Source organism: Paenibacillus daejeonensis DSM 15491 (genome assembly GCF_000378385.1).
Taxonomy (GTDB): domain Bacteria; phylum Bacillota; class Bacilli; order Paenibacillales; family Paenibacillaceae; genus Paenibacillus_D; species Paenibacillus_D daejeonensis.
In genome coordinates this window covers 346,029-403,699 of the sequence record NZ_KB899660.1, presented here as the reverse complement: position 1 = coordinate 403,699, position 57,671 = coordinate 346,029, and the positions used below count along the sequence as shown (strand labels likewise).

The window sequence follows — 57,671 nt, the reverse complement described above, 5'->3', positions numbered from 1 at the left end:
GTGATCAGGTGATGAAAACCTATGAGACATACGCAGACACGCTGTTCCGGATTGCCATGGTGCACCTCGGCAGACGGGAAGACGCGGAAGAAGCCACTCAGGATACCTTCATCAAGCTTATGGAAAAAGCGCCTGCGTTCAATGATGCTGAGCACCAGAAAGCATGGTTAATCCGGGTCATAACCAATCATTGCAAAACCTTGCTAGGCAGAGGTTGGCGCAAGCGGGAGGTCAAGCTGGAAACACTTGAGCCTGTAGCCGCGGAAGATGCCGAGGACCAAGCGTTAATCGAGCTTGTCCTGTCCCTGCCTGTTAAGTATAGAGCCGTGATCCATCTGTACTATTACGAAGATTATCCCGTTCGGGAGATTAGCGATATTCTGCAGATTAGCGAATCTGCGGTAAAGATGCGATTGAAGCGGGGAAGACAGCTGTTAAAACTCGAGCTGGAAGGAGCAGAACCCCAATGAGAGAAGACCAATTCAGAAAAAACTACAAGAAAGCGGTGGATAACATGAAAACAAACGACAAAATGAAGCAGCGGATGGAGCAAACCTTGAACGTGCAAAAACAGGAGCAGAAACGCCCGCGCAGAACTCTGTACATCGCTGCGAGTGTCGTCATCGCTGCAAGTATCGGTCTAGCAGCGCCAAGTGTATGGCAGCAGGTGAGCGGACCATCTTCATCGGCGATCGAGGTCGCTCAGGTGAATCCGGGCGCTTCGTTCGATCCGGTCGTGATTCCGAAGATGGAATTGCCGGATATGAGCTCCAGCGCTGGGATGAGTATGATTGGACTCGTTGTGTACGAAGATAATATCTATACTCAGTCTGCAACAAGTATTGATGCAGCTGATGCAGCTGAGCTTCGCGGTGAGAAGCTGGGAACCACGACGGGCGGTATCGATGAGTGGAGTGGTCCAGGTGAGTATACGGAGCTGGCCTCCACTATAGGTGCGGCTGATATTTATGCAGTAAAGGGCTATGATTCAGAATTCCGCATTATGTCTTACACCGAGATTGACGGTCAAGTGTTTGCCCAACTGTTCGACCAAACTAACGACATCACCGTAAGCAGCGGTGCCGATTTAATTGGCAAATTAAATCTTCAAGGTAACGTAGCTTCTGCAGAGTGGGAGACCTTCGCCAGCTGGAATAATGGCCTGATGGAGTTGCAGCCGCTGGCTGCTGACGGTACACTAGACAGCTTCATCTCGGCTCTCTATGCTGCAAAACCGGTCGCCACTAGCCCAGAGCTGGAAGAGCACGTGTACGGTAGCGAGGATCGTAAAATCATTTATCTGACGCTCGAAGACAACACTCAGGTTCAACTGGTCCTGTTCGGGGAAGGATTGGTTCGTTACGGCGATGCACCAGTGTTCTTCGAAGTTGAGGAAGGTGCGTTCTAAGCGTTCTGGAACGGGCTGGAGTAGGATATTCAGAGGTTAATAAGTGGAGCGGGCAGGGCACTTCGGTGCTTGGGCCCGCTTTTTTTGTTTGCGATTCGCAGTCTCGTAAGAGATGGGAGGTAAACAGGCGACGTGGCGGTCTTTGTGGGATGTTCATGGAGCAAAATTAGGGAGGATGGCGCCAATTATATATGATATTTCGAGTTCAATCGTGCTCTGGAACTCGACAAGCGCCCACGAGTATGAAATATCGTGTTCGTGGGCTGAGTTAGGGCGCCAGTAGGGGTAAGCACTTAGCTCCAGTTCAGCACGACTAATAGCACCGTCGCACTGACCACCCATACCAGTGGCGACAGCTGCCACAGCAAGGCGGCACGGTGGCGGTTGCGGGCAAAGCTGACCCAGCCCATCACGATGCCGAGAAGCAGGACCACTGGGTAAGTCAGCAAATAGGCAAGGAGTCCCCAGGTGAAGGCTTGCTTGAACACGGCTTCGCTGGTGAATCCCATCGCCGCAGCGCCGGCCATAATCAGCCAGACAAACACAAAAGCTAAAAGTACCAAGTGGGTAACCGCAAGCAGCCACGCCGTTTTCTTCCGACTCATTCAGAGGTTCCTCTCTTCCGATACAGGTCATCTAACGCAAGCTAAACGTATCTCCACCTCTAAAATAATCGATTTGGGGAGAAAGGTAAATCATGAATTTGAATACTCAATGATTGAGTACCCTGGCTGCAGCAGCATTCCGGTAATCGCTAGGTGTAACGCCAGTTAACAGCTTAAAGGATTTCATGAAATGGTGATTATCGTGGTAACCGAGGTGCATGGAGATTTCGGAAACGGTCATATTGGTATCCGTTAATAAGAAGGTAGCCGCCTCCATTTTTTGCTGCATGATAAAGCGCTTGAGCGAGACACCGAATACCGTTGCAAACATGCGGGACATATATTTGGCATTGTACCCGAAATGATCGGCGATTTGACTGACCTGTAACGGCTCGAACCGGTTCCATCTCACATAATCGGCTATATCATTGTACAGCTGCCGTTTTTTGAAGGGAGGATTCGGCTTGTCTTCGCTCCTAGCAACTTGATGATGAAGCTCACACAGAATACTCGTAGCCAGATAGTTGTTCAGCGTGAAATCACCATAGGTGCGAACAGAGTCTTGTAATTGTTTCATCATGATGATCAGCTTTTCTTTATTCTGCAATTTGCCGTAAGGATGGAGCTGAAGAGTGGCAGGAGGTGTGGCCTCGGGCATAGTGGTTGTTGGCTGTTCAGGTGCAGAATGAGCGGATTCCAGAAAGTGCAGCCAATAGAAGCTGCAGTCGGCTGGCTGATAACCAAATTGCCGAGTGCGCGGAGGCATGATCAAGTAATCGCCTTCAGGAACCTCATATTTAGCATGTTCATCCGCAATATACAGCGTCCCTTCCGTGGGGATGAATAACTCAAAATCCGTCAAGATGCGGGTCATATGCATCCAGGTCGAAGAGGGGCTGACGAATTTGCCAGTTATGGTTAAGTGTACGGGTCTATCGACGTTGATTTCGAATACATTCATCGTTGAGTCACCTCATGAAAAAAGTCATTTTGACACCGTAACTCCAATGAGTACATCGTAGCACTTATTATTGCTATGTCAACAAAATATGCTGGTTATAAAGGTTACTGGCTAAGTAGGTTCTCGCCGAATAAAGTGTGAAATATACACCAATACGAACCTTTCGCCATTTACCCTTTAACCCGGGGGAGGTAACCTGTTAATAGAAAACATCTTACGCAAGAGACGGAAGAGAGGATGGGTAATCATGGGAGGTAGTTTGAAGCTCAGAAGTACTAGTCTTGAAGATTTTGGTTTGAATCGGGTTCGGCTGTTGGGGGATTACCATACCAATGCCTTCGCCAAGGAATTGGCCTATCTGAAGCAATACGAGCCGGATCGTTTGCTGGCCGGGTTTCGGGAAACTAGAGGACTCGAGCCAAAGGCAGACAAGTACCCGGGCTGGGAGACCACGGAAATCCGCGGACATACGATGGGGCATTATTTGAGTGCCTGTGCTCAGGCCTATGAACAGACGCAAGATGAAGAACTCTTGAAGCGGCTAAACTATATCATCTCGGAGCTGTCGATAAGTCAATTCGAAAGCGGATACTTATCTGCATTCCCTGAGACGCTGATCGATAATGTAGAGAATCGCAAACCGGCATGGGTGCCTTGGTACACGATGCACAAAATTATTGCTGGGCTGATCGATGTCTACCGGGCTACGGATTCTGCCGAGGCTTTGGAAACGGTTAAGCGGTTGGGCGATTGGGTTGCATCCCGGACCTCCAGGTGGTCGGATGAGCTGCAGGCGACGGTATTGGCTGTGGAGTATGGGGGCATGAATGATTGCCTCTACGAATTATACAAAGTAACAGGTGAGAGCAAGCATCTGGAAGCGGCTCACCGGTTTGATGAGCTTCCGTTATTCGAGGCCATTCAGAGCGGCAAGGATATCCTGCGCGGCAAGCATGCGAATACGACGATTCCCAAGTTTATTGGCGCGTTGAACCGTTATCTGACTGTTGGAGAAAGCGAACGCTTTTATCTGGAAGCCGCCATTCAATTCTGGGACATGGTCGTCGGTCACCACAGCTATATGACAGGCGGGAACAGCGAAGGGGAGCACTTCGGTGAGCCAGACCTGTTGGATGCCAAACGCAGTGACGTAACCTGTGAAACCTGCAACAGCTACAATATGCTGAAGCTCACCCGCGAGCTGTTCAAACTGACAGGCGACCGCAAATACGCGGACTTTTATGAGAGAACGTATGTGAACGCCATCTTATCTTCCCAGAATCCCGAGACAGGCATGACGATGTATTTTCAGCCAATGGCCACGGGGTACTTTAAAATTTACGGTTCGCCATTTAACCACTTCTGGTGCTGTACGGGAACGGGCATGGAGAGCTTTACGAAACTAAATGACAGCGTTTATTTTCATTCGGAGAACCGCCTGTATTTTGCTCAGTACACTAGCTCTCTGCTGGATTGGCAGGAGCAAGGGGTGAAGCTGACGGTCCAGTCGGGACTTCCCTCTGTTGGTGAAGTTAAGGTGTCCATTGACATTGCTGATGGAGGATCGCGGGAGTTGGAGCTTCATTTGCCGATTCCATATTGGGTGAGTGGGGAAGCAGAGGTGTCAATCAATGGTGAAAAGGTGACCGGTAACCTGCAGCATGCGTACGTGGTTATCGAGCGGACGTGGCGACATGGAGATCAGCTGAAGCTTTCGTTGCCCATGAAGATCATGGCGTCTCCGCTGCCTGACAATCCAAATGTAGTTGGCTTCCAGTATGGGCCAGTTGTGCTGAGCGCTGCTCTCGGCAGGGAGGACATGGAGAAGGCACAGGTGGGCGTCATCGTTCAAGTGCCGACCCGCAAGATGCTGGTGAAGGATTTTATTATCCCTACTCATATGAGCCCTTCGGAATGGCTGGCTAACCTGGATCAGCATGTGGTACAGGAGGAGGGCCGGCTGGCGTTCCGACTTGTCGGGACGGATGAGGATGAGCGGCTGGTCTTCACCCCGCACTATGAGCAGCACCAGGAACGGTACGGAATTTATTGGAGCATTGTCGACGCCGAATCGGAGGAATTGAAGCGACACCTGGAGCAGACGCGCATGGAAACCTTGGTCCGGGAAGCGACCATAGACAGCATTCAGGTAGGCAACGACCAGTATGAACTACAGCATGAAGTTGCCGGAGAATCGACGGTGGCAGGCGCATGGGAAGGATGGAACGGCCGGGTTGTCCACCCAGGTGGCTGGTTTTCTTACAAAATGAAGGTAGAGCCAGGTGAGCAGAATTATTTGCAGGTGACCTATTTCGCCGGTCATCACGGAAGGACCTTGACCATCTATGCCAATGGTGAGCTGTTCGCAAGTGAGACCACAGAGCCGGGATACAAGCGTGAATTTGTTACAAGACGCTACCTCATTCCGAATGAGCTTGCGCAGGGTCAGCAGGCGGTAGAATTTAAATTCGAGCCGGATGATCGGATGAATGGAATTTACGGGGTACTTCGCACGATGAGAGCTGTCGAGGGATTGAATTAGGATTTATGAGGCTATGTAATTAGGGACAGCCGTATACAAATAAACAGCGCCGTCCGTTCCGCCTTTTCGGCAGAACGTGCGGCGCTGTTCCGCTTTCTTATTGATAACTACTTGTGTGTGCGGCTTGCGCGTCCATACTTTGCGAACTAACATTTCTGCAGGCTTCCCTGCGGCAGCCGATTGAGCTCGGCGCTTGTTCTTGGCCATTCTCATTCACTCCTATGATTTTGATTGGAGAAGCATGCTTCTCATGCTCCATCTTATAAGAGAATGAAGGTTTGTGCAATGGGTTTGGTTGAAATGGGGAGGGGGGCTGGCTGCGATGGTAGAGTAGGGGGAGCGCATGGGAGTAGGAGGTCAGAGTAGGTGGAGTGTTGGCAGAGTAACCAAATCTTTAACCGAATCTCGCTAACGGCCACCAGCGCGCTTATTTGGGTCTTTTTGTGGGGGAGATTGTTCTAACGGCCACCAGCGCACTTATTTCATCAAAATCACTTGAAAATTGGTGTCATCTGGCACAATAGGCGCTTATGTGGCCGTTAGAATTTTAAAACATGACATTTGGGCCAAATAGCGGCTGTGGTGGCCGTTACAGAATGGGGATGCTCGAAATGGTGCTCCATTCAATGGTGCTCCCAGCACGCGGGGGGCCGGCTTAATGACGGTGGCCATATGATGAGGGGCGTACGTTAGAGGTCGAATGACCACTGGTGGTAACTTGATGGTACCTTGCTGTTATCTGGGCTCCAGTCCCTCCTGCGTATAGGACCTTATCGTCTCCCCGGTGAAGAAAGAGCCCTGCAGGCGGATTTGCTCATAGGGCAGCGTAGGGTTGGCCAGCCGCCACAGCATCCGTTCGGCAGCCCGCTCTCCCGCTTCGCTGACCAACAGGCGCGGCCTGGAGATGCCAGGCATCGTCTGATTCTCCGCATTTTGCAGGCTGATGAGCGAGCAATCCTCGGGGATACGGATCCCCGCGCTGCTGCACGCATAATAGACCCAGGGCAGATCATAATCCAGGCCGCTGAGGATCGCCGTTGCCTGCATCGCCTGTAGCTTGCGACCCAACTCTGCGGACCATACCGAACGATCCATGACTTCATCCACCATATGCGCATGCTCCTCCGCTGCCAGTCCCGCATGCTCCATTGCTGCCTGGAACGCTTGCCACCGAATCGTGAATCCACGGTGCGTGATTCGCTTGCCGATATAGAGAATGCGCCGATGCCCCTGCATCAGCAGCTGATGTACCGACTGATGGATGGCTGTGGCCACATCCCAGATGATGCTGTCCACCTCCGCAGCATGGGGCGGGAAGTTGATAAGGATTCGGGGCATCGATAGGGCCAGTAGCTTCTCCTCCAAGTCAGGAGTGAGGGAGGGTGAGAGAAAGATGCCGTCCATATAAGCCAAATTCTGCTGCTCTGCCCAGTCTTCAAATGACTTATTGTCTGCGAATCGTGGAGGGGTAACCGTGATTCCAACCGTATGCCCGAATTCACTGAGCCGCTCCTGCAAGCCCTGGAGAATCAGCTGATTAAGACCTGAGAACGATTGGTCGCCATTCATCACAAAGCTGAATCGACGGTTCGCGCCGGGAATGAGCGGCAGCTGTTCAACAGACATACTGTGCCGCTGTCCCTTGGTCCGGTATCCCAACTGGCGTGCCATCACTGCGACAGCCTGACGGGTTTCCTCCGACATGCCTGGTTTTCCACGCAGCGCTTTGGATACCGTCTGCACCGACAGTCCCATACGCTCGGCAATTAGCTCCAACGTCACTGATTTCTTGTTCATGACACACCACCTCCACCTCCACCTTCAAAACTTAAACCAAAATGATACTAAAATTAAACTCTTTTTTTAACTATACTGGTTGCATGAGGAACAATCAACTGTAGATGAGGTGGGAGACAATGATTCAATTTGATCAGGTGTATTACTACAAAGGGACGGAAAAGTCCGAGGGTGGGCCGCAAACGATTGAAGCCGATCTGTGTATTTATGGGGCTAGTTCTGCAGGTGTAGCCGCAGCCGTGCAAGCGAGTCGAATGGGGCTGAAGGCAGTTATTGCTGATCCAGGCAGGCATCTTGGCGGCTTGACGACAGGCGGATTAGGCTCCACAGATATCGGCAACAAAGCGGCGATTGGCGGACTGTCACGCTCGTTTTATCAAGCCATTGGCAAGCACTATGGCTCTAGCAAAGAAGAGGATGGCTCCGTATGGTATTTTGAACCCCATGTGGCAAGCGCAGTTTACGAGGCCTGGATGGAAGAAGCGGGCGTGCAGGTGTATTTTGAGCAGCAGTTGGAGAAAGCAGAGGTCGAACAAGGACGTATCAAGCGGTTGACGATGCTGAGCGGCGATGTCTTCATTGCAAGCGTCTTCATTGATGCGACCTATGAGGGAGATCTGCTTGCCCATGCAGGCGTATCCTATCATGTCGGGCGCGAAGCCAATTCAGTGTACCGGGAGACATTGAACGGTGTCCATTTCGGACATCCCAACCATAATTTCTATACGTACATTGATCCTTATGTGCAGCCGGGCAAGCCGGACAGCGGACTGCTCTACGGGGTGACCGATGCATCGCCAGGCTTCCAGGGACAAGGCGATCACTGCGTGCAAGCGTACAACTTCCGGATTTGTCTATCCAACCGTCCGGAAAACCGCGCGCCACTCCCAGCGCCGCCGGGTTATAACCCGGAGCATTACACGCTGCTCTTGCGTTACATTGAGAGCGGAATCTGGGATGTGATGCGTCTATGTTCGATGATGCCAAATGGCAAGACAGATTTGAACAATTGGGGCGGGTTCTCTACCGATCATATCGGCGCTAACTACCGTTGGCCGGAGGGGAGCTATGAGGAACGCGAAGCTATTTTTCAGGATCATGTGACCTACAATCTGGGTCTCTTGTACTTCCTCTCCACCGATGAACGGGTGCCGGCCCATATCCGCCAAGAGATGAGTCAGTGGGGGCTGCCGCTGGATGAATATACAGATCATGGCTTCTGGACACCGCAGCTATATATCCGCGAAGGACGCCGAATGGTATCCGATGTCGTCATGACTGAGCATCATTGCAGACGCCACGAGGAAGTGGACGATTCAGTGGGACTCGCCGCATACACCATGGATTCACACAATTGCCGCCGGATTGTTATCGATGGCCGCGCTGTAAATGAAGGGAACGTGGAGGTGGCGCCGTCCGCACCGTATGCCATTTCCTATCGGTCTATTGTTCCGCGTGCCGAGGAGTGTACCAATTTGATTGTGCCGATCTGTCTATCATCCTCGCATATCGCGTTTGGTTCCATTCGTATGGAGCCGGTGTTCATGATTCTCGGGCAATCTGCAGCAACCGCGGCGGCGCTGGCGCTGGAGGCCGGGGTACCCGTCCAAGATGTGGATTACAGCAAGCTACGTACCCGGCTGGAGCAGGATGGCCAGGTATTGGCGTGGGCGAGGTAAGTTAAGGCTTTTTCCGATCCGTACTTACAGCTAGAATTAAAAACCTTCCTGTTCATCTTGAGCGGGAGGGTTTTTGACATGAGGCTTCCAATACACGATTAATTTGTCACTGGCAGTGGTAAACTTAGGCAGAGGTTGTGATGAATCAGGAGGGATATGATGAGTGAAGTATATGAGACGTTAACCGGTCACCGCTCCATCCGCAGCTATACCGACGAGCCTGTAAGTGATGAGCAGTTGACGAAAATTATTGAAGCCGTCCAGGCAGCGCCTACGTCCATCAATGGTCAGCAGGTGACGGTCATCAGCGTTCAGGATCCAGTCAAAAAAGCCAAGATTGCCGAGCTGGCAGGCAACCAGGCCTGGATCGCGCAAGCGCCTGTCTTTCTGTTGTTCTGCGCAGATTATCATCGGGCTAGGGTAGCAGCTGAAATGAATGGGCAGGAGTTAGTTATTACTTCAGCTATTGAGTCTATCGTTGTTGGCGCCACGGATGTCGGAATTGCCCTTGGCCGCGCGATTGCCATGGCGGCATCACTTGGGCTCGGAACGGTGCCTATCGGCGGAGCACGCCGCAGTCCATTGGAGTTGATTGAGCTGCTGGAGCTGCCGAAGTATGTCTTCCCCGTTAGCGGTCTTGTGGTCGGGCATCCGGCGGACACCTCACATAAGAAGCATCGGCTGCCCCAAGCTGCCATCTGGCATAGGGAGGGCTATCATCAAGAGCAAATGGAGGCGCTCGTGCGGGAATATGACGAGCAAGTCTCCACATACATGCAGGAGCGGACGGGTGGCAAGGAGAGCCGGAACTGGTCACAGACGGTCTCTTCCTTCTACAATCGCATCTATTACCCCGAGGTTCGAAAAATGCTGGAGCAGCAGGGGTTTGATTTTCAATAATGCAGCTAAGACCGCTATTCTGATTCGGTTGTTGACAGGCTGAATTTAATTCTCTATAATGCTCATAACGTTATATAACCATACCATGAAAGAGCCCAGTAGCAGCCTAGTCCCTGTCTCAGAAAGCCGGGGGTTGATGAAACCCGGTACACACGAAGGCGGCGAATTACACTCTGGAGTATCTCGGGTAATGCCGAGCGGACGAAGCGAACGATACCTCGCTGAAGAGTGGCAGAATTGGAAGTGCGCGCGGCTTCCATGCATGCAATCTGGGTGGTACCACGGTTATCCAATCGTCCCTATGTCTATTACAGACGTAGGGGCTTTTTTGCGTTCTGTGTACGTATATCTATCGAGGAGTGTTGACAGTGAATATTATTGATGAGTTGGAGTGGCGCGACGCCATTAATCAGCAGACAGATGCGGAAGGCTTGCGGAAGCTAACCGAAGAAAAAGCCATCTCCTTGTACTGCGGAGTAGACCCGACAGGCGACAGTATGCATATCGGTCATTTGATTCCGTTCATTATGCTGAAAAGATTTCAACTGGCCGGTCATCGTCCAGTCATCCTGATCGGTGGCGCAACGGGCACCATCGGCGATCCAAGTGGCCGTCAATCCGAACGCTCGCTCCAGACCCTGGAGCAGGTGCAGGCGAATGTGGATGCACTGACCGAGCAAATGAAGAAACTGTTTGTAACCGAGGGCGACGCGCAGATCCGTCTGGTCAACAACTACGACTGGACGCACAAGATCAACATCATCGAGTTCCTGCGTGATTACGGCAAAAATTTCAGCATTAATCAGATGCTGGCCAAAGACGTAGTATCGAGCAGACTCGAAACCGGGATCTCCTTCACGGAGTTCTCCTACCAGATCCTGCAGTCGCTGGATTACCTGCATCTCTTCCAGAACGAAGACGTTCAGCTGCAGATCGGCGGTTCGGACCAATGGGGCAACATTACAAGCGGCCTGGATTTGATTCGCAGAAAAGCAGGCTCCGAGTCCGTCGCGTTTGGTCTGACCATCCCGCTCATGCTGAAGGCTGATGGCACGAAGTTCGGCAAAACAGCAGGCGGGGCCATCTGGCTGGATCCGAACAAAACCACGCCATTCGAGTTCTACCAGTTCTGGGCCAACACGGATGACCGTGATGTAGTCAAATACCTGAAATACTTCACGTTTCTCTCCAAGGAGCAGATTGAAGAGCTCGCCGAGAAGGTGCAGACGGAGCCGCACAAGCGCGAGGCGCAAAAAATGCTGGCCGAGGAAATGACGCGTTTCGTCCATGGCGAAGAACTGCTGGAGCAGGCCAAGCGCATCACAGCTGCGTTGTTCTCCGGGGATATCCGCTCCCTGACGGCTGATGAGATCGAGCAGGGCTTCAAGGAAATGCCGACATTCGAGGCGACGCAGGAGTCCAAGAACATCGTCGACTGGCTGGTCGATCTCGGCATCGAGCCTTCCAAGCGCCAAGCACGTGAGGATGTGACCAAGGGTGCGATCTCGATGAACGGCGAAAAAGTTACCGATGTAGCGCGCGACGTAACCGCAGAGGACGCGATCGGCGGCCGCTTCATCATCATCCGTAAGGGCAAGAAAAACTACAGTCTGGTGAAGCTGACTTAGTTCGGCGCAACCAGTCACTGTAAGGCATACACAAATGGGCGTCAAGCAGTCAGATCATACTGACCGCTTGACGCCTATTTCTTGCCTGACTAAATCATATAAGGCTTCGTCATCATTTCGTTGATAGTTTCATCGTGTCCATCATCTGTCTACTCTTCCTTTCCGAGTTGTACATGAAAGTTGAGTAGTAATTGCTGAAGCAATGCTTTACCCTGTGGCTCAGTCGCAGACTCCTGCGGATCGGCTACTTCGTTTAATAGCATGAGCAGCTGCTGCAGACGGTCTTGAGTTAAATCGATGGAAAAGATCATGAGTCCGTTGGATTCGGCTGTTCCTGGTTCGTTTGCGTCAGTGGAGGCTGACACAAGCGGCAACGCATGGAGCTTGCCATCCGAATCTTTTAACTGAGCCTGGGCTTCGGGATTCCAATTTTTTAGATGAGGATAGTCGTCCAAGTAAGGACTGAGATCCGCACTGAACAAGTGAAGGTGTTCCAGTTCCGTCTCGATTCCAGCAGCATCAGGTACAACCATTAGATCAGTTGTATCTGCCGCCGCCAGCATGAGTCTCATTTTGTCGTAGTAGTGCGCTTCCTCGGCCAATTCAATTCGCAGGGAAAGACCGATAACAGACTGGCTGTAACGATTGATGGTTTCATAATCAACTGCCCTTAAGGCATGCTCCTTGGGCATTGGGACATAGATCGACAGCGGAGACAAATCAGGTAGTGTGTGCAATCGAATCGTACGCGCAGCGGCATCCCAATTCACCGTAGTCCGGCCGTATTGCGCTGTGAAGCGGAGGGGGATGTAGGTGGTGCCGTCTGCAATGAAGGAGCTGGATACAAGTTCCTGACGGATGCCATTGATGATGACAGTCTTGCCATTAAGCTCAAATTCAATCAACGTGCCTCGGACGGAGGCTACCACAGCGATTTGGAGGTCTTCTGGATCGGAATAACCTAATTCCGGAGGCAGGTCCGCTGGAAATACGACACCAAATCCCAATGCTTCGAGAAATGGCCTGGCGGGCACGTAGGTTATCCCATCACGGATAATTGGTGCTTGCTGCGTGTCCAGAACCTCGCCATCCAATACCACCTTCACAGGTGGTGCGGCTGCAGAGACAATCGTCGTACCGTTCACCGATGCAATGCTCAATACCAATAAAAGCATCAACAATCGCCAACGACATGTCGCAGATTTTGTAATCGTTCTCATGAATCTCGTCCCTTCTCTATAGATTTATAAGTTCTGTCTATCATACCCTTTGAAGCAAGAACGTGTAAATATCTGGAACAGAAATACCGAAAAAGGAAGGAGACTGGGACAGAAGTAGAGAAAGTATGGTTAGGAATGAGGAAGTAAGCCATTCAATAGACACAAGGAAGTGTTGGAAAGAAGGGATTCATGGAGTTCTTTAATGAAAAGTTATGGATGATTGCGTTGTTTTTCTTTTTGATTCATTCCATTGAGACCCTCGCTTATGCTGTTCGGTTATCCGGAGCCAGGGTGCGGCTCATTGCTTCGGCTTTGTCCTTGTTCAACATCATGGTACTGGTTTCCCGGATGTCCAATATGATTTCCCAGCCCTTTACAGGAGATTTGATCGATGCCGTTAAGGATCGGGAAGACGCGTTATCGGTCATTGAGGCACAATTTCGTATACTGATTGGCGCTTCGACGGTAGGGACGCTGGCGGGGATGCTGTTGTTGCCTACCTTCATAGCTATATTTTCGCGAGCCATCATCCTATTGTCTGAAGAAAAAGGATCGGTGCCTTCGCTTATGAAGCGTGTATTTTCCTTCCATTATATTAGGCGCGGATTGCTCCATTTCAGCTTGCCGAGGTTTTCCTATGTAAGGGGGACGCGTCTGAAAGAGATTCCGGTTAGGCTGTTTGTGGTCAATATGGTCATCACGGCGATCTATACAATTGGTGTACTATCGGCGCTCTATGCGTCCTTGCTGGCACCCGACCACGCGTCTGCTGCCATTATGTCATCCGGTCTAATCAATGGCATCGCCACGATCCTGCTAGTCATGTTTATCGATCCCAAGTTATCGGTGTTGGCGGATGATGTGGTGAATGGGCGAGGCAGCTACCAGAGGCTCAAGTCGATGTCCTTGATGATGGTCACCTCGAGGTTGCTAGGTACCATGCTGGCACAAGTATTCTTCATCTGGGGTGCGAAGTATATTGCGTGGTTTACGGGTTGGATGAGTTAGGGAAAAATTAAAAAGTAGAAAGTAGTTGGATACATTTGATTGAAGTGGTTGCGGTTGCTATCAAGTATGGATTAATTATACTCATACCTAGTGTGATTACCTCTTTTATTTTAAGGAAGCCACCACAAATTGACCTGAATGAAGAAGTTCAAGAAAAGGAATTTAAAGTGCTTTGGTGGTTCTATCCGCTAAATATATTTCCATTGCTATTAGGAGCATTTTTTTTATACGCTGTTATGTATCAATTCGAGCTTCATTGGGCTACCTTTTTTAGCTTTGGGATGGGAGGATTCTTTATCATCTTATCCATTGTTACTTTTATAAGATTGCCTCGATATCGTATAATCTTCACACATGAAAAACTAATTTATTATGATGGATTCAAAATAAAAACTGAAGTATGGTTGAACGAGATAAACTCGTATAACATTTTCCACGGAAACATTTGGATTGATGATGGTAGCGAGTTTGAAAAAGCGGTTCCGATTTATTTCAAAGATATTTCTCACGTCCTGGCTTTATTAGACAAACATAAGTATAAGGATTTTTTTACGGATTAAATCGACTTCGCACACAGCTTGGCACAACAAATCGAGGTTTAACAAAAAAGACGCGCTTGAAGCCAAAATGGAGCGGCTCCGAACGCGTCTATTTACTGTGTGCTTAAAAGTTGAAATTGTCCGGATCTGAGCCATAGCGGCGGTTCTGGTTCAAGCCGTCAATCGCAGCAACGTCCTCAGCAGACAACTCAAAGTCGTAGACATCAGCGTTTTCTTTAATGCGCGATGGCGTAACCGACTTTGGAATGGTCAGCACGCCCTTCTGCAGATCCCAGCGAATGACGATCTGAGCCGGGGTTTTGCCATATTTGGCAGAGAGCTCTTGCAGCAAAGGCAGATCCAGGTTGCCCTGCATGAGCGGACTCCAAGCCGTAATATGAATGCCTTTCTCCTCGCAATACCCCTTCACCTTCTCTTGTGTGAGCAGGGGGGAGTACTCGATCTGATTGACAGCAGGGACAATCGTATTGTCCTCGAATATATCGTCCAGGTGATGCGTCTGGAAGTTACTGACCCCGATGGCACGGACGACTCCGTCACTGTATAGCTTTTCGAGGGCACGCCAGGTATCCTTGTACTTGCCTTTGACCGGCCAGTGAATCAGATACAGGTCCAGGTAGTCGAGGCCCAGCTTGCGGCGGCTTTCTTCAAAAGCTTCGAGGGTGGAGTCGTAGCCTTGCCGGCTGTTCCACACCTTCGTCGTGATGAATAGCTCCTCGCGAGGAATACCGCTCTCCCGAATGGCTTGGCCTACGCCTTCTTCATTCTGATACGCCGCTGCCGTATCGATGGCGCGATAGCCTGCAGCTAGAGCTGCTTTGACCGCGTCGACAACTTCTTCTCCCTCTTTGACCTTGAAGACGCCAAAGCCCAGACGGGGCATCTGCACCCCGTTGTTCAGGGTCACGGTATCCTTTAGACTGCTGATGGTGATTGTCATTACGCGATTCCTCCTTGGTATGTTATGAATATGTACCTGCTCGTAGGTGTGAAGCTAATGATCCGCAAACTGCGGCAGGCATTATTGGCTTCCTCCTTATTTTAGCATAGTAAGGTAGGTGGCTTAAGTGGGTATTTTTATGGAGTTGAGGGGTCGATCCTTGCAAATGATGGATTTAAGTAGAAGGAGATCAAGCCAGGATGTGGAATACAGAGAAGTCATATCTACACATAGGGAGGAAGCACGACTTGAAAATGAAATCGATCACGCTATTCTTGCTTATCCTGCTGCTTGGTCTTCCAAGCCTGCCTGCCCACGCCGGCAACAACTATCTGATCTTGCTGGATGGAAGAATATTGGAAACGGAGGAGCGGCCCGTGAATCGAAATGGCAGCATGCTTGTCCCGATGCGTACCATCTTCGAGGCACTTGGCGCAAGCGTCAGTTATGATGCCGGAACCAAACGCATTACTGGTCAATACGGTGAAGTTGAAATTGTTATGGGTCTCAATGCCAAGGAAGCGAGTCGGAACGGAGAAACACTCGTAATGTCTCAGCCACCAGCACTCATCGATGACCGCGTTTATGTACCCATTCGCTTTGTTAGCGAGGCGCTAGGTGCTGAGGTGGAGTGGGATGCTGAGCGTCAAGCGGTCCAAGTGTACTCCGAGACTGTGGGGTTGATTCAAAAGGATCGGCTGCCGGTAACCGACGAGTCTGGCAAGTCTTTCATCTTGCATTCTGAGGGTAATCTCCGCCTTAAGTGGAGCCACACTGGCAAGTACCGTTATTAACAGCTGCGGCTGGTCCTGATCAGACCGTGTGGTTAAGAACGAACAAAGAACTCCTGACAATTGATTACACTGGTAATGTACTCAGCCGCTCGCCATTAAATTTGTTGGAATCAACCTTCATCATGGTTTCTGCTAGTAATAATGGATATCAATACACTTTTTTGGATGATGAAAAGGAATATGAGTTGCAATACACAACTCTTGCTATGGCAGAATTGTTTGGAGAGATTATATGGGAGCCTGTGCCTGTCGTTGCACTCCTAGACAAAGATGGTCAGTTAATTGTTCAAACAGAAGAGGGACTCAGCTCTTTTGATCAAGAGGGCGAACAAACCTTACTGATTTCGCATGAACAATTGAGTCTTAGTCCTGGACTAGATGGTACAGATCTGATTTGGAATATTGCCATGAATGATCAAGATCACATGTATCTGTATCTTGGTGAACAATTAATTATCCTAAACGAGTTTAGAGAAGTCATTTATCAGCAAAACCATGATTGGATCTATCCTTACTTCTTACCAGAAGGCCAGCTAATGGCAAGAGGGAGCACTTACCAATATGAGGATGGAAGCTATACCCTTCTTGCCTCCCCGTCAGGCGGAGAAGCTGGGAAAGGGTTAACTGTGTCTGAAGAAGAATCGCTTACGCTTCAGCGTCAGAATGAAATCACGGGAGCTATGCAATGGTCATACACCTTGATGACTGCAAAAGAACGAACCAGTTGGGACGATACAGGTTTCTTTGTCGATGAAGGCGAAAATATTTATGCTGTGGCGTATAACGGATCATTATATAGCTTTGATGATAGCGGACACCTCCAATTTAAAATTGCCTCACCCCATCACACTTCAAACTTGTTAAATGTAGTTCCCATTTCCGAAACGACATTCATAGTAGCTATCAATGACACGCTGTTGTGTTTTGAATACTTGTAATTGAATAGAGTAGTAATGTAATTGGGCTCGGTCGATGACCGGGCCTTTTTAGCTTGGTCAATAAGGAAGATTTGAATTAGGAGCTGTAATTTTGAAAGGTAATCCTATAGTTTTTAAATTGGTAATATGTGAAAATTTGATACGATTAAACTATAGGTGAGTCACAAAGAAGATTAAGGGCTCATAATCCCAGACGAGGTGACATCAATTGAAAAAACGTAAGCGGATTATTCTACGCACGGTTGGTACTGCGATTATATTGCTGGGCTTGTGCATGGGATGCGCTGATGTCGTTACGGAACAAACTGGAGGCTTATCCGGAGACAATTCCGAAACACTACATGACCTGATAGCAGAGTCCCGACGATCGTGGCAGTAAATCTCATCGGAAAAGAGAAGACGGTTAATGGAGATTATTAGAAAGACTAAGCTGCTTGGGGCTGAGGTGACGAACATCATCCGTGGAGATCCTGGATTAGCCAGTCGCATTATTACAATCAACACCATACCATTGAGGTCATGGCGATACCAGGAGCAACGTCGCTATTTATTGTTTATTAAGCGTTTGGAAGACGGAAATGACGAGCACCACGACTTAATGGGCATTCTCATGATCGATTTTCATGGATGAGCCGTACACGGGGTTATCCATTGGGGAGGAGAGAAGGGTAACGGTATTCTTCAAGGACAGTAACCGGGCAGTTCAAGTCATGTAAGAAGCAGATTAGCTCGGAGGGGTCAAGATGTTACAGATGGAGGAGAAGCTACAACTTAGAAGTATGATCAGGATCCTTTGCCAATCTTAATTGTATAACTTAAAAGCGAAGGGGGGATAGTCCATGAAGAAAGCCATAAGAATGACAGTGGCAGTGGGGGCCTTACTCATGCTCGTGGGCTTATGTTTGGGATGTTCTGAAGAACATAAGAAACAACAGTCTACCGGTTTGTCCGGTGACTTTCCCGATACGTTGGAGGACATGATCACAGAGTCAGGGACGATCGTGGCAGTGAACCTGACTGGGAAGGAGACGGTGAGCGAGGTGAGAGATAGCGGAAATTATATAAAGACGAAGCTACCGGAGGCCGAAGTGACGGAGGTCATCAGGGGAGATCCGGAATTGGCTGGACAGATGATTAATGTCCTACCCTTGAATATAAGTGCATATCCGGAGCATCGTTACCTGTTATTTATGAATCGCTCACAAGAATTAATCGGCGAGCATCCTGTCTATGTAATCAACGGCGGTGGTCACCTGAAGATCGATGAGCAGGGCTTATTGTTCTGGACAAAAGCAGAGCCCTTGTATCCCAACAGCAAACCATTCTATATGGACGAGGCGTTCACGGGGCTAACAATTGATGAGGCTCAAGAGAAAATTAACGGTATCCTTCAAGAGAAGTCATAGTGAGCATTTGGGGACCGGTGCGCATGCGCACTGGTCTATAGGTGTTCCAGTAGGGATCTGGATGCAAAAAGTCATCAAACTACCGGGTTCGGTCATCGCGGACCCCTTCTGTCCATTTATGAAACCGTTTACAATTTAGGTGAAACTATGGAAAGGAGGAAGCACATGAAAAAGCAACGGCGTATGGGCCGGAGGTGGCGCGCCGCTATCTTGGCAGCGGTGGGGGCGGGGTTAATCCTGGTATCCGCCGGATTCTGGTTGGTGCATGACCGGGGAATTCGGGCAGCAGACGATCTAGGTCCGGTGGTTGCCACAATCAATGGCGAGGCGATTCGGGAATTGGAGCTGGGTCAGACGATGGTATCTCTTCGAGCAGGAGTGATTGATGAGTTCAGACGAGAGCGAGGGGTATCGTGGACCAAGGAGTTTTGGCTTACCTCACACAGCGGGGAGCGGCCACTCGATGTATTGCTTGACCGTGCCTACGATGAGGTGGTCCGCAACCGCGTGATCCTTCGGCTGGCAGAGCAGCATGGATTGTTGGACGATGGCTCTTACCAAGGATTGCTCCAAGCCAAAGAACAGGAAAATGCCAGGCGCAGCGCTGATCATCAAGCGGGAATGCCAGTCTATGGTCCTCTTACGCTGGATGAGAGGCGTTATGCAGATCTACGGCTCGGATTAATCACGCTGGCATTGCAAGAGGAATTGGCTAACAGCGAGCTCGAAATCACGGAAGAGAAACTGATCGGTACCTATGAAGCCCACAAGACAAAGCGGTTCAGGCAGGAGGATGTGGTCAGTTATACATGGATAACGGCGGCTTATGGTCAAGGCAACCAGCGGCTTGCTGAGGAGAATCGCCGTCAGCTTCATTCTGCGATGCAAGAAGTTCGGGAGCAATTGTTAAACGGTGAAGCACCAGAGACGCTGCTCAAAACAGATACCTTAGCGAAAGGAGTATCAGCTCGTCGAATGGAGCTGGATGAGGGGGCGGCACGTACCCTCTATAAATCCATGCCCGAGCTTTATCATTTTGTGGCAGAGACAGGTCAGACGGGTGACGTGAGTGAAGTGACGGACGACCCCCAGACCGGACTATACGCCGTGGCGGTTATCCATGACCGTACTCCGGGCGGTTACTTAAGTTATGAAAGCCAGCGCGATAATGTACGTAAGTTACTGTTGCAACAAGCGTTTGAAGATTACCTGGAAACGCAGATTCGCATGGCGAAAATTGAACGTACCCCCGCTTCGGAGGATACGAAGCGACTACTGTATTATGTGAACGCCTAAGCAGCAGCTTAGCATGTTAGACGAATGGATCAAGAGGAGGATTCAAGTGATGCACAAGATGAAAAGCAAGGTGGCCCGGCTGCTGATCGCGCTGCTCCTGGCAGCGAGCTTCTCGCTGCCAACAGGGCAGCCTCCCGTCCAGGCCGAAACCACGGCAATCGGCACGGTCTATTACGTGGACGCCGCTGGTGGCGATGACACCAATACCGGGACATCGACTTCAGCTGCCTGGCAAACGCTGGACCAGGTCAATGCAACGACGTTTCAACCTGGCGATGAAATCCGCTTCAAAGCAGGCGGCGTCTGGACGGGAACGCTGCATCCCAAAGGCTCAGGTGCAGAGGGAGCGCCGATCCAAATCGACCGTTATGGAGAAGGTCCGAAGCCGCTGATTGCTGGCGATGGCGCGGATGCAGCGGTGTACTTTTACAACCAGGAGTACTGGGAGGTCCGTCACCTGGAGATTACAAATGAGGCCGATACGCCCGGTCAGCGGCGGGGCATCCATGTCTCCGGAAACAGTGGGGATGACTGGTCCAACATGCGGGAATACCGCCACTTTGTTTTCGAGGAGCTAGAGATTCATCACGTCACGGGTCAGCAGGGCGGCGGGTGGCACAGCGGGGGAATTATCGTCTGGGGACCTGCGTGGAATTACGCCGTTTCCGACGTAGTCATCCGCAACAATACGATCTACTCGCTGGATAGCGTAGGGGTTTACCTAAATGGTGCGACGCGCAACTTTTCGTCGGGTAATACGATTGAGCATAATATGATCTACGATATCTCGGCAGATGGGGCGGTTCTGCTCAATACGACAGATGGCGTGATTCAGCATAATGTCGTGTTCGATACACACAAGCGTGCTGGCGGGTATCATGTTCCCCTCTGGACGTGGGGGACGCAGGACGCCGTCATCCAATACAACGAGGTGTTCAACACGTATCCGGGGGGCGATGCCATGGCCTACGACTCGGACTTCAACAGTACGGGCACGATTATTCAATACAACTACAGTCACAACAATGCGGGCGGTTTCGTGTTGACGATTAACGATGGCACCAACCCCGCCAATTTTAACCGAGATACCATCATACGCTACAATATTAGCCAGAATGATCATCATACGATTTTTACGTTTGGCGGGCCGGTCGAAAATACGCTCGTCCATAACAATACGGTCTATGTGCCCGAGCATGCCAATGTCCGGATCGTCGGCAGCGGCAACTGGGATGGCTATGCCAAGGATACTTACTTCTATAACAATGTGATCGTGAACCATGGCACCGGGGGTTATGAGCTCGGACTGAGCACGAACAATGTATTTGACAGCAATCTGTATTTCGGAAATCATCCAGCCTCTATTATTGCTATGGATGCAAATGCGGTCACGGCGGACCCGCAGCTGGCCTCGCCAGGCTCAGCTACGATCGGCAGGGACACGGTGAGCGGGTATCAGCTGCTCCAGGGCTCTCCGGCGCTAGCCTCCGGCCGGGTGATTCCAAGTAACGGTGGACTGGATTACTGGGGTAATGTGGTGCCCGCAACCTCATCACCAAATATGGGTGCCTATGAAGGACCGGGTCTGGATCCAGCACAGCTGCCTGAGCTGCCGGAGCCACCAGAGTCACGCAACCTGTTGGCCAATCCTGGCTGGGAGACAGGGGACTTCACAGGTTGGGGCTATCATTACAATAGTGCGGCAGTTGTCGCAGATAACGCAAGATCGGGTACACATGCGGCCAGATTATCGGCTGGCGCCTCGGGAATCGAACAGAATATCACGGGTCTCAAGCCGAATACGATGTATCGATTAGTGGCTTATGGTAAGAGTACGAATGGAGGCTATGCAGTTGCCGGTGCCAAAAATTACGGCGGCACGTTCAAGGACGTTGGCTTCACGGGGACGGATTATACCCGCCGGGAGCTACACTTCACAACGGGAGGCAGTAACACAACAGCGACGGTATACTTGTATAAACAAGGCGCAACAGGCGAGGTATACTTCGATGATCTGCTGCTGTACGAGTATGGTCCTGTTCCAGGAGCATCGGTGGAGCAGCCGCCAGAGCAGGAATATGTAGTAGGGGTTAGCGATGAATTCAACAGCGATGAGCTGCATTCCCAGTGGAACTGGATTCGGGAAAATGAGGACAAATGGTCGCTCACGGATCGTCCAGGTCATATGCGGATCGTCAGTGAGCCAGGGGATATTGTAAACGGCCAGGCCACGGCTCGCAACATCCTGCTCACCGGCGCGCCCGAAGGGGACTGGACAATTGAGACTCGCATGGACGGCAAGCCGTCCTCCCAGTGGTCGCAAGGCGGGCTGATTGTCTATGAGAGCGATCAGACGTATTTCCGATTAACACGTCTCTACGGCAGCGGCAATCAGCTTCAGTTCACCCGGCAGATTAATGGCGTACGACAGCATGTGGAAGTGCCGGACACCATCGCATCGACGGTTGTCTACTTGCGAATTGTGAAAGAAGGCAACACGTACACAGCTTATTATTCTGCAGACGGTAGCAGCTATACACAACTCTGGACAACACAAACGGCGGACCTCGTGCAGCCGAAGATCGGACTAATTGTGTGTGCCGGGACTGGGCTGACGGCAGACTTTGACTATTTCCGGGTTATCCCGGACGAGTCGCCAGCAGGAGACTGGAATCTGCTGGACGATGACATGACAACATATTCAACGGGCTGGCAGACGTCTGGGAGCGGGGGAACCGTAGTTCAGCACGCGGATCATGTGACCGTGACGGATGGCCCTTCGGGTTTCTTCTTCCTGACGCGCAATAATTTTGTCCCGCCAAGCGGCGCCTTCACATTCGAGGTACGGGCACGGGCTACGGCTGCAGGCACCTCGAATGAAATTGGCGTGCGAAGCGGGGCCTACAACATCCAATTGTTCCTGCCTTATGGCACTGCCGGGTCTGCACAAGACCGCGAGAGCTCACCAACGAAGAGCATTGCGGTGGATACGACAGTCTATCATGACTATCGCGTCGTAGTACATGCCGACTATACGTATGATTTGTATATCGACGGCGACCTCGCCTGGAGCGGCGCAGTCAGCGCCGGTACCGGCAGCGCCATCTTCAAGATTGGCGGCAGCGCAACACCGGGCGTCACTGCGAGCATGGACATTGCTCATGTGCGGATGGGTAGTGGAGTAATCCTACCTTAAATTCGGCTTCATGTAATGTGCAATGTGTAAGGCACTCTGCCGGCTAAGTCCGGCAGGGTGCCTTTATTGCATCTTGAAGTTGGTAGGGGGCATGGAGCTGGCTAAATGCGGGAAGGTAATTCTAACGAAGTATGGCGGAAAAGCCATAGGGAGTTCAGTTAAGGAAACTAAGCATGCTGTTGTCTGCTTGGAGTGCATGTTGAGCAATAAAGCAACTAGTCTTAGTGCCTGCCGTGGGAGTCGAAGAAAGACAGTAACTAGTTTCGTGGAGTTGGGTGGTAGGGTCGGAGCAGGCAGGCATTTCGTTGCGTCATAGTTAGGTGGGAGAACTATGGTATGGGCATCATAATATGTCGCCTTTGTTCCGCTATTACATCGAGTAACCCCCAAAAATCCAGATTTCCATCGATATAACGGAAAATATGCTCCACAAACTGGTCTCAAACCATAAAATATGCAAAATAACGGAATAAAGAGGTCATAATACTCACCGACCCTCCACACACAACTCACATCGAGTGGGGAGTGGGCAAGGTGACGGCGATCGTACGACCACTGCATTGAACTTGCTGCTCCCCTAGCTATTTCCACCACCTCGGCCCTTCACCATCCATTTCCAGCACCAGTAACTGGCTCATGACGAACTCCCACCACTCCCGTACAGTTGTCACGCCACAGGCTCACCGTAACCCCCCGCGCACTAGACCCACACTAACTATTCTCGCCACAAGCAACCTCATCTGCCATTCTCCAGCTAACCCGCGTTCTGTCTGCCTCTGCCACTCCCCAGCTACCCATACTGCATTTACTACACGCGACAATCCGCTCCCAGCTACCCTGCACCTCAATTCTTCAGTAGAGAGGAGAAACGCTAAATCTCCCGTACAAGGTAAAAATATTACCGACAATGGTCATGGCGGTCCTCTAACCAAAGTCGGCACCCGCCCTTACAATAAATATAACAACTAGTGAAGAGCATTGTGAAAATCCGAAGTGGATGAATCGATTCTGGAGAAGCGTAGCGCCCGCCTTTGTTCCCTAATTTCACCCTGTAAAGGGGTTAGAAAATCAAGAAATTAGGGAACAACAGCGGTCGTAAGAACGATTCAATCCAAGAAGGTGCTTCACCAGTCTCTGAACAACTAACGAAAGGAGGCAACCCCCATGGCCAACCTAGCCGAGGTCGCCACAGAAGCGACTATACCGCACACGCGCAAACGAAGGCGCTTTCACTCACTGCGCTCCCATTGGGATCTGTACCTGCTCATGGTGCCGGGCATCCTGTACTTCATCATCTACAAGTATGTACCGATGTGGGGGATCGTCATTGCGTTTCAGAACTATAGCGTGTTTAGTGGAATCAGCGGCAGCGAGTGGGTCGGGCTGCAGCATTTCAAGACCATGTTCGGCAACAGCGACTTCTACAAAATCTTCACGAACACGCTGTTGATCAGTATTTACAAGCTGCTGTGGGGCTTCCCGGGGCCCATTATCCTGGCCATCATGCTGAATGAGATTCGCAATATGCTCTACAAGCGCTCCATTCAGACACTGGTGTATCTGCCGCATTTCCTCTCCTGGATCATTGTCGGCGGCATTATGGTCAATGTGTTGTCGCCTTCATCAGGCATCGTCAACCAGCTGCTCACGATGCTCGGCTTCGAACCGATCTACTTCCTGACGAGCCCCGACTGGTTCCGCAGTATCCTGGTTGCTAGTGATATCTGGAAGGAAGTCGGGTGGGGCGCGATTATCTATCTGGCGGCTATTGCAGGAATTGATCCTCAGCTGTATGAAGCGGCGATTATGGATGGCGCCAACAAATTCAGGCAGATTCTCCACATTACACTGCCTGCCATGATGGGCGTGATCGTCATCTTGTTCCTGCTCCGATTGGGGCATGTGCTGGACGTCGGATTTGAACAAATCTTCATCCTGTATAATCCGCTGGTCTACGACGTGGCCGATGTCATTGAGACGTACGTGTACCGCGTCGGTATCCAACAAGCCAAGTTCAGCTTCACCACGGCGGTAGGTCTGTTCAAGGCAGTAATTGGTTTGCTGCTGGTCATGATGGCCAATCGTGGAGCCAAGAAGCTAGGGCAAGAGGGCATATGGTAAAGGGGGCGTATCCATGAAATTAAGCAGAAGCGAACAATTGGCATCAGGCATCAACCATGTGCTGCTGGGTACGCTCGGTTTGCTTGCGCTGCTGCCGTTCATCCACGTACTGGCACAGTCACTTAGCAGCCATGATGCGATTACGACGGGGCGCGTGACATTATGGCCGGTGGATTTTACACTGGAGTCATACAGCCGGGTGTTGCAGGAGCAGGCGTTCCTCAATGCCTTCCAGGTCAGTGTGCTGCGGACCGTTGCAGGTACGCTCGTCAATGTGGCGTTGACTTGTCTTCTGGCGTATCCATTGTCCAAAACCTACATTAAAGGCCGCTCGACCATCATGTTCCTAATCGTATTCACCATGATGTTCGGTGGCGGCATGATTCCGACCTTCCTGGTCGTGAAGGCAACGGGATTGCTCAATACGTTCTGGGCGTTCATTATCCCTGGGGCCATCAGCGCATTTAACGTCATTATTATGAAGAACTTTTTTCAGAGTGTGCCACTGGAGTTGGAGGAATCGGCGAAAATGGACGGGGGCTCCAATCTGGGCATTCTGTTCCGAATCGTCATCCCGCTGTCGATGCCTGCCATTGCGACGATCACCTTGTTCCATGCGGTAGGGCATTGGAATTCGTTCTTCGATACCGTGCTTTATATTACAGACCGCAAGATGTTCCCGCTACAGGTCTATCTGCGTGAGTTAATCATGTTTAATCAATCAAATATTGACAATAACTCCGGCTATTCCTCCAACATGGACAGTGCCCTGCTGGCGCTGGAATCCATTAAGGCGGCGGCGTTGATTGCGAGTACGGTACCGATTCTGATCGTGTATCCGTTCTTGCAAAAATATTTTGTCAAGGGCATCATGCTGGGTTCGGTCAAAGGGTAAGTCACAAGTGAAAATCGAGAGAAGAGAGGGGTAAGTCTAATGCGTAATCAGCCATGGAAAAAAGGCATCTCACTGACGATGGTTCTGGCGCTGGCCGTACTGTCGGCGTGTTCGAATGGAGGGGGATCTTCAGGCGAGGGGGGCACCGAGGGCACGTCACCAACAGGGCAAAACGGAGAAGAGGGAATGGAGCGCAAGTCGGTCCGTGCTGTCTTCAATAACGGAGGCCGTAATTTCCCAGATGGCTTGGATGAGAACAACAATCCCTACCTGGACTACATTCGCGAGAACACGAATCTGGACATCACCCTGCAGATTCCACCAGCGGATGGCTACCAGGATGCACTCAATGTCATCATGGCTTCCGACAATCTGCCGGATATGATCCACTCGATGGATCCGAGCTGGTTCGAGAACTACGTGCAGCAGAATGCACTGCAGCCGCTGAATGACTATATTGACCAATATGGTCCCGACCTGAAAAAGAACATCCCCGAAGAAGCCTGGAAAACGGTAACGATCGACGGGAACATCTATGCGATTCCTTCGATGAATGCGGTTCCGGGCAATGAAATTATGTATGTACGTAAAGATTGGCTGGACCGACTCGAATTGGAGCCACCCACTACACTGGAGGAATACCGCGAGGTGATGCGGGCATTCGCACAGGATGATCCGGACGGCAATGGACAAAATGATACGTTCGGCTTCATCACAGCGGAGAATCTGGCACGTATTGCACCGATCCTGGGGGCATTCGGTGTCCAACGCGGCATGTGGACCGACAGAGACGGTGAACTCGTCAATATGAGTACACTTCCAGAGATGAAGGAAGCGCTGGGCTTCCTTGCCGGCCTGCATCAGGATAAGCTGCTCGATCCGGAATGGCCGCTCAACAAGGAGGCCAATTTCACCGAGAAGATCGCTGCTGGCAAGGTGGGTCTATTCTCCGCCTTCTGGTATGATACACGCGGTCCAATCCTCACCAACAAGAACAACGATCCTGAGGCGGAATGGCTGGCGCTGGAGTTCCCGGAAGGACCAGACGGCAAGAAGGGGACAATGGGCTTCGGCTACATCTCCGGTTACAACGTCGTGCCGGTGACAAGCAAGAATCCCGACGCCGTCGTACGCATGCTGAACTTCATGAACGGCGAAGGCTACCGCACGCTGCTGCTCGGCTTCGAGGGCGAAGTGTGGAAGGAAGAGGACGGCAAAATCGTCACGGATTTCGAAAAGCACAATGAGCATATTTACCGCCAGACACTCGGGGAGTCGATTCGTCCGTACCAAGCGGACGAAGAGCGCGACCGGCTGGACTCGTTGGGAATGGAATTTGATCTGAACGCCAACATCGACAAGATTTCGGAGGCGGTCATCCGGGATGAATATCTGGGGATCCCGACACCAGCCATGGGCTCGTACTCGGCCGATCTGAACAAGCTGGAGATTGAGTATTTCACGAAAATTATCGTTGGTCAGTCACCATTGGATGATTTCGATACCTTCGTGGCGGAATGGAAGAAACGGGGCGGCGATGAAATCACCCGAGAGGTGAATGAGTGGTACGCCGCGAATAAGTAAGCACAAGATACAGGTGGCGCTTCCGAATCGGAGCGCCACTTTGGTGCTGTTTTTAGTGATTAGGAATTGAGTACAAAGGGAGGTGTCCTGCCATGCGATGGTTCCGCACACTCAGGGAACGGTTCAGCCGTTCGATTCAGGTACGTCTGACCTGTTATTTTATCCTGATTCTGCTGCCATTGATCCTCTTCAGTCTCTATGCGAATGTTCGTTCACAGCGTATTCTGGAGCAGGAGCTGGGGGAGCGGACCATGAGCGCCATGGATTCTGCGCTGGAGTTTGTAGACCAGACGCTGCAGTCGCTGGAGCAGCTCTCGACTATGCTGGCGACCGACGGCAGCCTGACTTCCAGACTCAAGCACCCGAGCGCCGAGCTGACACCGGATATGCTGGTCGATTTCACGAGCGTTATGTCCTACATCTCCAATGTCAATGCAGTGAACCCGGTACTCTCTGGCGTCTCCATCTATCACGGGGGGACGGGCAAGCTGTTGTCCAGTCGGATTGGCCTCCTCGACCGGCCGCCGCATACCATAGAGGACTGGTACGAGGAGTTTGTGCGGACCGGCCGTTCAATCGTGGTGTATAATCCGGACCATCATGAGGAAGCGCTGATGGGCTGGGCGGATCCGATCTATAACGAAGGGCAGCTGCTGCTCATGCAGCTGATGGATCTGTACAGCCGGGACCGGGGCAATAATGTATTGATGCTGTCGCTGCCCAAGCGCACACTGCTCAGTTATATCTCGCATCTGGCACCAAGTCCGAGTTCTCAGGTGTCGCTGTATGATGACCAAGGCAGGCTCTTGGTGTCCAATGCCGCTGCTCCCCAGCCGCTGCTCGCTGAGTCGATTCCCGTGTCCGAGGTATCGGTGGCCCAGCTGCCTGGACGTTCAGAGAAGCAGATGATGCTTCGCACGGATTCTCCGCGTAGCGGGTGGGCGCTCGTTCTGGAACAGCCCGAGCGGGAGATTTACAAGAAATCTCGACCGCTCGAAGTGTTCACCTATTGGATTATTCTGATCAGCTGTCTCCTGGCCGTCTGGATCGCCTGGCTCATCTATAGCAACATCTCCGCACCGATGTCCTCCCTGGTGGCGGGCATGCGGCAGCTGCGGCTCGGCAACCTGGATACCCGACTGGCTCACCGTCGTCAGGATGAGCTCGGTTATCTGACGGATGCCTTCAATCAGACGGCCGAGCAGCAGCGCCATCTGATTCGCGACATTTATGAGCAGCAGCTGCGACTTACCAAGACGGAGCTGAAATTCCTGCAATCGCAGATTAATCCGCATTTTCTGTACAATACGCTGGATTCCATCTACTGGTCTGCCAAAAATTACGACGCCGATGAAATCAGCGAGATGGTCCTGAACCTCTCGCGGTTCTTCCGATTGAGCTTGAGCAAGGGCAGGGATACGTTCACTGTGGAGGAAACGTTCGCGCATCTGGGTTATTACATTCGCGTGCAGCAGCTGCGCTTCGCAGGACAGTTCACCGTGAGCTTCGATGCGGCACCGGAAGCCGCCGGTCTCCATGTCTTGAAGCTGGTGCTGCAGCCGCTGGTGGAGAATGCCATTCTGCACGGCTTGGAGAAGCGGAAGGGCGGTGGCCAACTGACGGTGTCTGCCCGTCTGGAAGGCGATCGATTGCTGCTGACAGTTGCGGACAATGGCAGGGGCATGGAGGCGGAGCGGCTAGCGCAGCTCCGGGAAGCGTTGGCATCCGCCGAGGATAAGCCTGCAGCTGAAGGGAATGACCGCAAGGACGCCTTTTTCGGATTGCTGAATGTGCGGGCCAGAATTCGGCTGTACTATGGAGAGAGCGCCGAGCTCAGTATCGACAGTGAAGAGGGCCAGGGCACGCAAGCGACGCTAAATTTACCAATTGCTGGCTGCAGTGAGGAACAGGAGGGGGATGCGATATGAACCTGATGATTGTGGAGGACGAGATTCGAATCTTGAATAGCCTGGTACACAATATTCCCTGGGAGCAGCACGGCATCGAGGTTGTGGCGACGGCCGAGAATGGGCTGGAGGCTCTGCAGCTGCTGGAGAGGCGCAAACCGGACATTCTGCTCCTCGACATCGAGATGCCTGAATTGGATGGTCTGTCTCTGGCCGAACGAATCGCAGCTGATTCGCCGGAGATTCGAATGATCATTCTTAGTGGTCATGACGATTTTGCATATGCCCAGCGGGCAGTGGGACTTGGGGTCAAACGGTACTTGCTTAAACCGGCGGGCGAAGAAAAGATTCTGCAGACGGTAGTAGAAACGGCAGAGGAGCTGCGCGCTGAGCTGGCAGAGCGCCACAATCTGGTGGCCTTACAGGAAAAATGGCGCTCCCGCCTGCCGCAGCTGCAGGAAGCCTTCCTGCGCAGCTGGATGCTGGATGGGTATGCCGGTTGGGAGCTGGTCCGGCACGCCGAGGAACTCGCCATTGTGCTGCCTCCGGATGGGGAATATGGCGCAGCGGTCTGTGCGATTGACCCGCTGGCTGAAACGGAGCAGCGATTCACAGCTGCCGATCTGCCGCTGCTGGCCTTCGCCCTCACCAGTATCGCCCGCGAATGTGTGCCGGCCTCGGAAGGGTATGTCTTCCCGGGAGCTGAGGGCCAGACCGTTCTCTTATTCGTTAGTGTGCCTGGCGAGTCGAATGCCGAGCTGATGAAGCGGATGAATGTCCGGTGCTCCAGGCTGCTCCAGGTGGTGAAAGAATGTCTGAAGGTCACGGCCAGCGCTGGCCTGGGCGGCGCAAGTGCGTTGATGGAAGCGCCGATATCCTACCAGCAGGCATGCCGGGCGCTGCGCGAGCGGGCGGTCTATGGACACGAGCTGGCGATTCCCTACCTGGCGGTCCCAAAGGACGCCGCTCCGGTTCAGCTCGATGCTTCCTTTGAGAAGCAGCTGGAGATCGCCATCTACATGGATACCAAGGAGCGGATGATCGAGCTGGTCGATGCGCAGTTGGCAAGTCTGTTGGAGCGGGCGGGCTCAGCTGAGCTGGTCTATGAGCATCTCTTATACCTAAGCAGCAGCTTCATCCGGCTCATTCAAGCCCAGGGATGGTCGCTCCAGCAGGTGCTGGGCGAGGATTACGCGTATTTCCTGTCTCTGCAGACGCTGCAGAGCCGGGAGCAAATCCGGGCATGGAGCCGCCGCGTCACCCTGCAGATTCGCGAGTATGCAGAAGAGGCCCGCCGCACGACCAGCCACCATCTGGTCAGACAGGTGGCGGAGGCAGTGGAGAGCGGGTTAGAGCAGGATCTGAGTCTGCATGCGCTGGCGGAGCAGCTGTATGTCAATTCCTCCTATCTGAGCCGCTTGTTCAAAAAGGAGACAGGCACGTCCTTCTCCAGCTACGTCCAGGAACGCCGGATGGAGCGTGCCCGTGCGATGCTGCAGTCCGGGGCCAAAGTGTACGATGCGGCAAGCGCCGTCGGCTACCGGGACATTAGCTATTTTGCCAAAGTGTTCCGCAAGCATTGGGGGGCAGCTCCCAGCGAGATCCGCATGTAAGACAAGAATCAGGAGGGCCGCTTGGTGAACAGCTGGAACGTCACGCCATAGCGGTCTGTCACCATGGCATAGGCAGGGCTGAAATAGACCGCCTGCAGTTGTTCGATGATGTGCCCCTCCTCTGTAAGCCGCTCGTACAAGCGTCGTGCTTCTTCCGGATTGGTCAGCATCAGGCATAGATTCACGGCCGTACCCGTTGTCGTTGGCTGACCGGGCAAGCTGTCCGCAACCATCAGCTGTGTATCGCCAATCTGCAATACTGCGTGAGAAATCCATTGCTGCTGATCTTTGTTCAACGCTGTGCCTTCCATTTGCGGACCTTCACCGAACGTTTGCCGGAACAGGACACGGGCGCCAAGGATTTGCTCATAGGTAGCTATCGCTTGCGCGGCCTCGCCGTTTAACATGATATAGGGAATGACTTGCGTACTCATTGTTCATCTCTCCTTGATTCGAAATCGTCCCATCCTGCGGACTGGACGTTAGATCCAGCATAAGCGATAATGGTGACAGCTATTGTCACTATTAATGGACTGGAGGACTCGCAGTGATGAACAAGGCCGAACGGCTGATCGCCCTGATGATGACCGTCAACCGAATGCGTAAATTTACCGTTCAGGAGTTGGCTGACCAATTTGGTGTCTCGCGGCGGACGATGCTGCGGGATCTGCAAGAGCTGAGCGGGATGGGTGTGCCACTCTATGCGGAGCCGGGACCGCATGGCGGGTACCAGGTGCTGCGGGAGCGTATTTTACCGCCGATCGCCTTCACTGAGGAAGAGGCGTTGTCGATCTTTTTTGCCAGCCACGCGCTTCGTCATTACAAGTATCTCCCATTCGAACAGTCATCAGCTTCGGCACGCGATAAATTCTATCTGCACATGTCCGGTGAAGTAAGGGAGAGGATCGACCGAATGAAGCAGCGCTTCGATCTGCGGACACCGGCCCGGCATGCCGAATCGCCTCATCTCTCTCGGCTGCTGGAGGCAGCTATCCAGAATGAGGTGCTGGAGATCCGGTACGAACGGGGCGCGTCGGCACCCTATCGAGCCATTCAGCCCATTGGCATCTATGCCAGTCAGGGGCTGTGGTACTGCCCGGCCTATTGCTATGAGAGGGATGCCATCCGCCTGTTCCGCTGCGACCGGATGCTCGAAGTGAGAACGCCACTGGTGAAGATGGAGCCGATGGACCTGTCTGATGTTCACCTGGGAAACCGCCACGTCTGTGAAGAGCCTCCACCGGATGCACTAGTGCTGCAGGCTGAGCTGACGGTCACCGGTGTACAGCGCTGCGAAACCGAACAATGGGCAGGGCAGCTACTGGGTGTGCATTCAGATGGCTCAGGTGAGCTGAGCGGGGGGATTGACCGTTCGGACCTGGGTTATTTTGCTGGATTCCTGATTGGATTGGGTATGGAGGTATGCGTGCTCGGCCCGGCGTCACTCATAGAAGAAATTAAATTGCAGTTAGTTAAACTGACGGATCGGTACGGTTGAGAAGGTAATTTGTGCGACACGGTACTACAAAAGTTAGAACTGCAAGGGTTGCTGACTCCTTGGTATGCTGGACTTACCAACCATGGAGGGGACGAGACAGATGATAAAGACAACGGTTCAACCTGCACATCCGATCCTGCGGATTTTGGCTTATGCATCTGCTAAACTGACCGCTGCCGGTACCATTTTTTTGACACTGATGGTCATCACGACAGGTCTTAATCCTGTCGATCTTCAACAGACGATTCATGCCATGCCATTCTGGACCTTCTTGTATATATACGGAGTTTTGTATTCCATAAGCGTCGATGCCGTGACGTTCAGGCTGCGACCACAGCTACAGGCATTTGTTCGCGTGCTACTCTATATCGCGGGCGGGTATGTGCCTTTCTTTGTGTTGTTTTGGAACCATCTGGAGTATGTTGTGTTCATTGGACTCTACGGTGTGGTCTGTGCCCTGTGCTTCTATGGCCTCGATACCTCTATGAAGCGAAAGTGGCCACTCAGTGGTATTGCAGCATGCGTGCTCCTCGTGGTGTTGAGCTGGCTAACCTTGGCCGACCACACACGGGTTGAGGGATGGACGGAGCAGCTTACGGAGAGTGGGTTTACTGCAACGTTCGATTACTTTCACGGCGAGCGGGCTATCCCGTTATCGCTTGAGGCAGGGGAGACCCTGACCTTGCAAGTGAATTTTCGGATGGATGGCGATGGCGGTCATGGATTTCGGGTGGCAGACCGAAGTGGCGATCCCATCGGCATGGAGCTGCTGGCTGATGATACCATGCGTCTTGTGACAGAGCGGGATATGGAGATTCACATTATGATTAGCGGTAATCGGGCGAGTGGAGAGGTCGAGGTAAGGTGGCACATGGAAAAGGAGGAGTAAGCGACCAAGAAAATGAGTCTCAAGGCCTGTTTCGTCAAATGTTTGTATAAAGTATTATGTTTCAAAATGGTTCTTTTTGGGGAATGAGAACATAGACCTATTCGAAAAGACCCGCAAAGGAGCTCAACCCTATGAAAATTGGAAAAAAGCTGATGCTCAGCTTTAGCCTCATCCTCGCTCTTACCCTCATCGTAGGTACCATCGGCTGGTACCAAATGACCACGATTAACCAAAGCTATCAGGACATGCTGAATGACCGCGTGCAGAAAATTCAATGGGTACAAGATTTGAAATATTTAGCAGCCGATCAGGCCAAGTCAGTCAGGGGTTACCTTATTACTGGGAACACTGATCAGCTCGACATCTATCAGAGTGACCGGCAGGCTTTTGCGGAGACTTGGCAGGTGATGCATAACAGCTTCGAAAGTGAGCAGTCGATTGCACTTTCCGATGAACTGCGTGTCCAAGAAACCCAATATGCGGATATCGTTGCGCAGATCGCTGCGTTCAAGGCGGCAGGCAACGATGAAATGTACATACGATTAGTTGAGGAACAATGTCTACCCATTGCAGCTGAACTGGCAGCGACGGCAGAGCGGCTGGAGAATTTCCAGCAGCAGCAACTGATTGAATCCCAGCAGGCCACTGCCGCAGGTGTGGATCAGGTGAAGCAAGTGCTGCTGTTCACCCTGTTGGCAGCGCTGGCTGTTGGCGTTGGCTTGGCAATCGGTATTACCCGCATGATCTCCAAGCCGGTCATTGCCGTCTCAGAGGCTGCGGGCCGGATCGCCTCGGGAGATCTGACCGGACCGGATGTTGAACTGCGCGGAAAAGATGAAATTGCACAGATGGGCGCTTCATTCAACGGCATGAAGCAGCAGCTTACCGCTCTGATGGCGGCGATACATCATAATGCACAAGAAGTGTCCGGCGCTTCCCGCGATCTCTCCAGCGGCTCGGAGCAGGCGGCGACTGGCTCGGGTGCGATAGCCGAGGCCATTCAATCTATATCCGAATCGGCATCGACGCAGGTGGAACGCATTAAGCATAATCAGGCAGCCATGCAGGAGAGTGTCGAAAGTCTGCAGCGAATTGCCCAGTCGGCTTCCATTACCGCCGAGTCTTCGGCTGATGCCATGTCACGCGCGGAGCAAGGCGGCCAGCTGCTGGATCAGACGGTGGGGCAGATGAACCGGATACGCGAGAACATGACCCACCAGAGTGAGATTATGAATCGTCTGGGCGAGCAGTCCAAGCGAATCGACCAGATTACGGTATTCATTAAGGAACTCGCAGCGCAGACGAATCTGCTCTCGCTCAATGCATCCATTGAAGCGGCCCGAGCGGGGGAGCACGGTAGAGGCTTCGCTGTCGTAGCAAGCGAGGTTAAGAAGCTGGCCGAGCAGTCCGGGGAAGCGTCCGGCCGGGTAGCTGCCGAGATTCAGCAGATGGTCGATGGCATTCAGGAAGCAATGGAAGAGATGTCGCACGGTGTGGTACAGATGCAGGAAGGCGCCGAGAGTATGGGTGCAACGGGTGAAGCCTTTGCGGCTGTGCGAGAAGCCATCGCCACTGTTGCAGAGCAGGCGCAGGAGGTATCTGCGGCAACAGAGGAAATCTCGGCCATGACGGAGCAGATCCTCTCTGCCGAGCAAGAGTTGGTGGTGCTATCTGGCGCTATCTCTGATGAGTCGCAGAGCGTAGCCGCGGTATGTGAGGAGCAGCTGGCGTCCTCCGAGGAAATGTCGGCTTCGGCAGAGACACTGAGCCACATGGCCCAGCATCTGATGGGGGAGATCGGCAAGTTCCGATTTGAAGAGCAGTCCGGGTCACCAACTGATGGCACTCGTGCTGTTGGCGAAGAGGAAACGCCCGCATACGGTACCTTAGCAGCCGTTTCTTGATCGCTCGACCGGCACGTGTGATCTGGGACACTGTGGCTAACTGTGGCTGATTGAGGCAGATGATTGGGAGATCGGGAGGGATCTATGGGGACAGGGAGCCCAGTGCTCGATCGATTGAACACGTCAACCCGTCTAACGGCCACAGGAGCGCTTATTTCGGTGTTTTAGCCAGGTTCAATCTTCTAACGGCCACAGGCGCAGTTATTTAGGTGAAAACACAGGGCCAGGAGCCTTATTCACCCCAATAGCTGCTTATGTGGCCGTTAGATTTTTAAATGATGGATTTTGGGCGAAATAGCGGCTCTGGTGGCCGTTACAGATATGATGCGCAGAATTGGATTCCAATAAGTAGGATAATATGGTAAAGTATATGGATGATTGGGAGGAAGGTGCTTACGTGTTTTAAAGGGGGGAGTCGCTGTGATGAAATGCGAAGGCTGTGGGAGACGTTATAGTTACAAGACCGTAATTCGTTCGATCCTATTGAATTATCGGCCGCTCAGGTGCGAGGACTGTGGAACGAAGCAAGTGTTTCCCATGCGATCACGTTTTCTTGTAGCTATTATCATTGTCTTGCCCCTCCCCGTGATTATTGCCACGACTGCGAGTGCGGCTTGGTTGGAAATGGCTTTTGTCTATCTTCTATTTGTCATTCCTGTAACTTTAGTGCTTCCGTTTGCCATGCGTTAGCGATGAATTGTAGTTGGGCGAACCGCTGCCGGAAAAGATATAGTCGTCCGACCGCCGTCATGCCGCCCGACCCCGCGCGTTGGGAGCTGCGTACATGATAGAATATGCGCCGAAAAGCGCGTGACTGTTGCTAATCAGCAACGGTCACGCGCTTTTTTGCTATATGACTCTATTGCGAATGCTCTGTGGCAGCTCTATTGTGATTCCTCTATTGCGAATGCTCTATGGCGGCTCTATTGCGATGCCTCTATTGCGATGCCTCTACTGTGGAGTTGTGATTGTCGTCAGCAGTTTGGAATACCGCTTAAGCCTGCCCCTGCTCTTGCTCAACATCGTAATTGAACTGCCAGCCGATGCCGAATTTGTCTGTCAGGCTGCCATACAGCGGACTCCAGAACGTCTCCTGCAGCTCCATCTGGACATGACCGCCGTCTTTTAGCTTGTGAAATGCATCCTTAAGCGCGTCCATATCGCGGCTGATTAGCGACAAGCTGATGTTATTGCCTGGCGTAAAAGGCATACCCGGGAACACATCCGAGAACATGACGCGGCTGCCCAGAATATTGAGTCGTGCGTGCATGACAAGGTTCTTAGCCTCTTCAGGCAGCGGATAGCTCGGATCCTGTGGCGTCTCGCCAAAGGTCATCAAGTACGGCTCTTGGTTCCCAAACACCTCGGCATAATACGCTACCGCTTCGCGACAGTTTCCTTGAAAATTCAGATACACTTCAACGGACATGTTCACTCGCTCCTTGAGATGGAATGGTATTGCCATGATTAGTGTAGCATCTGCTTGTCCACTGAACAATATTTATCATTTTCATAACTTGTGGTCACAGATTACATTCCTTATCCGTTGTAAGTGTATTACGGATGAGAGAGGATGCGATGCACATGACAACTACACAACAATCCCACTGGGATGTCATCATTATTGGTGCAGGTCTGGCCGGTCTGCTGGCTGCCGGGCGTACGGCGAAGGCGGGTCTAAGGACCTTGGTTCTGGAGCGTGCGACACAACTGGGAGGAAGGGCGGCCAGTCCACAGTTACATGGCATCCCTGTTAATCCCGGTGCGCGAGCTATCTCGACAAGCGCCATTGGATTGCTACAGGAAGAGGGGATCGAAGTGACGGGGGGGTCCCCGAAGCCATCGGTTCAGTTTGTCACTGGTATGCCGGGCGAGTCGTTACAGCAGCTCCCACTTATGCAGGTATTCCTTGGGAAATGGGCGACCTGGTCAGAGAAAATGCAGCTCGTGCGTTTCCTTATTCGGTCCAGGCAAGTTGAGCTGACTGGACTCCAGACCGTCTCGATCGAGCGGTATCTGGCGGATACGCTGCCTTCTCCGCGAATTCGGCGTATCGTGCTGTCGCTCATCCGGCTGGCGACGTATTGCGATGCACCTGCCCAAATGAGTGCGAAAGCCGCCTTGACTCAGCTTCGGGAAAAGGTGGTCTATGTAAATGGGGGATGGGCGTCCCTGGTTAAATCCCTCAAGCAACAAGCTATTGCGGCAGGCGCGGTGATTCGGAATGAGTCAGCTGTTGCAAAGATTCAGGGGGAGGCTCCAGAACTGCGGATCGTTCTAAAGGATGGGACGGTTTTCTATGCCGCGAACGTCCTGTCGACCATCGGACCCAAGCCTTGGCTGAAATTGTTGGATCCCCCGCTTGCGGAAGGGGTTGCCTCGCGATACGATAATCTTGTACCTGTCTATGCCGCTTGCCTCGACTTGATTATGAAGCGGCTGCCCAAACCCAACAAGACCTTTGCGATTGGCGTGGATCAGCCCTGGTATTTTGCCAATCATTCGGCGGTTTCCACATTCTCTGAGCATCCCGAGCAGGAGATTATTCATGTCATGAAATACCTTCCCCCAGGATTATCTCCCTCAATCGGAGATGACCAGCAGGAGCTGGAAGCGTTTCTGGATGAGATTCAACCGGGGTGGCAGGATCATGTGCTGGAACGGAGATTCTTGCCCCGTATGCTCGTATCGCATGCTGTGTCCGAGCCCTCGCCCGATGACCGGAAGCCCGGACCTGTGATCACCGCGCGACCGGGACTGTATGTGGCCGGGGATTGGGTTGGAGAGAATATGCTGGTCAAGGCATCGCTCGTTAGTGCGAGAGAAGCTGCGACGGCCATCATTGCCAGGCACGGAAGTACGAACCACAAGACAAGGAATGGAGATCGGGCGATACCATGCTAAGTTCAGCTTATACGACCTACCGACCCTTGCTACTCTCGATTGCTTATCGGATGCTGGGCTCCGTCAGTGATGCGGAGGATGTGGTGCAGGATGTTTTTGTGACCTTGTCCGCGAAGCATGCTGTGGCAGGGGATGAGGAAGAGGAGCATCAATGGAAGCCATACCTGTGCAAAATTGTAACGAACCGCTGTCTGGATCTGCTGCGGTCGGCCCGCCGGAAGCGTGAGCTATATGTAGGGCCATGGCTGCCCGAACCGCTGGTGCAGGAGCTGCCGGACCGGGATCATTGCGACCCGCTGCAAACGATTGAACTGGAGGATTCCATTTCCTATGCGGTCATGGTGATGCTGCAGCATTTGACGCCAACGGAGCGGGCGGTCTTTATTTTGCGAGAGGCCTTCGGATTTGCATACAGTGAAATTGGAGAGATCCTGGGGAAAACGGAGCTGGGCTGCCGCAAAATCTACAGCCGGCTCCGCAAGAAGATTCAGGGGATGCAGCCGGAGGAGGACAATGTCGCCGAAGCCTCGGAGCTGCTTCACCGGTTCATGCATGCTGCGATCTCAGGCGATCTCGGCGGTCTAATCGACCTGATGCATGAGGATATCGCTGCACAGACCGATGGAGGAGGCAAAATAGCAGCCGCAACGCGGGTCATTGCAAGCCGGCCGAATGTGGCGGCGTTCATTATGGGTCTCGCCAAAAGACTGGATGAAACGACCCGCGCCCGTCCGGTACTGGTCAATGGATTGGAGGGTTTGCTTGTGGTTAGCCAGGACGGACTTGGCGATGCTGTCATCAGCTTGGCATTCAGGGACCATCGGATCCAACATATTTATATGGTCCGCAATCCCGACAAGCTGCGACATATCAGACTCGGGTAGGAGGGGGTTAAGGCCGCACCGCGCGGAGAACCTTGCTTCTCAGCTCGCCTGATATCCTGTCGCCCAACGCCTCTTCCATTGCCCATAAGACCGCCCCTGCTGCAGGGGGCTCTTGCAGCAGCAGGAAGCGGCAGGCAGCACCCGGGGCCAGTTCCCTCACATATGTCTGGAACAATTCACGCTGTACTGGGGAGCTAGCCTGCACCCAGACCGAGCCTGCCATCATGATATCTACAGGCCCAGGGCCACATTCCAGCCGCTGCAGGCAGCCAGCAGCGGAACGGGCCATCTGATGCGCTGATTCTTGGACGATCCGGAGCGCGACAGGATCGTCTTGTTCGGCGGATGTGAACAGCAGCGTCACTAGCTCGGTATAGGGGAGTGACCGCGAGGAGACGCCCAGCGCCATTCGCTCCAGCAGCAGCGTGTCGTCGGGTATACCCAGCATGTCCAGAACTGGATCTTGCATGACGGTAGGCTCCCCAAGCCGGTAACAGGCATCATAGACCGCGCGCAGGACACGGCGGGCAAGATAGTAGCCGCCAGCCTCGTCGCCCGCGAGTTCACTGCCGACTCCACCGATCTGCAGACGGGCGCCGTCCGCAGCAATAGCCCCAGTACAGGCACCTGACCCGTTGATCGAGCAGATGCCCCAGCCTTGTTCGCTCCCGGCCTTAATGCCCAGGAAGCTATCATTGTCTACTACGTACCGCTGCAGCCCGAGCTGGCTGATGATGCTACCCAGCTCTTCCTTCTGCGAAGGCAGATCCGCACCGGCCAATCCGAAGGCTCCGAAGGCGATCTCCGTGGCTTCCACCCCGCATTGCTCCAATAGCTCACCAAGCTGTTGCCGCATGGCATGCTCTGCCCCGCGATAGCCATCCGCGAACCGTTCATGACTGCATGTGCCGGTACGGAGGTGGCCGATCTTGTTGCCCGCAAGGTCAAACATATAATAGTCCGTTTTGCTATTCCCGCCATCTACGCCAAGTACATAAGATCCCTTGCTCATCCTGTCGCCCTCCTAAGCAAATTGCGGCAGATACGCACGATGAGCTTCCTTCAGCTCCTGGAAGCAGGCATGGGCTGCATGGTAGTCGCCAACCAGCGGGTTCATGAGCAGCGCACGCATAGCTGCAGCTTCATCTCCATGAACGGCGGCAGCTACTGTCTCGCGCTCGTACGCTTTGACCATGCGCATATAATCGATGATGTGCCGATTATCGAAGGCTGGCAGCGGTACGGGAGTGGCGCCATTCTTGCCAATAACCGCAGCAATCTCCACCGCATCATGATCCTCCATGAAAGGCAGAGCCCCATGGTTCAGCAGGTTGACCACATGACGCTCCTGCTTGTCGTTAAAGATGGCATCGACCAGGCTGATGGCCACCTCGGAGTAATTGGCGCCGCCCCGCGTAGCTAATAACTCGGGCTTCACATGCAGCTGTGCATCCGTATAGATGTCCAGTAATTCCTTTTCAATTCTCATGCACGTCTCGCCACGCGACAGCTCGCTTTGTTGCAGGAGTTCGAGCTTTTTATTTTTGAAATAGTAGTATTCCAAATAGGAGGAGGGGATGGCCCCCAGCGCTTGAATCAGCTCCTTGCTGAAGCCACTGGAGGGGATGTTTTTCATCGTCTCACTGTTCAAGCCCTGCTCCAGAGCATGCTGCAGATGATCCTCCCCGTTATGTTCAATTGCCGTGATCCAGCTCAAATGATTCAGACCTACATAAGTAAGCTCTGCATCCGGAAGCGAGAGAGTTTCGCAAATACTCTTAAACATATTGTAGGGCACATTGCACAGACCCAGCATTTTGATTGGCGTATGGTTCAGAATAGCTTCGGTGAGGATACCTGCCGGATTGGAAAAGTTTATTAGCCAGGCGTCCGGGCACAGCTCCTCCATGCGCTTGGCAATGTCCAGCATGACGGGAATCGTGCGCATAGCTTTGAAAAAGCCGCCGATGCCACAGGTTTCCTGGCCAATCATGCCATATTTTAAGGGAATCTGCTCATCTAGCACGCGAGCTGGCAGCTTGCCGACCCGAATCTGACCCAGTACAAAATCGGCCCCGCGCAATGCGTCATCCAGTTGATCGGTCTTCACGATGCGGCAGTTCATGCCTGCCGCCTCTACCATCCGCTCACACAACCCTCCAACGACCGCCAGCTTCTCCTGATCGATGTCCATCAGCGCAAGCTCCTGCAGGGGGAGGGCATCCTTACGTTTGATTATGCCTTCCATTAATTCAGGGGTATAGGTGCTACCAGCACCGATAATTGCAATTTTCAGCGCGTTGTCCATGGTTCACTTCCTTTGTCTCGTCTGTCGTTGCTGCGAATCTCGCTGCTAGTATAGCACAGGAATTTTGGCTCTAACAATAAATTTTAAAATTAATATTTGCATCGGAGTATAATTTTGAAATAAAATTACACCGATAGACAATGAAAAGGACTTGTCACTTTTCGTGTCGAAGGATACAATCAATTCCAATAACATATAGGGAGACGCCTATGAACATAAATGATAATTTATTATTGAAAATTCGTAACCGCAAGGACAGTCTTACTCCGGTCGAACAACGGGTAGCGGAATATATTCTGGCCAACCGGGATGAAATACCGCATCTGTCGATTAAGAATCTGGCGATTGCCAGCAAGACAAGCGATGCTTCGGTCCTGCGCTTCTGCAAGACGATGGGATACAGCGGATACCGGAGCTTCATTGTCAGCATTTCGGCGTCGCTGAGCGCCAAGGAAGAACCGAACGGGGAGCAGTATACCGACATTCAGCCCGGTGATGAGCTGGAGACGATTATTGCCAACATCAGTCATAATAATATTCAATCCATTGAGGATACGCTGCGTGTTATTGAGTTCGACGAGGTGCAGCGGGCGGTCCAAGCACTGCGTGAGAGCAAGCGGATCGTCCTGTTCGGTATCGGGGCTTCGGGAATCGTCTGTCAAGATGCAGAGCAGAAGTTCACGCGGATCAACAAAAATTGCAGAGCCTATACGGATGGGCATGGACAACTGACCGCCGCTTCACTCATGACGAAAGGCGATGTGGCCATCTTTGTCTCTAACTCCGGGGACACACACGAAATTCTCGATGCCCTGGACATCGTACGCAAGAATGGCGTCTTCACCATTGCAATTACGAAGTACAACAAAAGCGGTCTGTCCGAGCGTGCCGATTCCGTGCTCAGTATCTCTACGCCTGAAATCTCGATCCGCAGTGGTGCGATGGGCTCCCGTATCGCCATGCTGACGGTCATTGACATGCTGTTTGCCGGTGTGGCAAGTGCGGACTATGATGAGGTCAAAACTTATCTGGCAACGAGCCATAATATCATTGCCAGTAAGCGCAAACGTTAACGAACAGCAACATATTCGGCACGATTAGACCGTTCCTGCAGACAGCTTAACCGTTGTCTGATGTGATCGGTCTATTTGTTTTGCTATGCGGCTAGAGGGGGAGAGAGGGATAGAATTAAAAATCAAAAATATATTACAACATGAAAAAATATTTTAAAATTTATTGACGAACGGCATGTCCTGTGATTAATATAGAGTCAGAAGCAGGAAAGCAAAGCTATCACACGCTTCACCAGTCACCGGGTTTAATTGGAAGTTTAAGAGGAAGTAAGCTTCACCAAGACCCAACTACGATTACGTTAGGGGAATCATTATGACAGATTATCTTGCTAGCCTCACTACGGAAGGGAGTAACCCTGTGACTCAGATGATCGATGAGAGTTCGACAGAGGAAATCCTGACCCTATTGAATCAGGAGGATGCCAAGGTTCCAGAGGCGGTAGCAGCTGAAATTCCAGCTATTGCGCGTGCTGTGGAAGCGTTATATCAGTCTCTATCATCAGGTGGTAGAATGTTTTACATCGGGGCAGGGACCTCTGGGAGACTTGGTGTACTTGACGCATCCGAATGCCCGCCAACCTTTGGCGTAGATCCGCTGCTGGTTCAGGGCCATATCGCGGGCGGGGATCAGGCCCTGCGGGTTGCCGTCGAAGGCTGCGAGGATGATGGCGTGGCAGGCCGGGCCCTCATCGATGAGCTGGGGATCACCTCCCGCGATACCGTTGTTGGCATCTCGGCCAGCGGCACAGCCGCCTACGTGATTGAAGCACTCAAGCATGCTTCAGAGCTGGGTGCTGCCACCATTGCGGTTGTGAACAACAAGCAGACGCAGCTGGAGCAAGTCTGTGACATCTGCATCGCACCTGTCGTTGGGCCGGAAGCCATAGCCGGCTCTACCCGGATGAAGGCAGGCACCGCCCAGAAGCTTGTCCTGAACATGCTGACCACCAGTACCATGGTGAAACTGGGCAAAACTTACAACAACCTGATGGTCGATCTCAAAGCCAGCAACAAAAAGCTCTACAATCGCTCGCTGCGTATCATCACAGCAGCTACCGGGGTGGAGGAAGCCGAGGCGGCCCGTTACCTGCAGGAGGCCTCCATGGACTGCAAGCTCGCCATCATGATGATCAAGTCCAAGCTGGGACGCAACGAAGCAGCAGCCGCTCTCGAAGAATGCAAAGGGAACCTTAAACAGGCTATACGCATCTGCACCAAAGCCATTTAATAAGGTTGTTCAAAAAACTGCTTTTGATCACGAGGTTATTCAGGGAAGTGATTCGACATCGAATCTTGAATGCAGTCGGAACTTCCGGTGCTCACGTAGGTTCACCTACGCTCCGCTCCTCATTTCCTCCTGCCTCCAACCTTCTCGGTGCTGAAAACCAGCTTTTTGAACTTTTATTTTATTAATAGGTGAAGTGCAGATAGAAGTATATACAAAAAAATGGAGATCAATTAAGGGAGGCTTCACTGGTATGACAAGGAAAAGAAAAATGACCGCAATGCTGCTCGCTCTGACATTGGCCACAGGCTCACTGGCCGCTTGCTCCTCCGGCAATAACAATCCGCCTGCAAATAGCGGCGGAACAACGAACAGCCCTTCCGAGAATACTGGCAATTCGGACGCACCAGACACGATTACAGCCTTGCTGCCACCTGTATCGCCTGCGTACCAAGAGAACTTCAAGCAGATGGAAGAGGAGTTCAACAAGCTGTACCCGAATTTGACACTCAAGATTGAGCCAGCGAGCTGGGAGGACATGACCCAGAAGCTCGACACCCAGGTCAACGCGGGCAGCCCGCCGGATCTGGCCTTCATTGGATCGGATGGCATTTCCAAGTATGCGCAGATGGATATGCTCATGGACATTCAAGACCTTGTCACACCTGAGATGTTAGCTGATTTTGACGAAGCCCCCTTGGAGTACATGAAGAACGGTGACGGTTTGTATGGCTTCCCTGCTTACATGGAAGTCCATGCGATCGGCGGCAACAAGCAGTACATGGAGGAAGCGGGTATCGACTGGAAGGCTGTTCAGGAAAATGGCTGGACCTACGATGAGTTCCGTGAGGCGATCCAGAGCGGCGTCGTACAAGAGAACGGCAACACCCGGTATGGCTTCGTGTTCGCTACGGCTGGTGTAGCCTCCAAGGACTATCTGTCCATTCTAGTCAAGAATGCCGGCATGCCGTCTCCATTTACGGAAGATCTGAAGTATGCCTACACAAGCAATAACTACCTGGATGTCCTCAAAGCCATCCGCGAGATGATCGACGACGGTTCGATGCCACGTGAGCTCAGCTCGGTCGATGCAGGTAAGCGCTGGAATATGTTCCTGACAGGTCAGACGATGATTACAGGTAAAGGACTGGCTGTATTCGAGAACTCTGCCAACCAGAACAATGAGAAAATCAAAGCTGGCGACGGTAGTGCCGTAGCCGATAGCATTGAAGTCGACTATCTGGTTCTGCCCATGCCATCCTTCGGTGATCATGACCCGGTTTCCTATGCAGTGGTTGACGGATATGTCGCATTCCGTGGCAAAAACGAGCCGACAGATGAGCACAAAGCCAATGTCGTCAAGGCCGCCTACTTCCTGGCCAGCGGCAATGTAGCGGCTACCACGAATAGTGACCTGTTCGCAGCTCACATTACCGAGAGCGGCCGCGAAGCTGCAGCAAGCATCGAGTCTAACCGCAACCCAGACAACGTGGCTGCTGTAGACCGCATGCTGGAGCATGCTGCCCCGGCACGTCCTGACATTCCAGTAGATCTGGGCGCCCAGGCGATCAAGGTCGAGAACGAGACAATCATTCCTCGTCTCCAAGCCCTGCTGGCCGATGAGATTACACCAGAAGAAATGTTCGAGGATGTCAAGAAAGCCGCCATCGCAGCCTTTGGCGAAGACGGTGTCGTTCAAGACTAGCGATCGGAAGAACGATCCATACCTTTAGGCATTATCTTTCAATAGCTAGTTTCAATAGCTTGATATTAAGCGAATAGCCTGCCCTCATCCGGTGGGCTATCCGAGCTTAAGCCGGAGTAGATTTATTTAGAAAGGAGCCTGCATCATGAGCCGAGCTACCTCGCGCGCACGGAATCGTCTGAACCGGGGCGACAGTGCATGGGCCTATCTCTTCATTATAGTGGCCTTGCTGGTCTATGCCTTGTTCACCGCTTATCCAGTGCTGAGCGCATTCATTATTAGCTTTCAGGAATACAGTCCCCGAGGCTCCACGTATATTGGAATCGATAATTACACCTCAATCCTTCAGAGTGAGCTATTCTACAAATCCATTCGCAACACCATCATCTACACAGTGCTGACCGTACCGGTCGCTCTGATCTTGTCCTTTGCTGTATCCATCATGATTATGCCGCTCCAGAAACGGCTGCAGACAACATTCAAGGCCGTCTACTATTTGCCGGCGGTTGCCTCTGGCGTCGCGCTTGCTGTGGTCTGGCTGTGGATTTTTGATCCGATGTCAGCAGGCGTGTTGAACCGGTTCCTCGGTTTCTTTGGTTTAGACAGTCAGAACTGGCTGGGCTCCAGCTCGACGGCGATGTTCTCGCTGGTGCTGATGTCCTGGCTCTCCAGCCATGGCACGGCGATCATTATCTATGTGGCGGCCTTGCTCGGCATCGATAGCAGCTATTATGAAGCAGCGGATATTGATGGCGCCAACTTCTTTCAGAAAATGTGGCATATCGTCATCCCGTGCCTCAAGCCGACCACGCTGTTCCTGCTGGTGACGGGCGTTATCGGTTCGTTCCAGGTGTTCCAGAATGCTTATCTGATGACGGGCGGGGGACCGAACCATGCGACGACAATGGTAGGTTTGCTGATCTTTGATACAGCGTTCAAGTATTTTGAATTCGGCAAGGCTGCGGCACAATCGCTGCTGCTGGCTCTGATGATCGGCATCATTGCATTTCTGCAGTTCAAGTTTCTTGGTAAAGACGTGGAATATTAAGCAGAAGGAGGAATGGACGTGGCTTTGTACAACAATCATCTTGGCAACCGCACAACGAGAACCTTCCGCAATACGATTCTCATTGTCCTTCTTCTGCTGTTTGCCTTGGCGACCTTGTTTCCGATTTATTTTATGCTTATCTCATCCTTTGGCGATCCGGTCGAGGCCGGCGCGATTAGTTATTCCCTATGGCCTGGCAAGTTTAGCTTGGAGTCATATAAGTTCTTCTTCGCCTTCAGCGAGCATTCGTACCGCTGGATCCTCAACTCTCTGATTGTGGCTACAGTGGTTATGGTTTCCAACGTAATATTTGCAACAACGGCAGGCTATGCCTTCTCCAAAATCAATTTTCGCGGCCGTGCCTTGTTGTTTGCCATCCTGCTCAGCTCGATGATGATTCCTTATCAGGTAACGCAGGTGCCGCTCTACATTCTGATCGTGAATATTTTTCAAATTCAGAATACGTATCAAGCGTTGATTATGCCAACGCTGGTGACTGTATATAATATTTTTCTTGCCAAACAGTTCATGAGCTCAATCCCGAGGGAGGTTCTGGAGAGTGCCAAGGTGGAAGGCGCTAATCAGTTCCAGACACTGATTCGCATTATCCTGCCGTTGTCCAAGACCGTCATGGCAGTTATGGCCATTCTGACGTTCATGGAGACGTGGAATACGTTCTTCTGGCCATTCCTGGTCACGAACACGATGGATATGCAGACCATTCAGGTCGGACTCAAAAATTTCCGATTTGCCAATACGACTTACTTTGCTCCCATGATGGCCGGTGCGACGATCTCGGCTCTGCCGATGTTCATCCTCTTCTTCAGTCTGCAGCGCTACTTCCTGGAGGGCGTGACGGTCGGAGCGGTCAAAGGCTAATGAAGCCGGGAGGGAGCCCTGCATGATACGTACATGGGAGGACAGCTATACCGAGGAGGTCGTCGCGCTCTGGAATACAGTTGCGACGCGGGATGATTATCAGGAACTGGACACCGCGCGATTTGAAGCCATCTTTATGAATAACAGCTATTTCGATCCAGAAACCGCATGGGTATGGATAGAGGAGGGCCGGGTGATGGCCTTCGCTTGCGGCTGCACCGGTGAGGATCTGCCCTTGGGTGATGTCGCTGGTTATATCACTTGTATTGTTACCGTAGATGATAAGAGGGCGGAAGAACGGTCTATCAGACTGCTGGAGGTTATGGAGGCACGATTCCTGGCGCTTGGCAAAAGACAGGCCGAGGCGCTCTTCTTCAATCCAATGCAGCTGCCTTGGTACGTGCCGGGGACGGCCCGGCACGAGCATAATAATGCACCTGGGGTGCCAAGCGGGAGTGCGTTGCACGCCGTGCTCTTACGCCATGGCTATCTGGAACGTGCAACCCAATGTGCCATGTACTTGGCATTAGATGGCTTTGCGGTACCAGAGACCATTCTGGACAAGGAGAGCCGAGCAGCAGCAGAAGGCTACCAAGTCGGATTATTTAACAAGGAACGACATGACCAGCCTGACATTTTACTGACAGCCCTTGGTAATCCTTTATGGCAGCGTGAGGTTACTTCGGCAGTGGAATCAGATACCCCAGTCGTCGTGGCGAGCCAGGAGGGCGAACCGGTTGGATTTGCCGGGCCTGTGGTAAGAGAGCCCAGCGGGAGAGGGCGATTTGCCGGGATTGGAGTTCATCCCGGTCATGAGGGACATGGACTGGGCTCGATCCTGTTCTTTCGGCTGTGTGCCGCTTTTCAGGCCATCGGCACGAACTATATGACGTTGTATACCGGCAGCAATAACCCGGCGCTGCGCATCTATGAACGGGCCGGTTTCCGCACGGTCAAAACATTTGCAACCATGAGAAAGGAGCTAGTTCAGTGAGCAATCGTACTCCAAAGACAATTATGGGCATAGGCGCCCATGTTGGTGATGTGGAGCTTGTCGCCGGCGGCGTCATGGCAAGCCATTATCTGAAGGGCGACCAGATCTTTACGCTGGCACTAACGGCAGGCGAACGCGGTGTACCCGCAGGACAGGACGTGCATGCCTATCGCGAGCAAAAGGTTCAGGAGGCTCATACTTTTGCAGAGATGCTGGGCGGCAAGGCGCGTGTATTTGAAATCCCGGACGGCGAGCTCCCGGATGATCAGGAAATCCGGATGCGGGTTGCTGATGTCATCCGTGAGGTGAAACCAGACATTATCATCACCCATCACTGCAACAGCATGCACAAGGACCACGCGACGACCCACCGGATCGTCAATGACGCCCGCTATTTCGCCAGTTTGCGGGCGCTGGAGCGCGAGCTGCCGCCGCATTTTGCGCCCAAGCTGTATTACGGCGAGAACTGGGAGGATGCGGTCGATTACGTGCCGTATGTCTATGTGGATTTTGACCAGCAGGCATTTGACCTGTGGATTCAGGCGCTGTCCACCCATTGGTTTGTAACAGGCAGTAAGTCCTTCAATTACATGGATTATTACAAGTCGCTGGCACGTGTAAGGGGTCTGGAGGCCCGCAAGGAATATGCAGAGACGTTCATGGTGCCGCCGGAGACGATGAAGCTGAGGTTGGGGGAGCTGTAACAGCCGATGTGTGAGAGGAGGGAGCGACATGCTGAGGCAGGGTATTGACAACCTGCACGAGATCGACAACGTGCTCAAGAATCGGCGGATTGGACTGATTACGGCGCCCACTGGTCTCGCAGCGGACTTCCGGCCAACCGTGGATATTCTACATGAGCGCTACGGGCTGACGGCGCTGTTCTCGCCGGAGCATGGCGTCCGGGGGGATCTTGATGCTGGCGCGCTGGTCGATACCTATACCGACGAGGCTACAGGTGTTCCGGTCTACAGCCTGTACCGCAAGGACAGTAAGCGGTTGACGCCAGAAATGCTGGATGCGGTCGATGTTATCGTCTATGACATTCAAGATATCGGCACCCGGTATTATACATTCATTTATACCATGCTGTACGCGTTGGAGGATTGTGCGGCTGCAGGTAAGCCGTTTGTCGTGCTGGATCGCGTGAATCCACTGGATGGTCTTGCGGTTGAAGGCAATGTACTGAAGCTGGAGTACCGTTCGTTTGTTGGCAACTATCCGCTCGCCATCCGGTACGGGCTGACCGCCGGTGAAGTGGCAATGATGGCGAATGACGAATCCGGCTGGGGAGCAGAACTGCATGTTGCCCGCTGCACCGGATGGGACCGGTCCATGGATTACCGCGCCACGGGAAGGGTATGGGTTCCCCCTTCGCTAGGCATTCCGCGTCTGGAGACGGCCTTGCTCTATCCCGGGACCTGTCTGATCGAAGGAACCAATCTATCAGAGGGAAGGGGCACGACCGCGCCCTTTGAGATTATAGGCGCCCCATTCGTAGACGCTGATCGACTGGCATTCGCCATGAATGCACAGGCGCTTCCCGGAGTTTATTGTCGGCCGGTTCACTTCAAGCCGTCGGCATCCAAGCATGCTGGCGAATTATGCGGCGGCATTCACATCCACGTGCTGGACGCACCTGTCGTCCGTCCGGTAGAGCTGGGAGTGACGCTGCTGTACACGATTCGTGAGCTATTCCCGGCGTTTGCCTACCTGCCGCCTGTCCGCGAGGGTGGACGTCCATTCATCGATCTGCTGTGTGGCGACCGAATCCTGCGCGATAGCCACATTGAGCTGAACGACCTCTTGGCAGCGTGGCATGCGGAAAGTGAGCAGTTTGCCAAGCGCAAGCAGCAGTATCATCTCTATGAATAGTCTCTTGTCAATAGGAAGGGGGGATGCGGATGAACTATGTAGCAGGAATAGACGGCGGAGGTACTCGTACCCAAGTGGTGGTGTCAACTGAAAAGGGTGAAGTGATCCAGACGTTGTCTGTCGGACCGCTTAATTATAACGGCCAGGAAGAAGCCACAGTGACGGCTACTCTAATCGGGTTGGCAGAGCGGATAGGTCAGGCAATCACTTCGAATGGCGGAGAGGCCTTGGCCTCATGCAGAGTCATCTGTATTGGAGCTGCCGGTATCAGTCATCCCCGGGTAGCGGGCTGGTTGGAGGACACGCTTCGCGCCGCCGGCTACGAAGGCGAGCTGATGCTCGTCGGCGACCATGAGACAGCCTTATATGGCGCCCATGGCGGGGAGGCCGGGGTGATTCTCATCGCTGGCACCGGCTCCATCTGCTACGGTCGTAACGGCACAGGGGCTACGCACCGGGCAGGTGGTTACGGTCATCTGATCGATGACAGTGGGAGTGGCTACAGCATCGGCCGGGATCTGCTGGCGGCAGTCGTGCAAGCGGCAGATGGCCGATGTTCCCCCACTCTGATTACAGAACTCGTATATGATCAACTCGCTATCACAACGGTAGAGGCGCTGGTAGGTTATGTTTATGATTCGGGTCGCACCAAAAAAGACATCGCCGCCCTGGCTCCACTGCTAACGATCGCCTGTGAAGCAGGGGATACCCAGGCACTGGAGATTGCACAAGCAAGCGCTGCAGGTCTCGTACCTCTTGTAAGAGCTGTTGCGGACCGCCTGGATTTACAGACGGGGCCCTTGGCTATGCTCGGCAGTGTGCTGACGGTTAACCGGTTTGTGCGGGAAGCCTTCACGAATCAGCTAGCATCAGTTTTGCCCGGACTAGCAGTCGTCCCGCAGCAGCAGGATGCGGCACACGGTGCAGCAATAATGGCCTTGGAGCGGCTCCGCCGGGGAGGTAATCTGGGATGAGAATCTATGACGCGTACTCTCCTGCGGGCAGCAGCCGGATTGGTGTCGGCTTAATGTCAGGGACCTCGCTCGATGGCGTCGACGCTGCGGTGGTGAATTTAACAGGCAGTGGAAAAGGAATGACTGTGGAGCTGCTTCATTTTGTATCAACGCCATACGAGGATGACCTGAGGGAGCAGCTCAAGCGTCTGTGCAGTCCCGGTTCATCGGATGTGGCGGCGCTCACAGGCATGAATGTCTACCTCGGACGGTTGTTCGCCGACTGCGCGCTCGCAGCTGTCCGTGAGGCGGGGCTGACGGTGGCAGAGGTCGACTTCATCAGCTCGCACGGTCAGACAATCTGGCATATGCCGGACTCGGCCGCCTCAGACCCGTTCCTGCCCAGCAGCACGCTGCAAATTGGTGATTTGTCGGTGCTTGCCAAGCGCACAGGATGTGTGGTGGTCGGTGATTATCGTCCCGCTGATCTGGCAGTTGGCGGCCAAGGCGCGCCGCTTGTTCCGTACGGTGATCTCATGCTGTTCGGGCATCCCTCGCGAGGTCGCCTGCTTCAGAACATTGGCGGCATTGGCAATTGCACAGTCTTGCCCGCAGGGGCGGAAGCCAAGGATGTCATCGCTTTTGACACGGGACCGGGCAACATGATTATGGATCAAGTCGTCTTGAGTCTCACCGACGGCCGCATGACCTATGACAAAGGGGGAGAATGGGCAGCCCAAGGGACGCCAGACAGAACGCTGTTAGAGGAATGGTTGGCGCATCCTTATTTTGCGGCACCACCGCCCAAGTCAACCGGGCGTGAATTGTTCGGCGCGGTCTATGCGGCTGAAGTGCTGCGCCAAGCGGCTGATGAGGGGTTGTCCAGTGCAGATACGGTTGCCACGGTGACGGCGCTTACCTCTATGTCGATATCAATGGCCTTTAATCACTTTATTATCCCCCGAACCAGCGTGGAAGAAGTGATTGTCAGTGGTGGCGGCGCCCATAATCGTACCCTTATGCGTCAACTTACAGAGCAGCTTCCCGGCCAAAAGGTGCTAACCTCTACTGAGCTGGGCCTGCCGGAGGATGCCAAGGAAGCGGTGATCTTCGCTGTGCTGGGCCATGATTTTCTGCAGGGCATGCCGAACAACCTTCCTGCTGCAACAGGAGCCTCACGACCAACAATCATGGGCAAGCTAGCGCTGCCCTGATCGTATATACCCATATCCGAGGAGGAGATCCAACCGATGAATCTGCCTTATCGCAAGCTGCATGGTCTGACTGTCCTTGTCCTTATCTTCTCATTTCTGTTCTCCACCATCGCTGGTGCAGCCGGCGTATCGCAAGACGGTGGCACTAACGAAGCTAACGAAACCGCAGAAGAGTTAACTACAATCCCAGTTGAACACCACGAGAGAGAGCTTGCGACAGAGGATTCATCCGAGGCGGCACTGCTGAATCAGCCTGATGCCCCTGCCTTTATAGTTGAAGATTTCGAGGCTGGCGGCGTGAGTGCGAGCGGTGTCCGGGCGCGCGTCACACTGGAGATGGCCAGCCGTCCGGAGCCTGTCATGTATGGTGAACATTCGGCGAAGCTGAGGTACGAATTCGTCGGTGTTGAGAGCGGGACAGCGGCAGCTTATGTCAATCTGTGGCAGCCAGATAACGCGTCGTACCGACAGCTGCCAGGCAATCCGACCAAGATTGGCCTGTGGGTGCACGGCGACGGCAACAACAAGCATTGGTTGCGCGCTGAATTTACGGGAATGAAGGGGACGACACCCATTAACTCGGCTATTACCGATCTCACAACCGGATCGGGATTCAACTGGACCGGGTGGCGTTATATTGTCGCTGATCTGCCTGCTGCACTACGGGATTCGGATGTCACCGACATCAAGCTGCGGCGTGTCTATATGACCCAAACCAACAACGATAACAAAACCGATGGCGTCGTCTATCTGGATCGCATCAGTGTATTCTATGGCGATACCAACGGAGTGTATGGGTTAGACCTGAACGGACTTGCACCGATGAAAACAGGCGAGTCACTGAATGCATCGTTATTTGAGACTCGGCAAAATGCTGTGGCCCCTCAACGGATCGATAGTGGCATCGTCTATGCCAGTCAGGATCCTGCCGTGGCAACCATTAATGGCGAAGGACTTGTGCAAGCTCTGACACCGGGGACGACACGAATCACCGCACAGGCCGGGGGCTTCGAAGCCAGCTACCTGCTGACAGTCAGCGACAGCGATCCTGTCGTTCAGGAGCTGCAGTTCACCGGGCCAGCGGAGCTAAGAGTTGCAGATCAGGTAGAGACCTCGCTGATGGCCATTATGGCGGACAGTGGCGAGCGAGTGAGCATCCTGCAAGGGGCGACCTACTCGAGCAGTGATGAGAGTGTGGCAGTCATTAATGAGCAAGGTGTCATAGAAGCACGCGGTGAGGGTACGGTTACGCTGACGGCCCAGTATCGTGGGCAGTCAGCTACGCTGAACATTGGGGTCGGCGTGCAGATTCCTGTGCTGGATCGGATTGAACTGAGCGGTCTGGGACCGATGGAAATCGGCGGCACTACCGAGGCAATTGTCACCGGTATCTACAATACGGGTGATGTGGAGCTGGAGGAGGGGGTCACATTCACGTCCAGCCAGCCTGCCGTAGTTTCGGTGAGCTCCGAAGGCGTCCTTGAGGCATTGACGATGGGCATCTCGCGCATTACGGCAACTTTTGAAGGCAAGAGTGCCAGCTTCACCGTCGTCGTCAACAAACCGGATATCGAGCAGCCGAAGCGAGAGCTGCGCGCGGCTTGGATTGCGAGCGTGGAGCAGATCGACTGGCCCAAAACTTATGATCCAGAGCAGCAGCGGCAGGACTTCATAGAGTTGTTGGATTTCCACCAGTCTATGGGCATGAATGCTGTTATTGTCCAAATTAAGCCAACGGCTGATGCATTCTATCGCTCCGAGCTGGCACCATGGTCGCATTGGCTGACGGGCGAGCAGGGCAAGGACCCGGGTTATGACCCGTTGGCTTTCATGATTGAAGAAGCGCACAAGCGCAACCTGGAGTTCCACGCCTGGCTCAATCCTTACCGGATCAGCATGCATGCCGATGTCAATCGCCTGACCGAGGATCATCCGGCGCGAATGAATCCGGATTGGGTCATGAATTATAACGGCAGACTGTACTTTGATCCGGGGCATCCGGAAGTGATCGATTACATCACGGAGAGCGTGGACGAGGTCGTAGCAAACTATGACATCGACGCCATCCACTTCGACGACTACTTCTATCCGAACCGTTATTATGGGGAAGGGTATCCCGATCAAAGAACATTTGATACGTTCGGCGGTGACTACGAGGATATCAATGCTTGGCGCAGAGATAATGTGGACACGTTGATCGAGGGGCTGAATGAATCCATTAAGGCAGAGAAGCCTTACGTCAAATTCGGGATCAGTCCGTTCGGTGTCTGGCGCAATAAATCAGTGGATCCGAACGGCTCCGACACGACCGCAGGTCAGCCAAGCTATGATAACCTGCATGCGGATATCCGCAAATGGGTCATCGAAGGCTGGATCGATTATGTAGCCCCACAGATCTATTGGAACTTTGGCTTCTCGCCGGCGGCCTACGAGGTGCTGGTAGAATGGTGGGATGATCTGATTGAGGAGCACAATGCCAACACCCACCTGTATATCGGGCACGCGGCATATAAGGTTGATGATAACGAGAATTTCACCGATCCTTATGAGATCATCAATCAGATGCGGTACAATCTGAACTTCGAGCATGTGAACGGAAGTATTCAGTTTACGACCCGCGATCTGCTCGCCAAAACACATCTGCAGCAAATTCTGCGGGAGTACCAGCAGCAGCCTGCACTGGTGCCGACCATGCCGTGGTTGGGCGGAGAAGCGCCTGCTCGCCCCGGCCAGCTGAGCGGCAGCTACAGCAACCAAGCAATGCAGCTGAGCTGGGCGGATCAGGACGAGAACACGGCTTACTATGTGATCTACCGCAACGAGGGTGTGACGACACCATCAGTGGATGATCCGTCCACTATTCACGCCGTGGTTCGGAAGAATGCAGACCGTATGAGCTACACGGATAGCGAAGTGACAGCGGGAAGCCAGTATACGTATGTGGTGACGGCGGTAGATCGTCTGCATCACGAGAGCGCTGCTGGTGAGGCATTGACAGTAACAGCGGTTGTGCAGAATCCGGGCACGAACCCGCCACCGGTGTATCCACCGCCAGTTGGCCCAGGTCCGGACGAGGAGCCGCCAACAGAGGAAGAGCCGCCAACCGAAGAGGAGCCAATTCAGCCTCCGGTAACGACTCCGGTATGTCCAGCAATACCACTGAGTGATCTCACCGGTCACTGGGCAGCTGCGCAGATCGTCCGTGCGACGGAGCAGTGTCTGGCGGAAGGCTACCCGGATCAGACATTCCGGCCAAATGCAGCCGTGACGCGTGCCGAGTTTACACAGTTGCTTGTACGAGCGCTTGGTCTGCAAGGCTCGGGAGGCTCGGATGCTGAACTGGACTTCGCTGACCAGGCATCGATCCGGCCTTGGGCGCGTGACGCTGTCGCCTTAGCAGTGGAGGCGGGTATTGTAAACGGCTTCGAGGATGGCACCTTCCGTCCGGGTGCCAGCATCACCCGTGCGGAGATGACCACGATGGTCATCCGGGCAATCGGGCTGACGCCAGGAACCGGGACGACGGCCTTCGCCGATGAACCGTTAATTCCGGCCTGGGCCAAAGGCTTCGTGGCCGTAGCGGCAGCCGAAGGCCTCATCCAGGGCCGGAGCGCGAACCGCTTTGAGCCGCAAGGCATCACCACTCGCGCCGAAGCCATTGTGGTGCTCCAGCGGATGATGGATCGCAGCTAGTTATCGATTGAAGGTTAAGTGAACAGCCATCTCTAGTCCTTGCGAGGACGGGGGATGGCTGTTTTGCTTCTGGCTATGCACTCTGCTCTGGTCAACTTAATAGCGAGTATAGTAGGATAAAGCGTACAGCATGCCAAACCCAATACTAACAGCCTTCTGCCAGCAGCTAAGTGTAAAAGTACAACTACTTTAAATGTAATTGGAAAATTAAAGGAGAATCACGCTTGAATAATTGTATAATTGCACTTACGATTCACTATCTTTCAGAAACTAGAAGCACTAGTTGTAAATTATCCGCTCCAATACGAGCACGCAAGGCACACACCATTTCTGAAAGGAGCACATCATGAAACGTTTTTACTCGACTCTTCTGGCTGGTATGCGCCACTCCTTGAAACCGCTGATGTTACTTGGACTGGTGTTCGTGCTGCTCGCGGGTTGTGGGCTCGTGCTCGATACGCCAGCGGATCAATCTACCTCGCCTCCATCCTCATCTTCGTCATCTGCTACAGGCGCGCATTATGAGGAGGTGGCAGACTATCTCCGAGCGCATGGCGAATTGCCTGACTATTATCTAACCAAGCAGCAAGCCAGGGAGCAAGGTTGGGATCCCCAAAAGGGCAATCTGCATGAGATTGCACCAGGGATGAGCATTGGCGGTGATCGTTTCCACAACCGCGAAGGGCTACTGCCGGATCGTAAGGGAAGGCAGTGGTACGAAGCGGACCTCGGTTATGAGGGCGGGCATCGCGGGGCCGAACGGATTGTCTATTCCAATGACGGGCTGATCTACTACACCGCGGACCATTACAAAACCTTCGAGCAAATCGAGTGAGAGGAGATACGGGAATGAAGGAAGTCATTCTGGACGGAGCCGACATGACAACGTTAGCGGACCTGCACACGCAATTGGCGGAACGGCTGGAGCTGCCGGATCATTATGGTGCGAATCTTGATGCACTCTGGGATGCACTGACAGGCGGGATTGCGTTGCCGCTGATCATTCGGTGGGTGAACTTCGGAGCTAGCCGGAATAGGTTAGGCAACGATGCTGAACGCGTGTTGGACCTGCTGCGGGAGGCGGAGCAAGAGCTAGCGGGATTATTGGTAATCATCGTTGAAAATGCGGTAAAGGGGGATGGATGCTGACTTATAATCTTCCAGCCAAGGAATGATCTCACGTGTTGTGGTCCTGCTGCATCATGCTAACGGCTCCTGAGTGTCAAGCCCGCCTGCGGGCGCTGCGCTCGGGGATTATTCGCCCCTAATAAAGGCAAGTCTAGGTAAGGTGTAATATCATATGCCTTATCAAGGAGAATGACGATGAATCATCTGACAGAGGTTGTTGCATCCATCACGCGAAGCAGAGGGCGGACGAATCTGTATCATGTGACGCGGGCTGCCAATTTGGCGCATATTGCAGATACGGACAGCTTGCTTTCGAGTGATCTCCTGGCCCCACAGCTGTCAGGCATACGGCGGCACAAGCCTACGATTGTTGACTATGAAGGCCGCCAGGTGACGCTTAACGCACATCTCCGGATTCCAGAGGCGATGATGGCTCCTGGTGTATCGGATACAGCTTTTCATGCCTATCTGGACAAGCATGTGTTCTGCTGGCTGACCA

General features: G+C 52.8%; 49 protein-coding genes and 1 other annotated feature (2 of these 50 cut by a window edge). Of the genes, 39 read left to right on the top strand and 10 right to left on the bottom strand.

The features are described 5' to 3' along the window. Together F556_RS0108740 and F556_RS0108735 are read left to right on the top strand one after the other, a co-directional pair. Positions 1-470, top strand: partial view of an RNA polymerase sigma factor gene (locus tag F556_RS0108740; protein WP_020616555.1) — the 3' portion only. 25 nt of this gene lie to the left of the window's left edge; 470 of the gene's 495 nt are visible here — the last part of the coding sequence; the start codon falls outside the window, past its left edge; the stop codon is at positions 468-470. Then, positions 467-1,408, top strand: coding sequence for a hypothetical protein (locus F556_RS0108735; protein WP_020616554.1), 942 nt, complete (start codon positions 467-469; stop codon positions 1,406-1,408). Before F556_RS0108740 ends, F556_RS0108735 begins: the two co-directional genes overlap by 4 nt. A gap of 293 nt (positions 1,409-1,701) precedes the next feature. Here the strand turns inward: F556_RS0108735 and F556_RS0108730 are convergent, their stop codons facing one another. Both F556_RS0108730 and F556_RS0108725 read right to left on the bottom strand, forming a co-directional pair. Further along, positions 1,702-2,013, bottom strand: a complete 312-nt coding sequence (locus tag F556_RS0108730) for a hypothetical protein (protein WP_020616553.1) — start codon at positions 2,011-2,013, stop codon at positions 1,702-1,704. A 106-nt stretch (positions 2,014-2,119) separates the two neighbouring features. Beyond that, the gene (locus F556_RS0108725; protein WP_020616552.1) at positions 2,120-2,974 is read right to left on the bottom strand and encodes a helix-turn-helix transcriptional regulator; all 855 of its coding nucleotides are present in this window, start codon (positions 2,972-2,974) and stop codon (positions 2,120-2,122) included. Positions 2,975-3,221: 247 nt separating this feature from the next. On the opposite strand from F556_RS0108725, the gene F556_RS0108720 reads away from it, so the two are divergent. Continuing rightward, positions 3,222-5,516, top strand: a complete 2,295-nt coding sequence (locus tag F556_RS0108720; RefSeq protein WP_020616551.1) for a glycoside hydrolase family 127 protein — start codon at positions 3,222-3,224, stop codon at positions 5,514-5,516. Between the two features lie 3 nt (positions 5,517-5,519). Here the strand turns inward: F556_RS0108720 and F556_RS0108715 are convergent, their stop codons facing one another. Beyond that, positions 5,520-5,723, bottom strand: a complete 204-nt coding sequence (locus F556_RS0108715) for a hypothetical protein (protein ID WP_020616550.1) — start codon at positions 5,721-5,723, stop codon at positions 5,520-5,522. Between the two features lie 528 nt (positions 5,724-6,251). Continuing rightward, on the bottom strand, positions 6,252-7,313 hold the full coding sequence (locus tag F556_RS0108710; protein ID WP_020616549.1) for a LacI family DNA-binding transcriptional regulator: 1,062 nt from the start codon (positions 7,311-7,313) through the stop codon (positions 6,252-6,254). A 119-nt stretch (positions 7,314-7,432) separates the two neighbouring features. Here F556_RS0108710 and F556_RS0108705 point away from each other — a divergent pair, with 119 nt between their 5' ends. The 3 genes from F556_RS0108705 (at position 7,433) to tyrS (ending at position 11,520) form a co-directional block, all read left to right on the top strand. Continuing rightward, positions 7,433-8,992, top strand: a complete 1,560-nt coding sequence (locus F556_RS0108705; protein WP_020616548.1) for an FAD-dependent oxidoreductase — start codon at positions 7,433-7,435, stop codon at positions 8,990-8,992. Positions 8,993-9,151: 159 nt separating this feature from the next. Beyond that, positions 9,152-9,892 (top strand): NADPH-dependent oxidoreductase, encoded by a 741-nt coding sequence (locus F556_RS0108700; protein ID WP_020616547.1) that lies wholly within the window; start codon positions 9,152-9,154, stop codon positions 9,890-9,892. Between the two features lie 76 nt (positions 9,893-9,968). After that, positions 9,969-10,196 (top strand) — a binding site (T-box leader). Between the two features lie 64 nt (positions 10,197-10,260). Next, on the top strand, positions 10,261-11,520 hold the full coding sequence (gene tyrS / locus F556_RS0108695) for a tyrosine--tRNA ligase (protein WP_020616546.1): 1,260 nt from the start codon (positions 10,261-10,263) through the stop codon (positions 11,518-11,520). 149 nt (positions 11,521-11,669) lie between these two features. On the opposite strand, the gene F556_RS0108690 is transcribed toward tyrS, so the two are convergent. After that, positions 11,670-12,740, bottom strand: coding sequence for a stalk domain-containing protein (locus F556_RS0108690; RefSeq protein ID WP_020616545.1), 1,071 nt, complete (start codon positions 12,738-12,740; stop codon positions 11,670-11,672). Between the two features lie 189 nt (positions 12,741-12,929). On the opposite strand from F556_RS0108690, the gene F556_RS0108685 reads away from it, so the two are divergent. Beyond that, positions 12,930-13,748: a lipid II flippase Amj family protein gene (locus F556_RS0108685; RefSeq protein WP_020616544.1), complete on the top strand. Its 819-nt coding sequence runs from the start codon at positions 12,930-12,932 to the stop codon at positions 13,746-13,748. A gap of 35 nt (positions 13,749-13,783) precedes the next feature. After that, the gene (locus F556_RS0108680) at positions 13,784-14,308 is read left to right on the top strand and encodes a hypothetical protein (RefSeq protein ID WP_020616543.1); all 525 of its coding nucleotides are present in this window, start codon (positions 13,784-13,786) and stop codon (positions 14,306-14,308) included. 103 nt (positions 14,309-14,411) lie between these two features. Here the strand turns inward: F556_RS0108680 and F556_RS0108675 are convergent, their stop codons facing one another. Further along, positions 14,412-15,248, bottom strand: a complete 837-nt coding sequence (locus F556_RS0108675; protein ID WP_020616542.1) for an aldo/keto reductase — start codon at positions 15,246-15,248, stop codon at positions 14,412-14,414. 254 nt (positions 15,249-15,502) lie between these two features. Between F556_RS0108675 and F556_RS0108670 the strand changes: the two genes are divergently transcribed. From F556_RS0108670 to F556_RS0108620, 11 genes are all read left to right on the top strand, one after another. Continuing rightward, positions 15,503-16,042, top strand: coding sequence for a copper amine oxidase N-terminal domain-containing protein (locus F556_RS0108670; protein ID WP_020616541.1), 540 nt, complete (start codon positions 15,503-15,505; stop codon positions 16,040-16,042). Further along, entirely contained in the window at positions 16,012-16,980 is a 969-nt protein-coding gene (locus F556_RS0108665; protein WP_157272684.1) for a hypothetical protein, read from the top strand. Before F556_RS0108670 ends, F556_RS0108665 begins: the two co-directional genes overlap by 31 nt. A 406-nt stretch (positions 16,981-17,386) precedes the next feature. Further along, positions 17,387-17,611, top strand: coding sequence for a hypothetical protein (locus tag F556_RS0108660; RefSeq protein WP_020616539.1), 225 nt, complete (start codon positions 17,387-17,389; stop codon positions 17,609-17,611). A 208-nt stretch (positions 17,612-17,819) separates the two neighbouring features. Next, on the top strand, positions 17,820-18,386 hold the full coding sequence (locus F556_RS0108655) for a hypothetical protein (RefSeq protein WP_020616538.1): 567 nt from the start codon (positions 17,820-17,822) through the stop codon (positions 18,384-18,386). Between the two features lie 165 nt (positions 18,387-18,551). Then, positions 18,552-19,682, top strand: a complete 1,131-nt coding sequence (locus F556_RS0108650; RefSeq protein ID WP_020616537.1) for a hypothetical protein — start codon at positions 18,552-18,554, stop codon at positions 19,680-19,682. 49 nt (positions 19,683-19,731) lie between these two features. Then, entirely contained in the window at positions 19,732-22,878 is a 3,147-nt protein-coding gene (locus F556_RS0108645) for a beta-xylosidase family glycoside hydrolase (RefSeq protein WP_020616536.1), read from the top strand. 1,164 nt (positions 22,879-24,042) lie between these two features. Then, entirely contained in the window at positions 24,043-24,999 is a 957-nt protein-coding gene (locus tag F556_RS0108640) for an ABC transporter permease (protein ID WP_020616535.1), read from the top strand. Between the two features lie 13 nt (positions 25,000-25,012). Continuing rightward, entirely contained in the window at positions 25,013-25,894 is an 882-nt protein-coding gene (locus tag F556_RS0108635; protein ID WP_020616534.1) for a carbohydrate ABC transporter permease, read from the top strand. Positions 25,895-25,933: 39 nt separating this feature from the next. Continuing rightward, positions 25,934-27,478 carry an extracellular solute-binding protein gene (locus F556_RS0108630; protein ID WP_020616533.1) on the top strand — a complete coding sequence of 515 codons (1,545 nt, stop codon included), beginning with the start codon at positions 25,934-25,936 and terminating at the stop codon, positions 27,476-27,478. 92 nt (positions 27,479-27,570) lie between these two features. Then, positions 27,571-29,406, top strand: a complete 1,836-nt coding sequence (locus F556_RS33590) for a cache domain-containing sensor histidine kinase (protein WP_020616532.1) — start codon at positions 27,571-27,573, stop codon at positions 29,404-29,406. Beyond that, positions 29,403-30,998: a response regulator gene (locus F556_RS0108620; protein ID WP_020616531.1), complete on the top strand. Its 1,596-nt coding sequence runs from the start codon at positions 29,403-29,405 to the stop codon at positions 30,996-30,998. The genes F556_RS33590 and F556_RS0108620 overlap by 4 nt, the downstream gene beginning before the upstream one ends. A gap of 8 nt (positions 30,999-31,006) precedes the next feature. On the opposite strand, the gene F556_RS0108615 is transcribed toward F556_RS0108620, so the two are convergent. Continuing rightward, positions 31,007-31,432, bottom strand: a complete 426-nt coding sequence (locus F556_RS0108615) for a VOC family protein (RefSeq protein WP_020616530.1) — start codon at positions 31,430-31,432, stop codon at positions 31,007-31,009. Positions 31,433-31,548: 116 nt separating this feature from the next. Here F556_RS0108615 and F556_RS0108610 point away from each other — a divergent pair, with 116 nt between their 5' ends. From F556_RS0108610 to F556_RS39235, 4 genes are all read left to right on the top strand, one after another. Next, a complete protein-coding gene (locus F556_RS0108610; protein WP_020616529.1) occupies positions 31,549-32,496 on the top strand; it encodes a helix-turn-helix transcriptional regulator in 948 nt (315 codons plus the stop codon). Between the two features lie 100 nt (positions 32,497-32,596). Continuing rightward, complete coding sequence (locus F556_RS0108605) at positions 32,597-33,385, top strand: hypothetical protein (protein WP_020616528.1); 789 nt, start codon at positions 32,597-32,599, stop codon at positions 33,383-33,385. 131 nt (positions 33,386-33,516) lie between these two features. Beyond that, positions 33,517-35,289, top strand: coding sequence for a methyl-accepting chemotaxis protein (locus F556_RS0108600; RefSeq protein ID WP_020616527.1), 1,773 nt, complete (start codon positions 33,517-33,519; stop codon positions 35,287-35,289). 423 nt (positions 35,290-35,712) lie between these two features. Next, a complete protein-coding gene (locus tag F556_RS39235) occupies positions 35,713-35,979 on the top strand; it encodes a TIGR04104 family putative zinc finger protein (protein ID WP_020616526.1) in 267 nt (88 codons plus the stop codon). Positions 35,980-36,283: 304 nt separating this feature from the next. On the opposite strand, the gene F556_RS0108590 is transcribed toward F556_RS39235, so the two are convergent. Further along, entirely contained in the window at positions 36,284-36,718 is a 435-nt protein-coding gene (locus tag F556_RS0108590; RefSeq protein WP_020616525.1) for a VOC family protein, read from the bottom strand. 155 nt (positions 36,719-36,873) lie between these two features. On the opposite strand from F556_RS0108590, the gene F556_RS0108585 reads away from it, so the two are divergent. Further along, the gene (locus tag F556_RS0108585; RefSeq protein WP_020616524.1) at positions 36,874-38,193 is read left to right on the top strand and encodes a phytoene desaturase family protein; all 1,320 of its coding nucleotides are present in this window, start codon (positions 36,874-36,876) and stop codon (positions 38,191-38,193) included. Then, on the top strand, positions 38,187-39,077 hold the full coding sequence (gene sigJ / locus F556_RS0108580) for an RNA polymerase sigma factor SigJ (protein ID WP_020616523.1): 891 nt from the start codon (positions 38,187-38,189) through the stop codon (positions 39,075-39,077). Before F556_RS0108585 ends, sigJ begins: the two co-directional genes overlap by 7 nt. Positions 39,078-39,084: 7 nt before the next feature. Here the strand turns inward: sigJ and F556_RS0108575 are convergent, their stop codons facing one another. Both F556_RS0108575 and F556_RS0108570 read right to left on the bottom strand, forming a co-directional pair. Next, entirely contained in the window at positions 39,085-40,089 is a 1,005-nt protein-coding gene (locus F556_RS0108575; protein ID WP_020616522.1) for an N-acetylglucosamine kinase, read from the bottom strand. Between the two features lie 12 nt (positions 40,090-40,101). Then, the gene (locus tag F556_RS0108570) at positions 40,102-41,385 is read right to left on the bottom strand and encodes a 6-phospho-beta-glucosidase (RefSeq protein ID WP_020616521.1); all 1,284 of its coding nucleotides are present in this window, start codon (positions 41,383-41,385) and stop codon (positions 40,102-40,104) included. Positions 41,386-41,594: 209 nt separating this feature from the next. Between F556_RS0108570 and F556_RS0108565 the strand changes: the two genes are divergently transcribed. The 14 genes from F556_RS0108565 to F556_RS0108500 form a co-directional block, all read left to right on the top strand. Next, complete coding sequence (locus F556_RS0108565; protein ID WP_020616520.1) at positions 41,595-42,458, top strand: MurR/RpiR family transcriptional regulator; 864 nt, start codon at positions 41,595-41,597, stop codon at positions 42,456-42,458. Between the two features lie 313 nt (positions 42,459-42,771). Continuing rightward, positions 42,772-43,686, top strand: a complete 915-nt coding sequence (gene murQ, locus F556_RS0108560) for an N-acetylmuramic acid 6-phosphate etherase (protein WP_020616519.1) — start codon at positions 42,772-42,774, stop codon at positions 43,684-43,686. A gap of 250 nt (positions 43,687-43,936) precedes the next feature. Beyond that, complete coding sequence (locus F556_RS0108555) at positions 43,937-45,388, top strand: ABC transporter substrate-binding protein (protein ID WP_026297181.1); 1,452 nt, start codon at positions 43,937-43,939, stop codon at positions 45,386-45,388. A gap of 145 nt (positions 45,389-45,533) precedes the next feature. Continuing rightward, the gene (locus tag F556_RS0108550; protein ID WP_020616517.1) at positions 45,534-46,436 is read left to right on the top strand and encodes a carbohydrate ABC transporter permease; all 903 of its coding nucleotides are present in this window, start codon (positions 45,534-45,536) and stop codon (positions 46,434-46,436) included. A gap of 18 nt (positions 46,437-46,454) precedes the next feature. Then, positions 46,455-47,315: a carbohydrate ABC transporter permease gene (locus F556_RS0108545; RefSeq protein WP_020616516.1), complete on the top strand. Its 861-nt coding sequence runs from the start codon at positions 46,455-46,457 to the stop codon at positions 47,313-47,315. A gap of 22 nt (positions 47,316-47,337) precedes the next feature. Beyond that, complete coding sequence (locus tag F556_RS0108540) at positions 47,338-48,309, top strand: GNAT family N-acetyltransferase (RefSeq protein ID WP_020616515.1); 972 nt, start codon at positions 47,338-47,340, stop codon at positions 48,307-48,309. After that, positions 48,306-49,013: a PIG-L family deacetylase gene (locus F556_RS0108535; RefSeq protein ID WP_020616514.1), complete on the top strand. Its 708-nt coding sequence runs from the start codon at positions 48,306-48,308 to the stop codon at positions 49,011-49,013. Before F556_RS0108540 ends, F556_RS0108535 begins: the two co-directional genes overlap by 4 nt. Positions 49,014-49,041: 28 nt before the next feature. After that, on the top strand, positions 49,042-50,184 hold the full coding sequence (locus F556_RS0108530) for an exo-beta-N-acetylmuramidase NamZ family protein (RefSeq protein WP_020616513.1): 1,143 nt from the start codon (positions 49,042-49,044) through the stop codon (positions 50,182-50,184). A gap of 29 nt (positions 50,185-50,213) precedes the next feature. Beyond that, the gene (locus F556_RS0108525; protein ID WP_020616512.1) at positions 50,214-51,158 is read left to right on the top strand and encodes an N-acetylglucosamine kinase; all 945 of its coding nucleotides are present in this window, start codon (positions 50,214-50,216) and stop codon (positions 51,156-51,158) included. Continuing rightward, positions 51,155-52,351, top strand: coding sequence for an anhydro-N-acetylmuramic acid kinase (locus tag F556_RS0108520; RefSeq protein ID WP_020616511.1), 1,197 nt, complete (start codon positions 51,155-51,157; stop codon positions 52,349-52,351). Before F556_RS0108525 ends, F556_RS0108520 begins: the two co-directional genes overlap by 4 nt. Before the next feature lie 36 nt (positions 52,352-52,387). Then, on the top strand, positions 52,388-56,044 hold the full coding sequence (locus F556_RS33585) for a family 10 glycosylhydrolase (protein WP_020616510.1): 3,657 nt from the start codon (positions 52,388-52,390) through the stop codon (positions 56,042-56,044). 346 nt (positions 56,045-56,390) lie between these two features. Then, positions 56,391-56,879, top strand: coding sequence for a ribonuclease domain-containing protein (locus tag F556_RS0108510; protein WP_020616509.1), 489 nt, complete (start codon positions 56,391-56,393; stop codon positions 56,877-56,879). 14 nt (positions 56,880-56,893) lie between these two features. Continuing rightward, positions 56,894-57,193: a barstar family protein gene (locus F556_RS0108505; protein WP_020616508.1), complete on the top strand. Its 300-nt coding sequence runs from the start codon at positions 56,894-56,896 to the stop codon at positions 57,191-57,193. Between the two features lie 174 nt (positions 57,194-57,367). Then, positions 57,368-57,671, top strand: partial view of a DUF7002 family protein gene (locus F556_RS0108500; RefSeq protein WP_020616507.1) — the start only. It continues 401 nt past the right edge of the window; the window shows 304 of its 705 coding nt (coding positions 1-304); its start codon is at positions 57,368-57,370; its stop codon lies off the right edge, out of view.

What these genes read in the sequence shown, in the direction of transcription:
- murQ (WP_020616519.1), top strand. Translation starts at nt 42,772, where the DNA reads ATGACAGATTATCTTGCTAGCCTCACTACGGAAGGGAGTAACCCTGTG.
- F556_RS0108715 (WP_020616550.1), bottom strand. Translation starts at nt 5,723, where the DNA reads ATGGCCAAGAACAAGCGCCGAGCTCAATCGGCTGCCGCAGGGAAGCCT.
- F556_RS0108505 (WP_020616508.1), top strand. Translation starts at nt 56,894, where the DNA reads ATGAAGGAAGTCATTCTGGACGGAGCCGACATGACAACGTTAGCGGAC.
- F556_RS0108615 (WP_020616530.1), bottom strand. Translation starts at nt 31,432, where the DNA reads ATGAGTACGCAAGTCATTCCCTATATCATGTTAAACGGCGAGGCCGCG.
- F556_RS0108730 (WP_020616553.1), bottom strand. Translation starts at nt 2,013, where the DNA reads ATGAGTCGGAAGAAAACGGCGTGGCTGCTTGCGGTTACCCACTTGGTA.
- F556_RS0108705 (WP_020616548.1), top strand. Translation starts at nt 7,433, where the DNA reads ATGATTCAATTTGATCAGGTGTATTACTACAAAGGGACGGAAAAGTCC.
- F556_RS0108630 (WP_020616533.1), top strand. Translation starts at nt 25,934, where the DNA reads ATGCGTAATCAGCCATGGAAAAAAGGCATCTCACTGACGATGGTTCTG.
- F556_RS0108700 (WP_020616547.1), top strand. Translation starts at nt 9,152, where the DNA reads ATGAGTGAAGTATATGAGACGTTAACCGGTCACCGCTCCATCCGCAGC.
- F556_RS0108585 (WP_020616524.1), top strand. Translation starts at nt 36,874, where the DNA reads ATGACAACTACACAACAATCCCACTGGGATGTCATCATTATTGGTGCA.
- F556_RS0108565 (WP_020616520.1), top strand. Translation starts at nt 41,595, where the DNA reads ATGAACATAAATGATAATTTATTATTGAAAATTCGTAACCGCAAGGAC.
- F556_RS0108660 (WP_020616539.1), top strand. Translation starts at nt 17,387, where the DNA reads ATGGAGATTATTAGAAAGACTAAGCTGCTTGGGGCTGAGGTGACGAAC.
- F556_RS0108525 (WP_020616512.1), top strand. Translation starts at nt 50,214, where the DNA reads ATGAACTATGTAGCAGGAATAGACGGCGGAGGTACTCGTACCCAAGTG.
- F556_RS0108575 (WP_020616522.1), bottom strand. Translation starts at nt 40,089, where the DNA reads ATGAGCAAGGGATCTTATGTACTTGGCGTAGATGGCGGGAATAGCAAA.
- F556_RS0108570 (WP_020616521.1), bottom strand. Translation starts at nt 41,385, where the DNA reads ATGGACAACGCGCTGAAAATTGCAATTATCGGTGCTGGTAGCACCTAT.
- F556_RS0108735 (WP_020616554.1), top strand. Translation starts at nt 467, where the DNA reads ATGAGAGAAGACCAATTCAGAAAAAACTACAAGAAAGCGGTGGATAAC.
- F556_RS0108550 (WP_020616517.1), top strand. Translation starts at nt 45,534, where the DNA reads ATGAGCCGAGCTACCTCGCGCGCACGGAATCGTCTGAACCGGGGCGAC.
- F556_RS39235 (WP_020616526.1), top strand. Translation starts at nt 35,713, where the DNA reads ATGAAATGCGAAGGCTGTGGGAGACGTTATAGTTACAAGACCGTAATT.
- F556_RS0108650 (WP_020616537.1), top strand. Translation starts at nt 18,552, where the DNA reads ATGAAAAAGCAACGGCGTATGGGCCGGAGGTGGCGCGCCGCTATCTTG.
- F556_RS0108720 (WP_020616551.1), top strand. Translation starts at nt 3,222, where the DNA reads ATGGGAGGTAGTTTGAAGCTCAGAAGTACTAGTCTTGAAGATTTTGGT.
- F556_RS0108640 (WP_020616535.1), top strand. Translation starts at nt 24,043, where the DNA reads ATGGCCAACCTAGCCGAGGTCGCCACAGAAGCGACTATACCGCACACG.
- F556_RS0108685 (WP_020616544.1), top strand. Translation starts at nt 12,930, where the DNA reads ATGGAGTTCTTTAATGAAAAGTTATGGATGATTGCGTTGTTTTTCTTT.
- F556_RS33585 (WP_020616510.1), top strand. Translation starts at nt 52,388, where the DNA reads ATGAATCTGCCTTATCGCAAGCTGCATGGTCTGACTGTCCTTGTCCTT.
- F556_RS0108605 (WP_020616528.1), top strand. Translation starts at nt 32,597, where the DNA reads ATGATAAAGACAACGGTTCAACCTGCACATCCGATCCTGCGGATTTTG.
- F556_RS0108540 (WP_020616515.1), top strand. Translation starts at nt 47,338, where the DNA reads ATGATACGTACATGGGAGGACAGCTATACCGAGGAGGTCGTCGCGCTC.
- F556_RS0108520 (WP_020616511.1), top strand. Translation starts at nt 51,155, where the DNA reads ATGAGAATCTATGACGCGTACTCTCCTGCGGGCAGCAGCCGGATTGGT.
- F556_RS0108725 (WP_020616552.1), bottom strand. Translation starts at nt 2,974, where the DNA reads ATGAATGTATTCGAAATCAACGTCGATAGACCCGTACACTTAACCATA.
- F556_RS0108655 (WP_020616538.1), top strand. Translation starts at nt 17,820, where the DNA reads ATGAAGAAAGCCATAAGAATGACAGTGGCAGTGGGGGCCTTACTCATG.
- F556_RS0108690 (WP_020616545.1), bottom strand. Translation starts at nt 12,740, where the DNA reads ATGAGAACGATTACAAAATCTGCGACATGTCGTTGGCGATTGTTGATG.
- F556_RS0108600 (WP_020616527.1), top strand. Translation starts at nt 33,517, where the DNA reads ATGAAAATTGGAAAAAAGCTGATGCTCAGCTTTAGCCTCATCCTCGCT.
- F556_RS0108675 (WP_020616542.1), bottom strand. Translation starts at nt 15,248, where the DNA reads ATGACAATCACCATCAGCAGTCTAAAGGATACCGTGACCCTGAACAAC.
- F556_RS0108710 (WP_020616549.1), bottom strand. Translation starts at nt 7,313, where the DNA reads ATGAACAAGAAATCAGTGACGTTGGAGCTAATTGCCGAGCGTATGGGA.
- F556_RS33590 (WP_020616532.1), top strand. Translation starts at nt 27,571, where the DNA reads ATGCGATGGTTCCGCACACTCAGGGAACGGTTCAGCCGTTCGATTCAG.
- F556_RS0108590 (WP_020616525.1), bottom strand. Translation starts at nt 36,718, where the DNA reads ATGTCCGTTGAAGTGTATCTGAATTTTCAAGGAAACTGTCGCGAAGCG.
- F556_RS0108610 (WP_020616529.1), top strand. Translation starts at nt 31,549, where the DNA reads ATGAACAAGGCCGAACGGCTGATCGCCCTGATGATGACCGTCAACCGA.
- F556_RS0108530 (WP_020616513.1), top strand. Translation starts at nt 49,042, where the DNA reads ATGCTGAGGCAGGGTATTGACAACCTGCACGAGATCGACAACGTGCTC.
- F556_RS0108510 (WP_020616509.1), top strand. Translation starts at nt 56,391, where the DNA reads ATGAAACGTTTTTACTCGACTCTTCTGGCTGGTATGCGCCACTCCTTG.
- sigJ (WP_020616523.1), top strand. Translation starts at nt 38,187, where the DNA reads ATGCTAAGTTCAGCTTATACGACCTACCGACCCTTGCTACTCTCGATT.
- F556_RS0108555 (WP_026297181.1), top strand. Translation starts at nt 43,937, where the DNA reads ATGACAAGGAAAAGAAAAATGACCGCAATGCTGCTCGCTCTGACATTG.
- F556_RS0108670 (WP_020616541.1), top strand. Translation starts at nt 15,503, where the DNA reads ATGAAATCGATCACGCTATTCTTGCTTATCCTGCTGCTTGGTCTTCCA.
- F556_RS0108620 (WP_020616531.1), top strand. Translation starts at nt 29,403, where the DNA reads ATGAACCTGATGATTGTGGAGGACGAGATTCGAATCTTGAATAGCCTG.
- F556_RS0108635 (WP_020616534.1), top strand. Translation starts at nt 25,013, where the DNA reads ATGAAATTAAGCAGAAGCGAACAATTGGCATCAGGCATCAACCATGTG.
- F556_RS0108645 (WP_020616536.1), top strand. Translation starts at nt 19,732, where the DNA reads ATGCACAAGATGAAAAGCAAGGTGGCCCGGCTGCTGATCGCGCTGCTC.